We start from the raw sequence: 57,671 nt of genomic DNA, 5'->3' as shown, positions 1-57,671 counted from the left end.
GATATCAGGACCTTGTCCAGATGCAAAACGTGCTTTACGTAATGTTGAGTAATCGTCTACAACTTGTGCATTGATTTTAACGTTTGGATTTTCTTTTGTGTAATCCTCAGCCATTTGTTTTACTTGATCAACGATTTCAGTTTTGAATTGTAGGAGGTTAAGGGTTACTTGTCCTTCTTTTTCTCCTCCTGTACTTTCTTGCTCTGTTTTATCTTTGCCAGTTCCGCAAGCTGCGGCTACAAGCATAACAAGTATCATCATAAGTGCTAACGCTTTCTTTTTCATTGCAATTGTTCCTCCTTTGATTAGGTTACAAGTCCATCTTACCCCTATTTTGCACGCGCTTACATGTCATATTTTCATGTGAACGGGTAATATTTTATACAATAAAAAGTGAGTCACATTGTACTCACTTTCATTTGTTTTCTCTGAAATTTTTCGGGGATAGGCCTTCATATTTTTTAAACACCTTACTAAAATAATTCTCATTACTGAATCCGAGTTCGTAGGCTATTTCGATGACTGGCATATCCGTCTCAAGTAAAAGGTATTTTGCATTTTTAATTTTTAAGGACGTTACGTAATCAATCACCGTCATGCCAAACTTCTCTTTAAACCGACCTGAAATATATTGAGGTGTCACATAGAAGGATTTCGCTAGCAAATCAAGCGTAATCTTCTCCTTAAAATGATGATCGATGTAGGTTTTGATTTCCTGTATGACATCAGTTTTCTTCATCTCAGACTTTTCTCGATCTACGAGTTCAAGCCATTCCTTTGATAGTGATAACTCCTTCCAGTTTTTCACTGCTGATTCTATGGCATCTTCAAGCTCCTGTTTGCGAATTGGTTTTAAGATATAGTCCACTGCCTTCGCTTGAATGACTGCTCTCATATACTCAAAATCATCATGACCACTAATTACAATGATTTGCATATCGCGGTGAGCCAGTTTCACACTTTCGACAAGGTCAACACCACTTTTTTCAGGCATTTTCATATCACATAAAAGAATTTCGGGTTTATGTGCCTTAATAATTTCTTCTGCCTCATCCACACTGCCTGCGAAAAAGCGGTCCTTAATCTTAAATTTTTCCCAATCCACCAAGTACTCAATCGCTTCCTGAACATGCTCCTCGTCATCAACAATTAACACCTTCATCATAATCTCCCCCCTCTTCGCAGTAAGCCGGGACAATGAGCCTGTCCTGAGTATCCCTATTTTGGTATAACGAACTGTATGGTGGTTTCTTTTAAAGGAATACTGTTTATGTCCCATTTGAAGGATTCTCCATACTCAAAGTGGAGACGGAATAGAACATTTAATAAACCGATTCCGCTAGACGAATTGGCTTGCATTTGCCCATTCGAATACTGTTCGCGAATTTCTTCAATTTTTTCCTGAGAAAAACCTTGTCCATTATCCATGATTTTTAAAATTAAGCTTTCCTCTGAAATATACCCCTCAATTTTTATAAGTACTGAATGATTTCCTTTTTCAACACCATGGATAATGCTGTTTTCGACTATTGGTTGAAGAATCATTTTAGGAACATCAACCTTAAGGCTTTCTTCCGTACAATTCACTTTATATTGTAGTCTCTCCTTAAATCTCCCTGTCTGTAGATACAGATATTCTTTTGTATGCTGGATTTCATTCTTAAGTGGAACCGTTCGTGTTTTTAAATCCATGCTATACCTAAAAATGGAGCTTAATGAAAGTAATCTCTCATATACGTCAGGCGCATTTTGCTTTAATGCAATTGTGCCAATAGATTGAAGTGTATTGTATAGAAAATGTGGATTGATCTGAGCCTGCAGCATTTTTAATTGAGCTGTCTTCATTTCAATTTGGAGACGTAGCTCCTTTGTAATCAACTGATTTAGACGGTTTGTCATTTCTACAAATCTTTTTTCAAGCTGTCCTAATTCATCCTCGCGCTGAGGTTCAACCACTTGTGCAATATGGAAGTCTCCCTTTTCAATGGACGCAATATTTTTAATTAATCTCTTAATTGGTTGAATGATGGATAACGAAACAAAATAAAGCATGATTGCCAGCAATATTAACATAAACACCTGTATGAATGTAATATTTCGAATTGACTCGGTTGCTTTCCCCGTAATCATTGAACTTGGGATAAACTTCACAAGTGTCAACGATACATCTCCTCCAATATTACCTGTATCACTGAATAGAGCTCCCTTTTCATCGCCTAAGGTAAATGATTGGAATTGCTGTAATTCCCTTTTTTTATAAATGGATTGAAGTTGGTTGGTATCCTCCAAAGTATTCGAATAGGATGAAATCGATTTACTTTCTAAAAATAACAAAATTGCTTCCTCATCTGTGCTAAGTCTCTTTAAAAGTAAGTCCAGTTCTCTTGTTGACGTAAAAATGGTTAAATAACCTAATGGTTCGGGATTAGGAGGTTCCACGATTTTTCTGTGAATGATAAGGGTTGGTACTCCCTCATATTCTTTGACTTCTATCACGCGATAGGTGTCTTTTAAGCGGTCCTCAATCGGAGTCGTAGGATTCGATTCCGATGAAAAACGTAATCTTTCAGTAAAAAAGGTCTCACCGGCTGTATTAGAATGGTATTCAATTCTCATGACATCCGAATTCATATATAGCAGGTTTTTCATTTCGTACTCCACCTGATTCCTTTGCGGAATACTGAAATTAGTCGTGTTGAGACTTTCTAAAAGGGTTTCGTCATATAGCCATGTAAGTGAAAGCTGATCAAGCTTTTCCAAATAGGCGGAAATATTAAGAATTCCCGATTCAATTAATGAACGGTTATTTTCTATAAGTTGGTCCTCAATCGCTTCGGTAGAAGAATGATAGGTCATAATATTAGACACAACATATGGAACAATAACTGCAACAAGCATAATTACCAATAATTTTTTATGAAGACTCTTTTTTATCATAAAACCCCTACTCTTGGTTTAATGGCTTTATTTTTTCCACACGACGGAATGCAAGATGCGACAACCACGTTACCCAAAACGCTGGTAATGTAAGTCCAAAAATAAACAAGAAACCCGAAAATCTCATCAAAGCATAAAACAAAATAACTGTACTAATCACCATCAATATACTGATGAGAAGCTGTGACAACCCTATAAAAAAGGCATTTTTAAAGTAAGTAAACAGCTTTAACTGAAAATGTGCGTAGAGTGGGAAAATGTATAATGCAATCATTATAAAAATAAAGATGGCTCCTAATGTTACAATCTTGATAGCGAAAAATATCGGCCCTTCATGCGCGGTGAAAAAATGATAATCAAAATAAAGAAGTGCACCAATCGCGGTAAGAATGTATCCTATGAACTGACTATCTTTAAAACTACTTTTGTAAGCATTCCAAAATGTAGGGAAAACCTTAATTTCTTCATTTTCCCTGAGGACCCACCTTCTTATTACAGAAAACAACGCTGCCGTCGCCGGGAAAATTCCTAGAACCCCTAACCCCAGTAGACTAAAAACAATCCATAATAAATTAATATAAACGAGCCGGGTTACCCACACACAAAACTGGTACAACCCACCCATCAACCCTGATGTATTCATGCTGCCACCCCTCACTGTGGGACGGAGGGACAGGTCCCTTGTCCCAGTAAAAAACTGGTAGGAAAGTGTACCTGTCTCTTGTCCCTTTCGTCTATACTATTATAAAATTAAATTAAAATAAATAAACATAGGGTGGGACTGACATGGCAAAACTAGTTATTACGCAAAACATTGAAGAATTTCATTTGGATCAGATTAAAGAAATTGTTCCAGATTGGGAGATTGTCGCAGGACGAGATTCGTCTGTTTGGTTAGATCATTTAAATGATGCTGAGGTTATTGTTGGCTGGAAAAAGGAAATTGCGGAGCATTCTATTTTTGCTGACTCAAAGCTTCGTTGGTTACAAAGCTGGAGTGCTGGAGTTAATAGTATGCCACTTGAGGAAATGGAGCAGAAAAAGATTGTTCTAACAAGCGCAAATGGAGTTCACGCCTTTCCGATTTCAGAAACTATTTTTGCCCTAATGCTCGGGTTAACGAGAAAAATACATACATATGTCCGTAATCAACAGGAGAAAAAATGGCATCATGCCGATATGAACCTGGAAATTCATGAAAAGACGATTGGGATTATTGGTGTTGGTCATATCGGGAAGGAAACGGCCAAAATTGCTAAGGCCTTTGGTATGAAGGTACTTGGAGTTCGCCACTCTGACCGAGATGAGGAATTTGTGGATGAGATGTATACAACCGCCCAGTTATCTGATGTTCTACCTCGTTGTGATTATGTCGTTATAACCTTGCCATTGACGAATGAAACGCATCATTTATTTGGGGCTGACGAGTTTAAAAAAATGAAGTCTTCTTCATTTTTCATTAATATCGGACGCGGCGAGATTGTCGTGGAAGATGATTTGATTGAAGCGCTGCGTTCAGGTGAAATCGCTGGAGCTGGTTTGGATGTATTTACGAAAGAACCACTTGAAGAAAATAGCCCGCTGTGGGAATTTGAAAATGTGATTGTGACACCGCATACGTCTGGTTCAACAGAGCATTACACCAAACGTGTCATTGAAGATATCTTTATCCCGAATCTTAAAAGCTACGCTCAAAGCGGAGTTCTACCGAAGAATGTCGTGGACTATAAGAAGGGGTATTAAGGTCAGGTACACTGCCCCTGTAAAAAATGGTGGGACCTCTGTCCCACCTTAATCTTCATCCTTCACATCAATATCTTCCGGGATGGGTTCGTTTAGCCATTCTACGTAGAGTTTTTTGTATTTTTCAAGCTGTTCGAGGGTAGCGTTGAATTGTTCTTTATTTAATAAGTATTGCTCCCCATCGAAAAGTGCACGTACCTTTTTTTCTTGGATAAGTTTTTTTACAAGTTCTTCTGGTATTGATAAATATTCTGCTGTTTCTTTAACTGTTAAATACAACGTACTTCAACCTTCTTTATCTTCGAATTTTATAAGCCCGCCGTTCCGCGTATTCCGAGCATGGAATGCACACCTTTATTGTATTCCCTTTATCATCGACATACTTTCGCAAAGGCTTAATTTTTCTTTTACAAATCGCACATTTCGCACCACCAAAAAAAGAGAACATTTTTACCCTCCTTTTGAAGAAAAAAATGAGAGATATGCTCTCTCATTTTATTTTACCGCGACAAACTGATCAACAAAATGCTGTGGATTTAGTCTTTCACCAGTGGCTCTTTCAATTTTTTCATTCCAATTGTATAACGCACCAGGCTTAAAGAAATCGTTCAACAAAAATTCGCCCACTTTTTCAGAGAAAAGATCAGTTGATATATTCTTCTCAATATAGCGTTGCAGCTGGGAAGTCGTTAACTCACCAAGTAAATAGTTTTGATAATACACCGGCACCAACGTAAAATGAATTTTCGCAGCCCAATGTGGATAATCCTGATTTTCTGGCGGCGTTAACAACTGAACCTCACTAACAATCTTCCACCATAAACGATTCAAATCTTGGTCCGGATTTTCATAAAGCTCACGTTCAAAAAACACAAATGTCATTATCCAACGGCCCGCAATCAGCATTTGGCGACGCAATGATTTTTCAATGTGTGGCTTCAACTCTTCCACTTGCGCTTGGTCTAATCCTAAAAACTGCTGGAGCCATTCCGGATTTTTCCCGAAACGACCATATAGCATCGCAATTGCTTCAGTTGTTAGCGTATGTGCTGGACTGCGCAATAGGAATGGTAGATCACGGTCAATATATTTAAAATAAACCGCATGCCCATATTCATGTAGCATCGTGGTTGACCAGTAATCAGATGGCACATTGTTACTTAAGACACGAACATCACCCTCGCGATCAATATCGGTACAGAATGCGTGCTGATTCTTCTTCTCCCTTGGATACAGATCACTTTTTTGCAGCATATCCGTAATATCCATACCCATTTTCGCGAAAGTCTGTGTTGATAATTCTTCAAGATTCTTCCCATCATAAAACGGATCTAAATCTAATTCCTTAGATGGTGGCGCCTCTTGGAAAAATGGGTCTGCATAATGCCATGGACGCAGGTCCTCTACCTTGATACCAAAGCGTTCGGCAAGTTCTTCATCCATTTCCTGCTTTAGTTCGCGGAATGGTTCATCCGAAAGCTGCTTTAGCTCTGTAAAAATAGAAAAAATCTCTTCACGGTCAAGTTCCTGTGATTCAAAACTCATTTGATGGAAGTTTTCAAACCCTAGTGAACGGGCCGCCTCATTACGTTTTTTCACAAGTACCAGTAATTTTTCTTCTACTTCTTTTGCAATTTGCTTACTTGCATGCCACGCTTCTTCTCTTAGTTCAAGGTCATTGCTTTTTATTAAAATTTGGCGCACATCGTTTTCCGATACTTGCTTTCCGTTTAAAGTTGCACGGAATGTATTAAATACACCTACTAATTCTGTTGATAATTGAACCATTTCCTTTAATGTTTCTTCAGGGAGCTGGTTTTCAAGCATTTGTGAGTATAGTAGTTCTAGCTGGCGTTGTTGAACAGGTTCCTCTGTTTGTTCGAGGTATTTTTTCACCTGGTCAAAGCGCTCTTTTTCTGAAAAATAAACACTGTATGCAGTATCCGCTTCTGCTGATTTTGCATTCCACTCCTCTTCACCAGTAGTGGCCGCCATCCATGATGCTTCTGCACCATTAATATGTAATTCGCGAATTGCTTTATTTTGTTCTTCTAAAAATTGCTCAATTGACATTATATAACCCCTCCTCATGTCTATAATTCTAGAAAAATCGACAAAGTCCTTTTAAGCCTTCAATCTTTCAAACCCTAAGTATCGCGTTCCTTGAAATGTTAGTTTTCCCATATCCCCTTCAGCAAGCTGACCGTATTCACCACCAGAAACCGTAAACTCAGATCGATCTCCACTCTCAAACTCGAAGGTAACATAGTAACTAGTAGATGATGTTACATGATTATGGTGGTGTGGCTCTGTTTGATGGTGGGTGTGTCTGCTAACATGTGTGCGCTTTGATTTGACAATTGCAGGAACACTTAGTCTAGGAGAATCCTCGTTCTTCTTCCACTGATTAATCCCTTTACCTAGATTAAAAATAACCAGTACGATCACAGCAACGAACACAATCATCATAAAAATTGGGACAGCATTGAACATCATATCTCCAGGATACATAATCTTCCCCCTCAAAAAACTTCTGTAGTATCCATACGCAAAAAAGGATTTAAAGTTTCAATGTTCGAAAAATTTTTCTCGTAAAAAAGTGTGGGACAAGGGACCTGTCCCCTCGACCCAAAAATTTTCCGCATAAAAAAAGACCCTTGGTTTGGGACAGGGGAACTGTCCCAAAAGGTCTGATTTGTTGATTATTCGCCTAGGTCGACGTTGTGGTAGACTTGGCGTACGTCTTCGAGGTCATCTAGTGCATCGATCATTTTTTCGAATTTTGCTTGTGCATCTTCAGGAAGGGTTACATCGTTTTGAGCAAGCATGGTTAGCTCTGCTACTGTAAACTCTGTAATGCCAGCATTTTTAAATGCTTCTTGGACAGCATGGAATTGTTCTGGCTCAGCGTAGACGATGACAGATTCTTCTTCTTCCAAAATGTCACGTACATCTACATCTGCTTCCATTAACAATTCTAGTATTTCATCGGCTGTTTTTCCTTCGATACCAAATACAGCTGTTGCATCAAACATATAGGCTACTGAACCGCTGACACCCATGTTTCCACCGTTTTTACCAAATGCTGCACGCACTTCAGATGCAGTACGGTTCACGTTATTCGTTAATGCATCAACAATAACCATTGATCCGTTTGGTCCAAAGCCCTCATAGCGAAGCTCATCGTAATTTTCTTCTGCGCCGCCTTTTGCTTTTTCAATCGCACGGTCAATGATTGCTCTTGGTACATTATATGTTTTTGCACGTTCAAGAACGACCTTTAAGTTTTGGTTTGACTCAGGATCAGGCTCGCCCTGTCTTGCTGCTACATAAATTTCACGTCCGAATTTTGCATAGATTCTACTTGTGTTTGCATCCTTAGACGCTTTCTTTTCCTTAATATTGTTCCATTTACGTCCCATCTAGAACACTCGCTTTCAACTATTGAATCACTTATATTATACATCAAACTTCTCATTAACAAAATATGTGATTGACAGGCTATATTGGGATTTTTTTCTTCATGCTAGAATATGTAAAAACCCCGTCACTTTTTTGTGTACGGGGCTACTATCATCGGATTAGACAAGTTTAGATTCAAGAAGTCTAAAAGATTAATAAAGAGTCATATATTGGTCTCTTTCCCATGTGTCAACTTGAGTACGGAATTGATCCCATTCGATTCGTTTTGCTTCAATAAAATGGGTACTAATATGTTCTCCTAGTGCACTTATGAGTAGCTCATTCTTTGAAAATGCTGTAACAGCTTCCTTCAGGTTTTCTGGAAGACTTTGAATTCCTAACGCCGCCATTTCATCATCTGACATATGATAGATGTTTAGATTCACAGGGTCCCCTAATTGAAGATTATTTATAATGCCATCTAACCCTGCAGCAAGCATAGCGGCTAAGGCAAGGTATGGATTAGCAGATGGGTCTGGATTTCTCAACTCAATACGTGTGCTTAAGCCTCGACTTGCTGGAACACGTACAAGTGGACTACGATTTTTCGCTGACCATGCAATATAGCTTGGCGCTTCATATCCAGGTACTAAACGCTTGTAGGAGTTAACCGTTGGATTTGTGATTGCAGCAAAACTATGAGCATGCTTTAGAATTCCAGCTAAATATTGTTTCGCTGTTTCACTTAGACCTAATTCATCACTTTCATCGTAGAAAGCATTTTCGTTCCCTCGGAAAAGGGATTGGTGACAGTGCATCCCTGAACCATTTACTCCAAAGAGCGGCTTAGGCATAAATGTAGCATGTAGACCATGCTTTCTCGCAATATTTTTTACAACAAGCTTAAATGTTTGGATTTGGTCAGCGGCATCAACTGCATCAGAGTATTTGAAATCAATTTCATGCTGTCCAGGAGCCACTTCGTGATGGGATGCCTCTATTTCAAATCCCATATCCTCTAATGTGAGAACAATATCACGTCGGCAGTTTTCACCAAGGTCAATCGGAGCTAAATCGAAATAGCCTCCATTATCATTTAATTCCATAGTTGGGTTGCCTTTTTCATCGGTTTTAAATAAGAAGAATTCTGGTTCTGGACCAACATTCATCGCTGTAAACCCTAAGGAATTTGCTTCACTCAATACTCTTTTCAACACTCCGCGAGGATCGCCAGGGAATGGGTTGCCATCAGGTAAATATACATCACAGATTAGACGTGCAATTTTGCTTTCTTCTGCACTCCATGGAAAGATAAGCCACGTATTTAAATCTGGGTATAAATACATATCAGATTCTTCTATTCTCACAAAACCTTCAATTGAAGATCCGTCAAACATCATTTGATTATCCAATGCCTTTTTCAATTGGCTGACCGGAATTTCTACATTTTTAATAATGCCGAATAAGTCTGTGAACTGTAAGCGAATATAGCGTACATTCTCTTCCTTTGCGTTTTGTAGAATTTCTTCCCTCGTATAAATTCTTCCCATATATTTTTCCTCCTTATAGTGCGTGTTCAAAAAGGAGGGTAAAAAGGACCAAGAATTTCAAGGCGGCGCAGCTTCGAGTACCGGAACGTATGCAGTTAATACGTGAGGAACGGAGAAGCAAGCCAACGCAGAAATTCGATGTGTCATTTTTGGCCGACTTTTTGAACAACCTCTTATATTTGTAATTAGTATCGCTACCGTTCACATAGTTGCTATTTACTCATCAAGGCATCAGATATCTTTTGTCTAGATACGGGCGACAACTAATTAATCCTAATTAATTTTTGTAATGTGCCTTGCCAAGGATGCCTGTACATCGATCTCACCGTGACAAATGTACTCAGCCGCCCCTTTTTTCCAAATATGGTTGTTCTCATCCCACCTGATTTCCAAATCACCTCCGGGAAGGTGAACTGTTACAGGTATGTGTTTTTCTATTTTCCCAGTTAACGTGGCTGCAACTACAGCTGCACATGCGCCTGTTCCGCAAGCCATTGTTATCCCGGATCCTCTCTCCCACACTCTATAATCAATTTCATTACTATTTCTGATCTGGACGATTCCCACATTTACTCTTTCCGGAAAGTGATTTGAGTGCTCTATGGAAGGACCTAGTTTCTCTAGTGGTACTTCATTAACATCATCAACAAAAAGGATTGCATGTGGGTTTCCCATTGAAAGGCAAGTCAGTTGATATTGATTATCACCAATACTCACAGGTTCATTGATGGTTGTTGAATATGGGTCACCCGCCATAGGGACCATTCCTTTTAGTAATTTAGGCTCACCCATATCAACTGTGATTGACTCGACTACATTTTTGTGACCGGTTGTAACCGTCACATACACGATTCCACCAAGGGTTTCGATTGAAAATGTGTTAGATTCAGCATACAAGTGATCGACCAGATATTTTGCAACACATCGGAGTCCATTTCCACAGTTTTTTCCTTCTGATCCGTCCTCATTAAATATTCTCATTCTAAAATCCGCTACACTTGATGGACAGATGAGAATCATCCCATCCGAACCAATTCCAAAATTCACATCCGATACCGATTTTGCAAGACTCGTAAGGTCCTGTTCCCTCAAGGAGGATTCTAAGAGATTGAAAATGATATAATTGTTACCCAAACCATGCATTTTTGTAAAAAGCACTTACACTCACCTTCCTTCTCTAAAATATAAATTGGACTCTACTTAACCGTGATTTGATCTCATCGATGACTCGTGTTTCTTCGTCTCTATCCGCTTGGAAAGTCACTGAGAATCTGATATAGTTACCCACATCATCCCAAGGCACACTTGAAATAAGGTGCTCTCGAATTAGGTACTGTCCAAACTCTTCTGCATTCACGAAAGTCGGACCTCCGACAACTCCAGCAGGTATTTCCACGTAAAGGAAGAAGGATCCCTTCGGTTTTTCCGCCTTAAATCCGCAATCACGAAGCGCGTTAACAAGTAATTCATGTCGGCGTGAATATTTTTCAGCTGTTTTTACTGTGATTTCTGGATGTGCCAAGGCATATGCTGCCGCTTTTTGGATCGGTATAAATTGACCTGAGTCACTATTGTCCTTAATCGTTGCAAATGCTTTAACTAGATTGGGATGTCCGGCGATAAAACCAATTCTCCATCCGGTCATATTAAACGATTTTGATAAAGAATGAAGCTCTACACCCACTTCTTTTGCTCCTGGGATTGATAGAAAACTAAGTGGCTTTTCACCGTCAAATACCAGCGCGGCATAGGCTGCGTCATGGACAACGATTAAGTTATTCTGATTTGCAAATGCAACTACTTCCTCAAAAAATTCTCTAGTCGCCGCAGCACCAGTTGGGTTATTCGGGTAATTTAAATAAAGCAATTTAGCTTTTTTCAATGTATCGCGATCAATTTGACTAAGATCCGGTAAAAAGCCATTCTTTTCTAAGAGGGGCAGCTGTACGATTTCACCCCCATAATATTTCGTATAGGTAGCTAGTACTGGGTAGCTTGGTGTCGGCATTAGTGTGATGTCACCTGGGTTGATAAAAGCTGCTGGTAACATCGCAAGTGCTGATTTTGAACCAATTACATGGTTGATTTCTGTTTCTGGATCAAGGTCGCTTACCCCAAATACCTCTTCCATGTAGCGAGCAGCCGCTTCCTTAAATTCAGAAATTCCGTTATCAGAGTAGAATCGATTTTCTGGTTTTGCGGCCTCTAATGACAGCTTTTCTACAACAGCTTCATCAGCCATTGCATCTGGTTCACCAACCCCTAAATCAATCAATTCAATATGGGGATTCTCTTTTAAGGCAGCTTTTTTAGCCCTTTTTATTTTTTCAAATTTAAAAATCTCATCTTTGAGCCCGAACGACGATCCACCGATTCGATCAGCAAAGAGTTGTTGGGTATAGTCTGTTAAAGTCATTGGTACTCCTCCATATCTATCAAATGCGCCTTGGCGTATTTGCGCCCAGATTTTTTCGAGCAAGCTCGAAAAATTTCCTTTGAAAATCTGTGGCATCCGCCGGAGGCATTAACTTTATTCAGTCTGTGTTTGAACACCAAACTGAATTGTATATACACTTTCTTCATCCCAGTATTTACAGAATGGGGACTTTCCTGAATAAAGTTAAATGCTTAACAAGTAGTTGTGACAAGCTTCGGCAGCTTCTTTTCCTTCTTGAATAGCCCATACTATTAAACTTGAACCGCGGCGGGCATCACCTGCTATGAAGGTTCCTTCCTTGTTTGTCTGGTAAGGATCTTCTGACTTTTCGGCTCTCGTTGTGGTTTCTTCTTGGTTGAATTTCTCTAAGAGATCTTGATCCATCCCTTCAAATCCGACCGCTAATAAAACAAGCTGTGCTGGCCATACTCTTTCTGAACCTGGGATTTGCTCTCTAATTTTCTCCCCATTTTCATTCACTATCGTCCTTACTTCGATACTCTTAACACCCATTAAGTGCCCATTCTCATCTCCAATAAATTCAATAGCTGATGTCGCATATGCACGGGGGTCACTTCCGAACCTTGCAAATGCCTCCTCATGTCCGTGATCAAGCTTGTGAATGATTGGATATTGCGGCCAAGGATTCTCTTCCGTACGACTAGTTGATCGCTCAGGATAAATGTCAAACTGAACTAGACTTTTACAATGATGTCGGAGGGCCGTAGATACACAGTCTGTTGCTGTGTCTCCCCCACCAATCACAATTACGTCTTTCCCTTCTGCAGAGATAAAATTCCCATCCGCGAAGTTAGAATCCAGCATACTTTTCGTATTGCTATGCAAGTAATCCATTGCAAAATGGATACCTTTTAGATTTCTTCCTTCCGCCACCACATTCCGTGGTTTTGTTGCTCCGGTACAGATAATCACACTATCAAACTCTGAATCTAGTTTTTCCAAAGGATAATCTTTACCAATCTCTATATTTGTGACAAATGTGACTCCTGATTCTCTTAAAAGATTAATCCGACGATCCACGACATGTTGTTCAATTTTCATTTTGGGAATTCCATACGTTAGCAATCCTCCAACTCGGTCGGACCTTTCAAACACTGTTACGGAATGTCCTTGTTGATTCAGTTCCGATGCACTTGCTAATCCTGCAGGTCCTGAACCGATAATAGCAATTTTCTTTCCTGTTCTATTCTTTGGAATCTGTGGAGTTACCCAACCTTCCTCAAAGGCTTTATCGATAATAGCCCATTCGATATTTTTTATTGTGACCGAACTTTCATAGAGTGAGGCTACACACCCTGCCTCACAAGGAGCCGGGCATGCCCTTCCGGTAAACTCCGGAAATGGATTTGTCTTACTTAATCTCTCATAAGCCTCTTTCCAATTTCCCCGATAAACCAGTTCATTCCATTCTGGAATTAGGTTATATAAAGGACATCCGGTAGTCATCCCTCCTAGAACACTTCCGTTCTGACAGAAGGGGACTCCACAATCCATACATCGTGCCGCTTGGTTAACTAGATCTCTTGAAGGAGGCAGAACAGAGATTTCCTTCCAATCCTTCAATCGTTGCAGTGGTTCACGATAATTTGCGGGCTGCCGCTTATATTCTAAAAATCCTGTATGTTTTCCCAAATCGACACCTCTTTTCTATGGAAATTAGTGTTAAGTAGTAGTTAAACCACTAGATTTTGCGTTTCAAGAATTAATTTATAATTCCGAGGGATTACTTTAATAAACTGTGCCGCTTCTTTTTTCCAATGTTGAATTAAGCGATAAGCCAAAGGACTATTTGTGTATTCATAATGTTCTTTTAAGAGGCTGTAAACCATATTCTTTTCCTCAAGATTTTCTATCGATTCTAGTAGAACTAATTCTGAATTATATTCTTGTTGGAACTGTTGATTAGCCGGTTCATATATATAAGCGATGCCTCCGGACATACCTGCTGCGAAATTTTTTCCAACTTCCCCTAGGATTAATGCCCTGCCTCCTGTCATGTATTCACAGCCATGTTCGCCGACTCCTTCTACAACAACAGTTGCACCACTATTACGAACACAGAATCTTTCCCCTGCTTTTCCACGAATGAATGCCTTCCCGCTTGTAGCTCCATAAAACGCCGCATTCCCTATAATCACATTCTCTTCGGCAACGAGTGGAGATAAACTAGATGGGCGGACAATAATCTTACCCCCGGATAGACCTTTCCCAACATAGTCATTACTATCACCTTCTACTTCTAAGGTGAGTCCACTTGGGATGAATGCACCGAAGCTTTGACCAGCTGATCCTTTAAACAGATAGTGAAGCGTATCCTCAGGTAATCCAACTGCTCCAAATTGCTTTGATATTTCACTTCCGGTCAGTGTTCCCACAGATCGATCGGTGTTTGAAATTCGGAAAACATCCCTTGCAGTCTGCTGGTTAACCCACGCTTGGCTGCTGATTGGAAGTAGTTCTCGATAATCGAGTGTTTGTTCGAGTTGATGGTCTTGTTTTTTAGATGAAACTCTTTCACCTTCATATCTCACTAAAAGTGGAGACAAATCAAGATTTTGTAGTTTCCACGCTTGAGGATTATCGATCTGGATGACGTCTGTGCATCCAATCATTTCATCCATCGTTCTGAAACCAAATTGAGCCATATAGTCTCGAACTTCTTGCGCAATAAAAGTCATGAGATGAACAATATGTTCCGCTGTTCCCATCATTTTCTTTCGAAGTTCAGGGTTTTGAGTCGCAATTCCAACTGGACATGTGTCCATGTGGCAAACTCTCATCATGATACAACCAAGTGAAACAAGTGGAAGAGTTGCGAAACCATATTCTTCTGCACCTAATAATGCTGCAATGACAACATCTCGGCCATTCATCAACTTTCCATCAGCTTCTAGCCTTACACTATTTCTAAGGCCGTTCAGCATGAGGGTTTGATGCGCTTCTGCTAATCCTAGTTCCCATGGCAGACCAGCATGCTTAATACTCGTCTTTGCTGCCGCGCCTGTTCCACCATCATAGCCACTCACCAAAATAACATCGGCCTTTGCTTTGGCAACGCCCGCAGCAATTGTTCCTACACCTGTCCCTGAAACAAGCTTTACATTAATATCTGCACTTGGATTCGCATTTTTCAGATCATATATAAGCTGTTCTAAGTCCTCAATCGAATAGATATCATGGTGTGGAGGAGGCGAGATTAACTCGATACCAGGTGTTGATCCCCTCGTTTTTGCTACTGAAATGGTGACCTTATGGCCAGCAAGTTGACCTCCTTCACCCGGCTTTGCTCCTTGAGCCATTTTTATTTGGATTTCATCACTATTCACAAGGTAATGACTTGTCACTCCAAATCGTCCCGATGCCACTTGCTTCATTCTGCTTAATTTTGAATCCCCATTAACGAGCGGTATAAAACGTTGTGGATCCTCTCCACCTTCACCAGAATTGCTTTTTCCTCCAATTCGATTCATGGCTACAGCTATTGCTTCATGAGCCTCTTTACTAATAGATCCGTATGACATTGCTCCTGTTTTGAAGCGTTTAAAAATAGACTCAATTGGTTCAACTTCGTCAATTGAAATAGGCTTCCTGTTACTCTTTAACCGGAACATACCTCTGAGCGTAATGCTCTTTTCAGTATCTTCACCCATCATGTGACTGTATTTTTTATAAACCTCATAGTTACCGGTACGACAGGCATGTTGTAAGGTGTGGATGGTCTCTGGTCGGTACAAATGTGACTCTCCGTTTACACGCCATTGCAGGTCATCACCTTCATCTAAAGTTGAATCTTCATTAAGCCACGCTTGTTTGTGACGACTAATGGTTTCTTTTGCAATATCTTCGAGTTGAAGACCGCCTATTCGAGAAGATGTGCGCGGAAAATACGTGTCGATCACTTCTTCACTAATCCCAACAGCCTCAAAAATTTGAGCACCAATATAACTCTGAACTGTCGAAATCCCCATTTTTGACATGATCTTCAGGATACCTTTTGTAACTGCCTTTTTATAATTTGCAAATAAGTTTTCACCTGTTAGTTGCGAAAGCGATTTGTATACTAGATATGGAAAGATGGCATTTGCCCCATATCCGAGAAGCACTGCAAAATGGTGAACTTCCCTAGGCTCTCCCGATGCTACAATGATGCTGACCTTGCTTCTAAGCCCTTGTCGTATCAAATGGTGGTGGAGAGCAGATACAGCTAGTAGAGAAGGAACTGCACCTTGATTTTGATCGATTCCCTGATCGCTTAACACGACTAGATTGCTTCCATCCCTTACTGCTTTTTCAGCAGTTAAGAGTATTTCTTGGAGACGGTCCTGAATCGCCATTCCCTGTACAGGTAAGAGAACCGAAATCGTCGATATTTTCCAATCTTCGCTATCCAAACTTTGTATTGTTCTCATTTCTACTTCAGACAGGATTGGAGAGCTCAACCTTATTTTTTTGTAATCTTCAGTCTTCGGTTGTAATAAATTCCCCTCTGCTCCTAGTAAAACTTCCATTGATGTAACATATGCTTCGCGGATGGCATCAATTGGAGGGTTGGTTACTTGGGCAAATCGCTGTTTGAAATAATTAAATAGTAATTGAGGTTTTGATGATAGAATGGCTAGCGGAGCATCGTATCCCATAGAACCAATCGGTTCATTTCCTTCTTGCGCCATCGGCTTAATGATTTTATCCAATTCTTCATAGGTGTAGCCGAACGCTTTTTGAATACGTAATAGTTCCTCTTTGCTTTCTGTTGCCTCTTTCTTCTTTGTTGTAAGCAGATTTTCAATTGGAGTAATGGTCTCATTTACCCAATCTTCATAAGGATTTTCGTTTATAAATTGCTGTTTTACCTCTTCATCCAGTAGAAGCTTCTTCTTCTCTAAATCTACTAAAAGCATTTGTCCTGGCTTTAGGCGATCTTTTAGAATAATTTTTTCTTCTGGAATATCTACTACCCCCACTTCCGAAGATAAACAAAGGAAATCATCATCTGTAAGGATGATACGTGCTGGCCTTAACCCATTCCGATCTAGGCAAGCTCCAATCTGTTTTCCATTTGTAAAACCCATTGCTGCTGGGCCATCCCATGCCTCCATAAGGCAACTATGAAACTGATAGAATGCCCGTTTCTTGTCAGATAGAAGTTTGTTATTCTGCCAAGGTTCTGGGATCATCAACATCATTGCTTTAGCGAGTGGCCAACCGGACATCACTAGATATTCTAGCGCGTTATCAAACATTGCGGTGTCACTGCCATCAAGGTCAATCACTGGGTGAAGAGCTTCATTATCTTCTAGGAGGTCGGAACGAAGAACTGGTTCCCGTGCAAGCATCCAGTTTACATTCCCTGTTATCGTATTAATCTCCCCATTATGCATTAATGTTCGATTTGGCTGCGCTCTTCTCCAGCTAGGAAAGGTATTGGTACTAAATCGGTTATGCACCATGGCCATCGCAGATTGGAAATCATCTCGACTTAAATCTTCATAATAGCTTCTTAACTGGCTTGGTAAGAGAAGTCCTTTATATACGATGGTTCTTGATGAAAAACTAACAATATAGCAATCTTCCTGATTTACTTCAGCATCATTGAATGCTTTCTCTACTTTTCGACGTGCCATATATAACAATCGCTCAAATTGATCACTGTCTAGTTCCTGATTGGTAGAAGTAACGAATAATTGGTGGACAGAAGGTTGTGACTGTTTAGCCGTGCTTCCCAACTCTTCATCATTCGTTGGTACATTTCTCCATCCAAAAATCTCTAGACCTTCATTCTGCACAATTTCTTCTATTCTCAATTTAAACTCTGTCACTTTATCTAACTCTTGAGGTAAAAATAGCATCCCTACTCCGTAAGCACCCATGAATGGAAGTTGTTCCCCTTTCAACTTCCATTCATTTACAAATAAATCGTGTGGGAGCTCAGTTAGAATTCCAGAGCCATCTCCTAATTTCTCACTACCCGTCTGACCCCCACGATGATTTAACCGTTCGAGAGCTGTTAGAGCCTGACTTACTATGGTGTGTGCTTTACCACCTTTAATATTCGCAAGCAAGGCGATACCACAAGCGTCATGTTCAAACTGAGGATCATATAAGCCATGTCTTTTAAATCGATGCATTTGTATCACCCCTGTTCCTTATCTGTTTCGTTGTTAGGTTAATAGTAGCACCGTTATTTTGAAAGATATTTAAACTATTCGCTATAAAATTTACACTGAATGACACAACTTGTTTTACCTTCACGAAGTATCTTCTCTACCAAAATGCCTTTTAGAGCTCAGGTTTAATCAACAATGTTCACATTATAAGAATCAAGCCACACATTGATTTGCACTAAATGTGCGATGAGCTGAGGTCCTGTCATCAGTTGCCCAAACCAAGGAACCTTAAATGATGCACCGTCTGAGTCAATGATATCTTTTACCTTTTGTTTCGAAACTAATTCTAGAATAGGAGAGTTCTTCTTCTCGATTACGCTAGTCAGCATATTTTTTACGAGATTCAAATAATCTGGATTATGAGTTTTCGGATAAGGATTTTTCTTTCTATACAGAACGGAATTAGGTAATGTTCCCTCTAATGCTTTCCTTAAGATTCCTTTTTCCCTACCTTCTAACATCTTCATCTCCCATGGAATATTCCACACATATTCAATGAGTCGGTGATCCGCAAATGGAACGCGTACTTCTAGACTAGCCGCCATACTCATGCGATCCTTTCGTTCTAGCAGTGTAGACATGAACCAAATCATATTCAAATAAAATATTTCCCTGCGTCTTGACTCTTCCGGACTTTCTCCATCTAATCGTGGAACTTCCCGTAATGTTTCATGGTATCGTTCTTGTACATAGTCTTTTAGATTAAGTTTGTTTTGCCAATGAGGTAATAGAAGCTTATGTCTTTCTTCTTCAGACTTCATCCATGGAAAATGATTATCTTGCAGTAACTCTTTCTTATAAAACCAAGGGTAACCACCGAAAATTTCATCCGCACATTCTCCAGATAAGGCAACCGTAAAGTCTTGTTTAATCTCCTTCGAAAACCAAAGGAGAGAAGAGTCAATATCCGCCATTCCCGGCAAGTCTCTTCCTTTTACCGCATCTTCTAACGAGTGAGCCAGTTGTTCCTGAGTAATAATTTTCGAATGATGATCGACACCTAAATATTGCGTCATCTTATCAATCCATGGTTTGTCTTCATCCACTTGAAATAAGCTTGATTTGAAAAACTCGCTATTCCGCTCATAGTCAATCGAATACGTATGAAGCTTCCCTCTTCCTTGTTGGTTAAAGTAGTTCGAGGCAATCGCACTTATTGCACTAGAATCTAACCCACCTGATAAAAATGTACAGACCGGAACATCTGCAACTAGTTGTCTTTCAACGGCATCTTTGACTAGAAATCGCACTTCTTCCACCGTATCGTCCAATGAATCAGAATGTTTGCGGCTTTCGACGTTCCAATAACGTTTCACTTTCAGTCCATTCCGGTCAAACATAAGAAGATGTGCCGGCCTTAACTCTTGTATTCCTCGATAAATACCATGCCCTGGTGTACGGGATGGTCCTAACCCAAAAATTTCTTGAAGACCTTCGCGATCCACTTCCGCCTTTACATTTGGATGTGCCAAAATAGCTTTAAGCTCTGACCCAAACAAAAGGGTGCTATCTGTATGTTTGAAAAATAACGGTTTGACCCCAAGTCGATCCCTTGCCATAAAAAATTTTTCTTGCTGATGGTCCCAGATTGCAAAAGCAAAAATACCATTTAACCGCTCTACACATTCTTCTCGCCACTCGATATAAGAAGTGAGAAGAACTTCCGTATCGGAGTGGGATTGAAATGTATACCCACGGCTTAGTAATTCCTTACGTAAATCCTCTGTATTATAAAGTTCTCCATTATAAACCATTGAAAAAGCATGCCCGCTTTTTGATCTCCTTGTCATCGGCTGTGTTCCTCCGGAAGGATCCACAACAATTAATCTTGTATGACCCAGTGCAGCATGATGATCACTTAAAACATTAGAAGCATCTGGACCACGCTTTGCTAATGTTTGCGCCATCTTACCGACGATTTGTTCTTGGTGTTTCAAATCCTGTTGCCAATCAATCCATCCTGTAATTCCACACATTGAGATCACTCTTTCTTAAGAAATTTTCTGGCTTCCTTCTATTCGTTAAAGCCAAACATGTATATTGATCTGTCATTTTAATCGTATCATCCTCTTTCTTGTAAATATTTAGACTATTCTGTGTAAAGTTTGCACTTATTTACATAATTTTTCCTTTTTGAATAATGGCTCTGTTAAAGGGACAAATATTACGATTAGGTGGTGCCTGCAGTCAGAATGGGTGTGGGATTCTGACTAACAGCATTAAATCAGGTGGCTTAGAGTCAAAATATGCACGGGATTGCGACTAGCTTTATGATCAAATGGGGATTGCTGTCTGAATAGGTCCGGGATTCTGACTAACAGCTTAAAATCAGGTGGCTCAGAGTCAGAATAAGGCCGGGATTGCGACTAGCATAATGATCAAACCGTGATTGCTGTCTGAATAGGCCCGGGATTCTGACTAACAGCATAAATTCATGGGGCCCAGAGTCAAAATAAACACGGGATTGCGACTAGCATTATGATCAAAACGTGATTGTTGTCTGAATAGGTCCGGGATTCTGACTAACAGCATAAATTCATGGGTCCCAGAGTCAAAATAAGCACAGGATTGCGACTAGCTTTATGATCAAATGGGGATTGCTGTCTGAATAGGTCCGGGATTCTGACTAACAGCATAAAATCATGGGGCCCAGAGTCAGATCAGTGCAGAATTCAAACAGAGTGTTTTACACAGCTCAAATAAAAAAAACACCTAAACCAAAATGGTTAGGTGCTTGTTATTGCTGTATTTAACGAACTTCAGAAGGGCTTTTCCCTGTGTATTTTTTAAACTGTCGGCTAAAAAAATGCAGATTATCATAGCCTAACGCTTGAGCCACTTCAGTTACCGACATTCCTGTATAATGTAGGAGATGCTCCGCCCTTTTAATACGAGCTTCTACAATATAGGAGCGCACTGACTTGCCAATAATCTCCTTAAACTTCAGCGAAAAATACCTTGGAGAAAAGTTCGCACGAGAAGCCAAGCTTTCAAGCGTATGTCCCTCGCCAGGATGTTGCTGTACGTAATTTGCCACTTCCCTAATCGCTGACAAGAGAGAAGTTTGAGCCTGGTCGTTTCGTTCATCATCCTGATGCTCCTCTCGTAAAAGCTGTATCATCAATTGTTTAAGGATTAACTTGGCCTCCGTTTCTGCCCCAAATGTTTTGATTAAAAATAATCGAACGTATTGTGTTAAGAGAGACTCAAAAGGGATTGCGTCTTGAATGGTGCGATAAGAATTTGGGATTAGGCTTGGTTCATTTTCTAAGTCAAAATGAATGTAGGTGATTGTAAGTGGATTCTGAGGATTCTGGGTGGCAGTCGTCCAATCGCCCGGAAGGAATAAAAAGCAACTTCCGCGTTTTATGGAATAATCTTGACCGTTTAATATCAAATTTCCTTCTCCACTCCAAACATAAAACAAATCATAGTTCGGAATAGGCTCTTTTCGCTTCCATTGCCAGTTTGGTTCACAGGTTATTGTCGCAAGAGATGGTTTCAAGATAAATTGCTCAGGATTAATACTCAGCATGCCGCTCACCTTCCTCACTTGTAAGGTTTATTATAACTATTTCTAGGGGCAGATCCATTCATTTATAAAATGTAGACCTATATATGAAACATATCCCCTAGAAAATATTGTATAACTTCCTAATCAATCTAACAAATATTATTTTTGAATAGAATCAATCTCATTTTTAGATTAATAAAGAATAAGTTGGTCTGTTATTTTCCTTATTGGTCCTCCACCTTAAAATACTCAAGCTCTTCTTCTGGTATATCCACCACGTGCTGAATATCAACGGCACCGCCCCACGAAGCTCCGCCAACATGGGTTGCCCGAGCATGTTGCCTTACATGTTCGTTATTATAGGGAATCCATCCGAAGTACACATCCTGCATCACAGGAAACATATTTGTAAAAATAGGGTCTGGTTGCTGTGCTTCTTCCCATTTTATCGATGCTCCCATCACTTTTTGCCATTCTTTCGGAAAGTCTGTTACCCCAAAAGGTGTTCCTTCAAAATCTAAAATCGTTTTCATTTGCAAACGAGGATAATAATTATGTATTCCTTCTGTAATATGATAATTACGTTTTCTCATCAAATAAAATTCTCCATAACTTACTTGGTCTTCAGGGTGAATATTCCAAAAAATCTTATAGGAACTTGGATCATTATTTGTTAATTTCAACACCCTGGGACTACCCGTTGAGCTTTCAAATTCCATCTGCCACTTATGGTTACTCCATACCCACAAGCTCATACCATATTTATTTTCTTCTGTAACTACTGGGACAAAAACGTATTTCTCATCAATTTCTATTACATCTAGAATCTCAGAAACTTCAGAATACCTTTTAAAAGTATCAGTTTTAACAAAGTCTGAAGGTTTAGCTAGATATAAGTAATAAATAACGAAAAGAAGAGCAACCAAACCGAGCAAACTTAGGATCATTCTTCGCTTCATTTACTTTCCACCCCTTTTAAAAAGACTTCTGCGGAGCGAAAATAATATTGCTTCTTAGGTGTTGCGATTAATAAACCTTTCCCATCTTCTTCAATAAAGATGGTTGTGACAACCCCGCTTCCCCATTTCTCCTTTACGCCCACCACTTGATATGGAAACCGTTCTTTTCGAGTGTTCGTATCTCCGCTCAGATACGTTTCCTCATACCATTTATCACTAAAAAACTTAGTTTCTTTCATTGTTGGAAGTAGTTTTTGTAATTCATCTTTTAGTAAGGTTACATCCTCTGCGGATGGATGAGTGTTGATAATTGTTGCATTTTCCACATTAGAAATATAGGTTGATAGATTGCTAGGCGCGTAAATAACATGCTGCAGACCAATCGAGGCTAAGGATAGAACTAAAAATAGAAAGTTCGCCAAAAAGCCGAGCCATGCATACTTCCGAAACCTATCCCAACGGCCTTCCTTTGATTTTAGAAAAAAGTAAAGAATCCATACACCTAACGGTAAAATGGGAAGCTTAATCAATGTATCAAACAAATTCATATTAAAGGAAAAAGAAAAAAGCCCAATAAGCAAAACAAGAATAATCTTCCATAATGTTGGTTTCACTTCTTGTTTTCTATAAGTTCTATAGGCTAAAAAACCAATCATTCCCCAACCGATTAATAACGTAATAACCGAAACGAGGCTAATTTTAAAATCTAACTCTAACAACGTAATTGATACCACCCCTTATTCTTACTACCCTCTTATATATTCGCAATTTTACGTTGAATTCCCTTTAGGAAAAAAGAAAATGTGCAAAGCCATGAAGGCCTGCACATTTTATTATTTATCTGTTGGGATTTCACAGCTTTCATCAGTACAAACTGCACCTTTTTCACCTGAAAGATCTTGGAGTTTTGGTGCTGGATGTTCTTCTTCCCAAACCTGTTGGAGTGCACCAAGGAATGTGGAAGTTGGCTGTGCACCAGAAATGGAATACTTTTGATTGATTACGAAAAATGGAACGCCGGTAACACCGATTTGTTGTGCAAACGCCTCATCAATTCGGACATCATTCGCATATTTCTTCTCATCTCTTAACACATTTAACGCATCCTGGCGCTCGACTCCCACAGATTCCGCTAGACCCGCTAGTACATCATGGTCACTGATGAGTTTTCCTTCCACGAAATACGATTGAAGAAGAAGCTCAGTAAGTTCTTTTTCTTTGCCTACGGTCGCTGCATACTTTGTAAGACGGTGGGCGTCAAAGGTATTTGTGTTTTTCATTTCATCAAAATTATAATTTAAACCGAGTTCCGCGGCTTGCTGACCAAGATTTTCGTTCATTTCCTTAGCTTGCGCCACTGGCATACCATATTTTGAAGCAAGTAATTCATGGATACTTTGACCTGAATATGGCTTTGCATTCGGATCTAGCTCAAAGCTTTTGAATTCCACTTCGACTTGATCACGGTTTGGAAATTGCTCAAGCGCCTGTTCCAAGCGCCGCTTTCCTATATAACAGAAGGGACATACATAATCTGACCAAACCTCAATTTTCATTTTTCCACACCTCATTTAGATTATTTTTCACCATGGTAACATATGCTTTCGTTAAATGCTCTTATCACGACCTATACATTAAAATAGTCTCGATGAAGTACTCAACTTTTAATAATGATTCACTTCCTATGTTTTAATATTCACTATTTCTCCGTCCTCCCCGCCTAAAATACAACTTTTGAACATTTAGTGAATTATATTTGACAATTTTGTGAACAAGATTAATAATATATAGTAGGAGGATGAGGAAAAATGAAATCTACTATGCTTGAGGCTGTTAAGTATTTTGGGGGAACAGTGCTTATTGCCGGTATCATTATTTTTTGTCTTGGATTCTTCGGAAGCGGTTCCAGTGTGTTAACAGCAATCGGAATCGGAACGGTCATGGGAGCAATTTTTGTCTTTTTGATGGGGTTATTTTTAATCGCGTCTGAAGAAATGTTACTTAAGGCACAAGGCGCAAACAAGATAAAATAAAACAATTAACTATTTATAGGCTTAGCCATTCATTTGGCTAAGCTTTTTATTTTGTTTCCGAATTATGTCTAAATACAACAAAAAAGAGTGCCTATAAAAGACACTCTTAGTTTTGTTACATATCCCAGACAAGCAGGAATAATGTACCGAATATTGTAATTAACGCTATAAAAATCATGAAGTATACATTTCCGTAGATTGCCCATTTATCCTTCGATTCACCAGCATGCATGAATACAATTAGTTGCAGCAATGCTTGCACAAATGCTGTTACAATCAGAATTGTTAGTCCTGCCGTAAAGGTTAAATCTAGGAAGTACACCGAAAGAGCAATAACCGTAAGAACTAATGAAAATATGAAGCCCATGACTTGTTTTGCTGGAAATAGTTCTCTCATATTACATCATTCCTTTCAAATAGATGAAGCTGAAGATGAAGATCCAGACTACATCTAGGAAGTGCCAATACAATGAAAAGATAAACGATTTACCAGCAGTTTGAGCAGTTAAGCCTCGTTTTCTTATTTGGAGAACAATCATAGTTCCCCAAAACAAACCAAATGTAACGTGAAGTCCATGTGTTCCCAATGTTGTTAACAACATCGCTGTAAACGCGCTTGTTTGTAGTCCAGCTCCGACATGGACATAGTGAACAAATTCATAGATTTCAACACCTAGGAAGGTTAAACCTAGAAGCAATGTGACTACGAAGAAACCTAACATCGCTTTTTGTCTGCCAAGGCGCATCGCATGAACCGCAAGACCGATTGTAAAACTACTTGTTAAAAGTAGAAGTGTTTCGATTAACACAGGTGTAATTTCAAAAATCTCTGCACCTGATGGACCACTGCCAACGCGGTTCTCTAATGTAAAATATGATGTAAACAAGGTTGCGAAAAGCATGATTTCGGCACCAAGGAAAATCCAGAAACCAAAAATATTTAACTCATTTTCGTGCGTACTATATTCAAGAGGTTGCGAGTGATCTAGTTTCATAACTTAGCACCTCCTAATTTTTCTTCTGTTTCTTTTACTTCTTCAACAGAAATATATCGTCCATGATCTTGTTCAAATGAACGGTATGCCATACAAACAAAGATACCAATTGTTGAAATTATCAACAGTGGCCACATAGCAAATACGAATGAGAAGCCCCATACAAAGAAGATACTACTCATGATAAATGGAACACCACTATTGTTCGGCATGTGAATCTTTTCAATTTTGCCTGGGAAGAGCTTGTGCTTTTTCTTCTTATCATCCCAGAATGGCTCACTTGAGTTCACACTTGGTGTTAATGCAAAGTTGTACTCAGGAACAGGTGTGTGTGTTGCCCACTCTAAAGTACGTGCATCCCAAGGGTCGCTTCCAATATCTCTAGGTGAATAACGGATGCTGTAATAAATGTTATACACAATTAAAATGAAGGCAATCGCCATGATTCCAGCACCAATGAATGAAAGCATGTTCAATGCACCAAAACCAGTAGATTCAGAGTATGTGTACATACGACGAGCCTGACCGTCTAACCCAGTAATATACATCGGGAAGAACGCTAGGACAAATCCGATTGATAGTGACCAGAATGCCCACTTTCCGATACGTTCATTTAACATAAAGCCAAACATTTTTGGCCAATAATATGTGAGTGCAGCAAGCATTGCGAATACTACACCAGGAATAATTGTGTTATGGAAATGTGCCACTAAGAACATTGTATTGTGATACTGATAGTCGGCTGCTGACATCGCAAGCATTACCCCGGTTACCCCACCGATTGTGAATAGTGGAATAAATCCAATTGAGTAAAGCATCGGTACTGTCATACGGATTTTACCTTTCCATAAGGTAAACAACCAGTTAAAGATTTTCACACCTGTTGGTACTGCAATCATCATTGTTGTAATGGAGAAGAAGCTGTTTGATGCTGCCCCTTGCCCCATTGTAAAGAAATGGTGCGCCCAAACTAGACATGAAAGAACTGAGATAATGACCATTGAACCAACCATTGATTTGTAACCATATAGGTTTCTTCCTGAGAAGGTTGAGATGATCTCACTATAAATACCAAACGCAGGTAGGATTAATATATACACTTCAGGGTGTCCCCATACCCAGAATAGGTTTGCCCAAAGCATATCCATTCCACCGTTTGTACTTGCAAAGAAATGTGTTCCAAAGAGACGATCCATTGTACCCATTGCTAATGCAACTGTTAATACAGGGAAAACTGTTACGATAATTAAGTTAGCAATTAAAGTAGACCATGTGAACATTGGCATTTTCATTAACGTCATACCAGGTGCTCTCATTTTAAGAATCGTGGTAATCATATTGATACCAGTCATCAATGTACCAAGACCCGAAATCTGTAACGAGAGCATATAATAGTTCGTTCCAACTGATTTACTGAACTCATTACCAGCAAGTGGGAAGTATGATGTCCAACCCGCATCAGGTGATCCCCCAATTACAAAGGAGATATTAAATAGCATTGCCCCCATAAAGAAGAGCCAGAAGCTAATCGCATTTAAGCGTGGAAATGCTACGTCGCGCGCACCAATTTGCAGTGGTACAACATAGTTCATGAATCCTATGATAAACGGCATCGCCATGAACATGATCATGACAACACCATGTGTTGTAAAAATTTCATTATAGTGCTGCGCATCTAATAGCTTTGCTTCAGGTGAAGCTAGCTGTGCACGCATCATAATCGCATCTACCCCACCGCGGAACAGCATGATCAATGCGGAGATTAAATACATAATACCAATTCGTTTGTGGTCAACAGTTGTTAACCATTCACGCCAGAGATAACCCCATTTTTTAAAATAGGTTAAGCCGGCGATAATTCCAATTACCGTAAGTCCAATTGCAACCATCGCTGCATAGATGGCGGGACTTGGATGTGGTATGGCAAAGCGTTCGAAGAATTCCATCCGTTGTTACTCCTTTCAAAAGAAGATGATGTTTAAAAAGTCCGGTGAATATGACACTTCGAATTTCTGTGTTGGCTTGCTTTTCCGTTCCTCACGTATTTACTGCATACGCTCCGGTACTCAAAGCTGCGCCGCCTTGAAATTCTTGGTCCTCTTCATCCTCCTTTTTAAACTCCTATCTGAAGTATAAATTCGGCGTTCAAGTTATATTTGTTGATTAATGATTGTTATGTTCTGTTTGACCTTCATGCTCTGTATGTTCATCTTCATGAACCTCATGACCTTCTTCAGCATCATCTGATCCATGGTCATGCTCTGGAGGTGGAGCGAATTCTAAGTGCGTTCCGGTGAACGTCATTTGTCCAAGATGCCCTGGTTCTAAAATCTCATCAAACTTTTCTTCAGTGAGAGGTTTCGCAGTTTCTTTAACCTCATCTACCCATTCTTCAAAATCTTTTGGAGATACGGCATTTACACTAAACGAATTTTCTGCAAATCCTTTACCACTAAAGTTTGCGTTTCGTCCCATTAGCTCACCCGTTTCATCGGCTGCAAGATGCAAGGTTGTAATCATGTCAGCCATGGCATACTTTTGTCCACCAAGCTGTGGAATCCAAAAGCTTGTGATTGGACCGTATGAATAAAGTCTGAATTCAAGTGGACGATCGGTTGGGATGTATAGATAATTGACTGTTTCAATATCCTCTTCAGGGTAGCTAAAATGCCATTTCCAATCGGAGGATGAAGCATAGATAACCAATGGTTCTTGCTCTTCATAGCCTTCGGGAGCTGACTCGACAATGTAGTTACTTTGAACCGAAACAACTGATAAATAACCAACAATTAAGATTGGAATACCAATACAAATCGCTTCAACCCAAGGATTTCCTTCAATATGTGGTGGCTCGTAATCCTCTGGCATTTTAGAAGCACGATATTTTACAAGCATATAAATTAACAATACGAAAACAACAATAACTACAAATGCCATGATTCCAATTGAAAGTAAGATATCATGGGCTTGCCTCTCGGCTTGTGGACCTTTTGGATCGAGAACCATTACTGGTTCACAGCCTGCAAGCACTGTGGCAATAGTAATAACCATCGATAAGAAAAACCATTTGATTTTCATAAGTGTACTCCTTTCCGAATGGATGCTCTTTATTCACAACTATGTGGCTGTGACGAATTTGTGTACAACTTCACAAAGTTGTCAAAAATTTTTTAGCTACTTGTTTTTTTCGTAATATCTAGAAAAAATTGAAGCTAAAATTTTATTTCGCGAAATTATTTTTTAAAGCTTATCACTGTGTAAATGATAATAACATGCGAGATAGCAAAAAGTTGTTACAGAAAAGGGAAGGAAGTTTTTGTAAAAAGTTATTATCTTAACATAAATGCCCCAAACCTTGATGTGACGCAAATCACAGCATTTTCTTGAATTTGAACAATTTGTTACAGATTTTAAAACGAAAAAAATCCTCGTATTTTTAATGGAATTTGAAGTAACCATCCATACTATAAAAAAGAGTTTCGAAAAGGTGGTGGGGACACTGAAATTATTGTTGGCAATGATGCTTTTCCTTTCTGTACAGCAGTTCCATCCTCAGGATAATCTATACATAACCTATAAAGGTGAACCAATCGCGACTGTTAATCGTTCTGAATACTCTATGCCCCTGCTTGGCATACCCACCTTGAATATAAAAAAATATACGGATTTTCTTACCTATTTAGAAGAACAAGTATACGAGGAGCCAAAGGACGCAAGAATTGGCAAGTCAAATGAAATCCTCAAAGAACATGTGGGCGTGAAGTTAGATAAAGATAAATTTTCAAGGCTATTCTATTCAAAGTTTTTCGGAAAAGGAGAATACCTTGAAGTACCGATTCAGCGAATTTATCCACGTGTTGATAGCGAGCTATTATCAACGATTCGGGTAAAACAGATTGGGCAGTATGTCACGCATTTTAACTCTTCTAATAAAGAGCGTTCCACGAATATTGCTCTTTCGGCTGCAGCAATCGATAGCTATGTGCTGTTTCAAAATGAAACCTTCTCTTTTAATAAAGTTGTTGGAAAACGAACTGCTGCTAGAGGATATCAGCCTGCACCTGAAATCATTCGTGGAGAACTAATTGAAGGAATCGGGGGTGGCATATGTCAGACTTCCTCCACGCTCTTCAATGCCGTTGATCGCGCAGGTGTTGAAATTGTAAAACGCTATTCTCACAGTAAACGTGTCGGCTATGTACCACCTGGACGTGATGCAACAGTGAGTTGGTATGGGCCTGACTTTCTATTTAAAAATACATACAATCAGCCGATTTTAATTCGTGCAAAGGTATATGGAGGAACACTTATCGTAACCGTCTACTCATCAGAGGATATCAATTATTCCCCTCGTAAGATTGTACCTAAAACCAAAAAAGGATAAATGTTGGTCATTCTATCAAAATCATTTCGACACCTTTATAAGTCTGGGTGAATATATTGGAAATGGGCTTAAAATAAGATACGAGATAATTTTATAGATGCATCGCGAACCTACAATATCCGATTTTAGGTAAGGGGGGAGCTCATGGAAAGGGATAAAAGAGCAACCGTTATTGCTGCTGCTGCATCTCAAGACAGTGGGAATATTTCAAACTCGACTCAAGGCCATTTTCAATATAAACCTCCTAATAATAGCGGAACCATCCTAGGCATAATGGGGGGCGTACTAACGATTGCCGGTGACGCTTTAGCAACTATCGGGGCAATCATTCAGCTAAATACAGATACTGCTGCGGACTTTCAATCTCAAGTAGAAAGTTTTCAATCCGATCAAGAGAAGAATAAGATGCAGGAGGATATTGATAGTCTTCAGGAAAAAGTGAAACAGCTTGAAGAAATAATTAAAAAAAATCAAAGTCAAAACACGAACCAAAATCCAAGCCTAAATATGAACTATAGTCGAAGTCAAACCATTAACCAAAATCAAAGTCAAAACATAAACCTTAGTCAAAGCAATAACATGAACTATAGTCAAAGCCAAAATATGAACTATAGTCAACGTCAAAACATGAACCAAAATCAAAGTCAAAACATGAACTATAGTCAAAGTCAAAACATGAAACATAGTCAAAAACAAAGGAAAAAGAAAAAAAGAGACCAAACATGATTATTTTGGTCTCTCAATTTCAAAAACGTCTCCAATTTTCGCATAATAATTTCCCGCCAAGCGACTTACCGCCCCTAATTTTTCTTGATTGATCCTTCCATTACTATATAAATCCTCATCAATATGAAACTGAACGACTTTTCCGATTAATAAATCACTACCAGGCATATCCTCTTGACCACCTAATTCGATTGAGTGCTCTAATATACATTCAAAACGAATTTTAGATTCCCTAATCCCCGGTACTTTTATATTCTTACTTTCAACCGGAGTCAGCTTGGCACTTTCAATTTCACTTTCATTCGGTGGAAGACTTGCTGCCGTCATATTGATTTTTTCTACATTACTTTCGTCCACAATATGAACGACAAATTCTTTTCCTTCTATAATATTTCTAGCTGTGTCCTTCATTTCCCCATCTTTTCTTTGGACCGATATTGAAATAAGGGGCGGATTTGAAGACACTATATTAAAATAACTAAAAGGTGCACCATTTAGCGTACCTTCCTTTGAGATTGACGTCACAAATGCGATTGGCCTCGGGATGATACTTCCAATTAAAAACTTATAATTATCCCTTTCAGAAGCTTTACTCGGATCAATTGAAATCAATTTTTTTCTCTCCTTTTAATCAAGACTTCTTACTTCAAACGGTAGTAATACATTTTCTATTTTCTGACGGTGGGGTTCATATTGTGGAGGTAACTTGAGTTCTGAACCCATCTCCTTATACTCTTCATCAATGCCAAAGCCTGGAGGATCTGTTGCAATTTCAAAAAGAAGTTCTCCGTGCTCTCTAAAATAAATCGCATTAAAATAATTTCGATCACGTACGTCTGTAATGCGGTAACCATGATCGGCAATGAATTTTTGCCACTCTAGTTGTTCCTCATCATCCTTTGCTCGCCAAGCAATATGGTGGACGGTTCCAACACCCATTTTACCTTTTTCCCCAGGTGTTCGTTTTACATCGATGACATTTCCAATATTCCCTTCAGATTTAAATCGTATAAAATCTCCTTCGGCTCCAATCCGCTCTAGACCCATAAGTGTTAGGAGCTTTTCTGTTTCTTCAGGCTGAGAGGAAAATAAAATCGCACCACCAAATCCTTTAATTGCTACATCAGAGGTTATTTCGCCAAATTCCCACTTGTTGTTTACGCCTTCTTCTCGTTCTACAATTTCTAGCTGCAATCCGTGGATATCTTTGAATTGAAGAAACTGTTCGCCGAAACGTTCCGTATTCTGATAGGAAATTTCAAATTTTGATAACCTTTCTTCCCAAAAAGACAGTGCCCCCTTTGGAACCACATACGTTGTTACCCCAACTTGGCCATCTCCAACTTTTCCTTGATATGCATCTGCCCACGGGAAAAATGTAATGATACTCCCCGGATTTCCAACATCATCTCCAAAATAAAAATGATAAGTACCCGGGTCATCAAAATTGACCGTTTGTTTTATAAGGCGAAGCCCTAATACACCAGCATAAAAGTCAACATTCTCTTGGGGATGTCCAACAATCGCTGTAATATGATGAATGCCTGCTGTTTTCATAGTAATTATTCTCCTTTACTATTTATCTAATTATTTTCCAACAAAATATGAAAGAATATTCGATCTGGTTATCTTAAATTTATTTATCTTGAATTCAAGATAATTTTATAAAAAAAGAGGGACGTTGTCAATGTCTAATTCTTACGGATATCGGACAAAAAGTTGGAGATATCGGACAATGGCGACGGGATATCGGACTTAGCTTTGAAGTTTATCAGACATAAATGTAATTATTTCGGACATAACCAACAATTTATCGGACATAACTCCGTCTTGAGCCATATATAAAAGCCTTCAGGTTCATTAACCGGAAGGCCAAGTTAGAAAAAAGATTTTAGGAAGCAAGAAGCTTTAGTGCAAATTGTCTACCAAATTCTTTGCAGATTAATAAGTCTTTTTCGTTTGGAGTGAGCTCGATTTTTAACGGTGAACAGATGATATCCGCTCCACGTTCTTTTAATTTTCCAGTAAGCAAATCAACCGCTCCACCATAATTTGAGTAGAGTGTACTTCCTGAACCGAACACTGCGCTCTTTTTACAATGAAAATCAAGATGATCCAGCTCATCATAAAAGTCTAAAAATTCATCAGGGAGCTCTCCATCTCCCCAAGTATAGCTTCCGAAGATAATCCCATCGTATTGGACGAGTTCCTCTGGGTCTATTTCAAAGCATTCCTTCACGTCCAACTGGATTCCTTTTTCCTTCATACCTTCTGCAATATACGTTGCCATTAACTCTGTATTTCCAGACATACTTGCGTATACAAGAACGGCATTATTCAAGGTCATCACCTTTTCATTAATGGTTTGCTTTTTTTCTAAGCTTTTCTAGCTGTTTAATGATGATTTTCCTTTGACCTTTAAGTTCAATTAAGCCTTGGTTTTGAAAGGCTGATAGCCTTCGACTAAGTGTTTCCTGTGAGGTTCCAAGATAGGATGCAACGTCGGCTTTGCGAATCGGCAATTGAATCGTCATTGATTCTCCATCCTGACCGTCTATCAACTCAACTAAGTAGCTTGCAACACGTTTTTCTACGTCCTGTGAGTTCAATTTTTCAATATGTGATTCTGATTCATGAAGTCTACTTGTGATTTCCTCCAGAATCTTCAATGATATTGTAGGATAGCTTAAGAGTAATTGATGAATGTCCTTTTGGTGGATGGTGCAAACCTCAGTATCTTCCATTGCCTCCGCAAAGCTTGTGGTCGGCGACTTTGAAAATAGCGAAAGCTCACCAATGAAGTCACCTTCTTCTACAAATCGGATAATTTGCTCTTTCCCATTTTCAGTGATTCGGTACATTTTTACCAAGCCTTTGTGAACTATGAAAAGATGCTCAGAGAGCTCATCTGAATGGAATAAGAGCTCCCCTTTTTTTAGGCGTTTTCTTACCGCGACTTGTGAAATTTCAGCCATTTCATTTTCGTTTAAATGGTTAAAAATCGGAACCCTCGAAATACATGATGTTATCATGTGGTTACAAGACTGACAGGACATTCATCTTCTCTCCTTTGTCTATAGTTCAGCCACCACCTTCTGTTGAAAACTGTGGCTACTGTTTTTTGGTTGTTTTTCTTTGTAATGGACAAGTCTGAGTGCATTCAGAATGACTAGCAAGACACTTGCCTCATGAATAAACATACCAGATGCTAGGAAGACTGTCTTTGTTAAAACACCGATTAATAATATTGTCACAATTGCTACTGCGAAATACATATTTTGCTTCATGTTTTTAACGGTTGCTTTAGCGAGACCTGTTGCTAATGGGAGGCGATCAAGTCTGTCAGACATTAAGACGACATCAGCCGTTTCCATCGCCGCATCTGTTCCCGCTCCACCCATCGCAATTCCCACATGTGCGGCAGCGATTGCTGGGGCATCATTTATTCCATCCCCGACCATCGCAACACGATGTCCATTTTCCTTAAGCTCTTTCAAAATTGACACCTTTTGTTCAGGAAGTAACTCCGCGTAAAAGCCGTCTATCTGCAATTCCTCAGCAACTTTTTCTGCTGTGGCTTTATTATCTCCGGTTAACATAACAACCTTCTTGATTCCGGAGCGCTTCAAGTTTTGAATGGCATTGACAGCATCTGGGCGAACTCTATCTGCGATTGAGATAACACCTATTACTTCTTGTTGTTGCGCAATTAACACGGCTGTGCGGCCTTTTTTCTCTTCTGCTTCAGCGTATGCAAGGATCTCTTTTGATAGAGTAATTTGATGATCTAGCATTAGTTTTCGGTTTCCGATCAGAACGAGTTTGCCATTCACTTTGGCCTGTAGCCCTTTTCCTTTAAAAATTTCAAAATCCTGTGGAATTGAAGTTATCGCTAGTTTTCTTTTTTTGGCTTCTTTTAGAATAGCTTTTCCTAAATGATGTTCTGAATATTGCTCTGCAGTTGCGGTAAGTTCCAGTAAGTTGAGATCTTCTTTTCCGAAGCCTTTTATTGCGGTTACTTCAGGTGTTCCCACTGTTAACGTACCCGTCTTATCGAACGCGACGATATCAACCTTCGCAAGCTGCTCCATGATTTCTCCACCTTTTATAAGGATGCCGTTTTTCGCTCCGTTCCCAACCCCAGCCACAATTGAAACCGGTGCGGAGATGACAAGTGCGCCAGGGCAAGAAATAACAAGGAAGGTTAAAGTAAGTTCGATATCCTTTGTAAAAAGATAAACGAGGATGGCGAGCACAATAATGAGTGGTGTATAGTACCCCGCAAACTTCTCTAGGTATTTTTGCGTTTTGGCTTTTGTTTCCTGGGCTTCCTCCACGAGTTGGATAATTTTCGCGAAAGTGGTGTCATCACCGGTTCGTGTTGCTACAAGTTCTAGATAACCGGAATCAAGAATCGTACCACTGTATACGGTATCGTCCCTTTTCTTTGAAACAGGGACCGCCTCACCCGTAATGGTTGCTTCGTTCACACTTGCATTCCCACTTAGGACTTTGCCGTCAACCGGAATTTTTTCACCTGGATGCACAAAGACGATATTCTCTTTTTCTACGTCCTCTGCAGCAACCATGACCTTTTCACCTTTTTTTAGGATTCTAGCTTGCAGTGGCGCAAGGTCCAACAACGTTTTTAGAGAAGATCTTGTTTTTTCAAGTGTGCGAGATTCAAGGTAAGCACCTAGTAAAAACAGAAATGTCACCGCAGCTGATTCAATATATTCACCGATAATGACTGCTCCTATTACGGCAATTGTGACAAGGAGCTCGATGCTAATAATTTTTAGACGAAGGGATTGAATCGCCTTCGTCATGATTGGAATGCCAGCTACTAATGTAGCGAGTAATAGGAAGATATCTCTTGCTACTCCTACATCCATCCACCCTAAAATTAAGCCGGCTACCAACAGAAATCCTGTGAGAATAACGACTTGTTTTTTGCGCAACCTTTTCATGTTAATCCCCCACCTTCGTTACTGAATTTTGGTAGATAAAACAGGATAGCCGAGTCTAGTAAGTAGTTCTTTATATGCTTTTGGGTTTGCCGTATCCTCTTGGTAAGAGACCTTTACTTTTCCTGAGTTAAATAAAACCTTAACGTCTTCAACTCCTTCTTGTTTTGATAAAGCTTTTTCGATCTTCTTAATGCAGCTTGGGCAACTAAGTTCTTCCATTTGATAAGTAGCTGTTTTCATCCTTTTTTCCTCCTTCTGTTTACATCTTTATTGTAAGCGGAGGAAAGAAGAGAAACTTTGACGTGGGTCAAAAATGGGGATGTTTTGGGGATTGATTTTCGAAGGCAGGGTGATTTTGTACTTGATGTGCTGATAAATTAGTGCGTGTGTCACAATTGTTGACTCATTCCGATTCGGCTTACCGGATTAATAGACTCTCTGTCAGAATCAAGGCTTCTTTCTGACTCAAGGAACTTAGAAATTGTGGAGGGAGTCGCAATCTGCAGCTCTTTGCGACACCACTCAATCAAATATTAGATTCTCTGTCAGATTCAAGGCTTCTTTCTGACTCAAGGTACTTAGAAATTGCGGAGTGGGTCACAATCACCAACTCTTTGCGACACCGCTCAATCAAATAATAGATTCTCTGTCAGAATCAAGGCTACTATCTGACTTAAGGTGCTCTTAATTTTTGGGGTGTGTCACAATCAGCGGCTCTTTGCGACACCGCTCAATTAATTAATAGATTCTCTGTCAGAATCAAGGCTACTTTCTGACTCAAGGTGCTCAGTAATTACGGAGTGGGTCACAATCAGCAGCTCTTTGCGACTCCGCTCACCCAAATTAATAGATTCTCTGTCAGAATCAAGGCTTCTTTCTGACTCAAAGTACTTAGAAATTGTGGAGAGTGTCACAATCACCAGCTCTTTGCGACACCGCTCAATCAATTAATAGATTCTCTGTCAGAATCAAGGCTACTTTCTGACTCAAGGTGCTCATAAATTTTTAAGTGTGTCACAATCACCAGCTCTTTGCGACTCGTTTTACTAATAAAACTCCTAATTTGTCTCAATGAATAGATTCCAAAACAAAAAAAAAGAGGAGGCCACCCCTCCCCTTAGTTCTGTCGTGTATTTTTTGAAAATCCATTACGTGCACGGTATTGCTGTGGCGACCTTGTTGGATAGCGCAACGGAAAACTAAACATATGCACAAGCTTTGTAAATGGAATCGATGCAAATAAAAGAAAAGACAAAATGACATGCACTTTAAATAATGTCGGAACACCGAGCATTAATTCAGGCTGTGGATTTAATGTGAATAAACTGCGAAACCATGGCCCGATTGAAATTCGGTATTCATAAGCTGCTACTGTTGTATTGTAGACGATTGTCATATATGTACCTAAACCGGCAATAAGTAGCAATAGAATGATTGTGAAATAACTGCCCGCTGATGTATGAACATGGACTCGTTCAATGACAAACTTTCGAATCAAAAATAAGATCAATCCGAGGACAACCATCAGTCCAGCAAACCCACCGCCTACTATTGCAAATAAGTGGTACGTGTGGTCATCCACTCCAATTGCGTTGTAAAACTCAAGCGGAATCAACATCCCCATCACATGACCGAAAAAGGCAAAGATGATTCCGTAGTGAAAGATAATGGAAGCATAACGTAGCCACTTTTTCTCAAAAATTTCCGTTGATGGTGCTGTCCAGCTCTTTCCGCGAAACACGAAGCGATAAAATGTCCCCACTACAAGGATCGCAATGCATATATAAGGATAGGCCGTCCACCAGAAGTGTAATTCCATCTAATGACCCCCTTTCAACAAATTGTGTTATATACTTATCCACATAAGAACATTTGTTTTCCACAACCTGTGGATCCTTTTGTGGATAGTGATGAGCGTTTCTCATTTTTATTTTTCCACAATATCCACGTTATCCACAGAAAAGCATCATACTTATCCACATCATCCACAAGTTATGAACATTACTTGTAAAGCATTGGATATGGAAGCTCTTCTAAATCCGCTTCCTCACGCTGATTTTCAAGCAATGTAATTTCTTCTGCTTCTGGTGCTTCAAAGACAAACATCATTAACAAATCCACAATTCGGTGGTATGGATTTGAATCGAATAGGTTCTTGTGAATCCGATCAACCGCAAACGCTAAACGGCGGTATAATCGTTCAAAATTCTCTCCCTCTGGGGCATGAGCTAATAACTCAAATAACATCGGGATATAATCCACAATTTCCTGTCCGTGATATTCAAATCCACCTTCGACGATTAACTTTTGGAGCTTAATTAATGCAGCCCCACGTTTTCTACTGTCACCTAATTCGTGGGCTGTTAAATAAAGACCTGTTTTATCTTTATAATCGAAGGTTTCTACATAGAGCTCCTGTAATTCTAATAATGGCATCTTAAAAAGTGGTGCAATTCTTTCTAAGATTTCGTTTCTCATTTTTACCGAGCCAACTTCTGTGTTCACATATTCCTCAATTTCCGGAAACCCTTCGTGGAGGGTCTTGTCCGGATAATCGAGAATTCGTGACATGATCATTAATATAGCTTTTGCTTCATTGGTCATTGATTTCCACTTCTTTCAAATGGATAAGTCACCATTCCTTCAGGTGGTGCTAAATCCTCAATACTACATGCGCCTTGCTTGTAATGGAGGTCTTCATCCATTTCTCGACGACCTGTAGGAATAACGAAGCGTTCATTGTATTTTGCTACACCCAATAAACGTTGCATTTCTTCAAGCTCTTCAACGGTCGTATTTGCTTCTTTTAAGAGCTTAGATTTCTCCACTTCGTCAATCCCTCCAACTGTTTTGGCGCGCATATGAACACGCATCGCTGCCATTTTGAGTAACACTCGGCGAATAACATCCGTATCGTCTGCAGATAAAATCGACGCCAAGTACTCCATCGGAATTCTCATATCATCAACGGCTGGAATATATCCATCCGCACTTAAGCCATTTTCATTCGTGATGTGGTTCATGATAGGACTAAGTGGCGGAACATACCACACCATAGGCATTGTGCGATATTCAGGATGCAACGGTAACGCAATTTTCCACTTCATTGCCATTTTATATACCGGTGACTCCTGGGCACTTTTAATCCAGCTAGCATTAATACCTTGCTCTTGTGCTTTTTCAATGACTTCTGGATCAAATGGATCTAAAAAGACAGAGAGCTGTGATTCATATAAGTCTTTTGGATCTTCAACGGATGCTGCTTCCTTTACACGGTCAGCATCATATAAAACGACTCCAATATAGCGGATACGGCCAACGCAGGTTTCTGAACAAATCGTTGGTAGCCCAGCTTCTGTTCGCGGGTAACAGAAATTACACTTCTCCGCTTTATGTGTGTTCCAGTTATAGTACACCTTATGATAAGGACAACCATTCATACAAAAACGCCAGCCACGGCAAGCATCTTGGTCAACAAGAACAATTCCATCTTCATCCCTTTTATACAGCGCACCTGATGGACAGGACGCAACACAGGATGGATTTAGACAGTGCTCGCAAATTCGCGGCAAATACATCATGAATGTTTTTTCATATTCCATGGCAATATGCTCTTGAAGCTTTTGCACGTTAGGGTCCATCGGGACGACCTCGCTACCGCCAGCAAGGTCATCATCCCAGTTCGGCCCCCATTCCGGCTTATCAATGTATTTTCCAGTAATCATTGATTTTGGTCGTGCTACAGGGATGTTTTCTCCCTTTTTCGCATGATGCAGATGTTCAAAATCGTATGTCCATGGTTCATAAAAATCATCAAGCTCTGCCATGTTTGGATTGTAAAAAATGTTTGCAAGTTTAGAAATTGGACCACCGGCTCGTAGGTGTAGTTTTCCATTTCGTAATGTCCAACCACCTTTATAGCGATCCGTGTTTTCCCATTCTTTCGGATACCCTGGTCCTGGACGCGTTTCAACGTTGTTGTACCAGACGTACTCCATACCCGGTCGATTCGTCCATACATTTTTACATGTGACAGAACAAGTATGACAGCCGATACACTTATCTAAGTGCATGACCATAGCCACTTGTGCTTTAATTCTCAAGCCAGTCGACCTCCTTTAATGGGCGAACAATTGTCAACGTATCTCTTTGGCTACCTGTTGGTCCATAATAATTGAATCCATAGCTAAGCTGTGAATAACCACCAATCATATGTGTTGCCTTTGGATAAATTCTTGTCACGCTGTTATGTGTTCCACCACGGTTTTTATTAATTGTATTTCCTGGTACGCCCATTGTACGATCTTGGGCATGGTGCATATAGACAGCACCGCGAGGCATTCTGTATGTTAAAACTGCTCTTGCTACTACTGCACCGTTACGGTTGTATAACTCAATCCAGTCATTATCTTTAATGCCGATTTCAGCAGCATCCTCTTCATTCAACCAGACAACCTGCCAGCCTCTAAATAGCTGAACCATGTTGCGGGTATCTGTGAACATCGTGTGGATACCCCATTTTTGGTGAGGAGTCATATAGCGAAGCGTTATCGACTTGCCACTATTCTCAACCTCTTTTTCTCCCTTTATAAAAGGACCTTTGTTAATCGGTGGAATATATAGTGGAAGACCTTCACCATAATCGAGCATCACCTCATGGTCTAAATAAAAGCTTTGTCGTCCAGTAAGTGTATGCCACGGAATGTGGTACTCTTTGTTTACTGTAAAAGGTGAATAACGACGACCATCACTTTCAAGGCCACTCCAAACCGGTGTTGAAAGGGTTTGACGAGGCTGAATTGTTAGTGCATCTAACGTAAAGTCCTCTTCCTCACGCTCTTTAGCAATATGTTCAAGCTTCTTCCCAGTCTTTTGCTCCATCGATTTCCAGCCTTCAACAGCACGCTTACCATTCGTTGCACCTGACATGAGAAGAATTGCATTAATCGCTTGCACATCTGTGTACAAGGACGGGTAGCCTTTTCCGACTCCTTCATGTTTAGACTTTCCTAGGCGACTTAATAAGGATTGGTACACTTTATCCCCAGGTATTTTAACACCTTTCGTTCCATACCCATTTTTAATATTCGGTCCGACTGTTATCCACATGTCATACACATTTGGATAATCACGTTGCACATAATTAAAGTTCGGCATTGTTTTTCCTGGAATTCCTTCTACTTCACCCTTGCGCCAATCCTTCACTTTTCCAAATGGCTGGGCAATTTCATTAATCGTGTCATGAGCAAGTGGTGAAATAACAAGGTCCTCTTGGGCCGGCAAATGCTCTTTTGCAAGCTCAGAAAAAGCCTTTGCAATTTCGCGGAAGGCATCCCAGTCACTTCTTGTATCCCAAGGTGGACTAATTGCCGCGTTAAATGGATGTACAAATGGATGTAAATCCGTAGTACTGATATCCTGCTTTTCATACCATGTCGCCGCAGGCAGGATGATGTCAGAGAACAATCCTGAGCTCGTCATCCGAAAATCCATACTCACGAAAAGGTCTGTTTTTCCTTCAGGCGGTTTTTCGGAAATCTTAACATCCTTAGGCTGCCACGATTGTTCAGGGTCCGATAACACTGTATCCTTTGAACCAATCAAGTGCTTTACGAAATACTCATGGCCTTTTCCGCTGTCCCCTAATAAGTTGGAGCGCCAATTAAAGAAGACTCTTGGGAAATTCCGTGGATCGTTCGGATTTTCAAGCGCAAATTCTAAATTCCCATCGACTAACTGCTTCGCAATATACTCCGTAACAGCTTTATCATCACTATGTTTTGCACGAGCATCCTTCATTACATCCAGTGTGTTTTGTGACAAGGATGGGAAGCTTGGTAACCACCCCAAGCGTGCAGACAGTGCATTAAAATCAGCCGGATGCATATTTGAATACTGGCTGCCCCAGTCTGTTTCTCTTTCATCAAAGTCATATTCATAACGGAACTGTTCGGTTGCAAAATAGAAAAACGATGTTCCGTTCATTAATTTCGGTGATTTTACCCAGTCATTCGCAAACGCAATTTGTTGGAAACCCTCTAACGGACGGACCTTTTCCTGTCCAACATAGTGAGCCCAGCCTCCACCATTCACACCTTGTGAACCTGTAAGTAAAACTAGATTTAATATGGAGCGATAGATTTGATCACTGTGGAACCAGTGGTTTGTTCCTCCACCCATTGCAATCATCGACTTACCTTGAGTTAATGCCGCATTTTCAGCAAATTCACGAGCAACTTGGATGACATGTTCCTTTTTCACACCTGTAATACTTTCTTGCCATGCAGGTGTGTAGGGTCTTGCTGCATCATTGTAGTCGGTCGGATACTCTCCTTTTAGTCCGCGGTTAATGCCAGTATGTGCGAGCATCAAGTCATAAACAGTTGTCACAATCAACTCATTACCAGATTGGTCCTTCATGCGTTTGATCGGAACACCACGCTCCACTTTTCCGCCTTCTTTTTCAGCAAAATAAGGGAACTCTACCATCGCTACCCCATCTGAATCATTTATGAAGCTAAGCTTTGGATTAATGCTTGTGCCATCTTCAGTCGTCATATCAAGATTCCATTTCGTGCTGCTATCCCATCTGAAACCTTGACTTCCATTTGGCACGGCAATTTGATTCGAGTCTTCGTCCCAAACCACTGTCTTCCAATCACCAAGCTCGTGTTCCGTTGAAAAATCAGAGGCACGCAGGAACCGGTCTGAACGGTAATTCTCTCCCTTTTTAGAAAGAGTGATTAGGAACGGTAAATCAGTGTATTGCTTTGCATAATCACGGAAATAAGGTGTTTCTTTATCCACATAAAATTCTTTTAAAATCACATGAGTCATAGCCATTGCAAGTGCCCCATCTGTCCCTGCTTTTGCAGGCAACCAGATATCAGCGAACTTATCATACTCCGCATAGTCCGGACTTACTCCAACTACTTTCGTTCCGTTATAGCGCGCTTCCACCATAAAATGCGCGTCAGGGGTTCTTGTTTGAGGAATATTCGTACCCCAGATAATGAAATATTTTGTATTGTACCAGTCACCGCTTTCTGGCACGTCAGTCTGATCGCCCCAAACCTGTGGAGACGCTGGCGGCAAATCTGCATACCAATCATAGAAACTAAGAATGGTTCCGCCGATAAGAGATAAGAATCTTGTTCCACCTGAATAACTCACCATTGACATCGCCGGAATCGGACTGAATCCTACTACCCGGTCTGGACCATATTTTTTAATCGTATAGATGGTCGATGCTGCAATCATTTGGCAAATATCTTTCCAGTTTCCTCTTACGAAACCACCTCTACCGCGTGCGGATACGTATGATTGACGTTTTTCCGGATTGGTGACAATATTTTCCCAAGCTTGTACAGGGTTTTCCGCTTTCGCAAGCTCATCCTTCCAAAGAGCAAGAAGGTCACCTCGTACATATGGATATTTCACCCGAGTAGGGCTGTATGTATACCATGAAAAGCTCGCACCACGTGGGCATCCGCGGGGCTCGTAATCTGGGAAATCATCACCAGTAGACGGATAGTCTGTTTGTTGAGTTTCATAGGCAATGATTCCGTCCTTCACATGAATCTTCCAGCTACATGAACCTGTACAGTTCACCCCATGTGTGGAACGGACGATCTTATCATGGGCCCAGCGATTGCGATAGACTGATTCCCAGTCACGCGGGCGTGGATTTTCTTCTGTCCAACCATCGTTTATACGCTCTCCACGCACTAAATGCTTTAGCGAGTGGAAGAGACTATTCTGCTTTGCCAATGTCTCCATCCCTTCCCTTTAGAATATTTGCCAATGGGTTAAAATCTTCACCCACTAACCTGAAGCTTTGCGTTCCTGCTTGGAACTCTTCGAGGAAGACTTTCCAGCTTGATGCATTTGCTGCGGCAAGAATAAGTCGCTGTAGCGTGCTCATATCCTGAATTTCATAGATTTCTTCAATCATTTTTCCAGGTATGTCACCAAATCTCATTCTTAGAACAGCAATCAAATCTTCCCGATCATCAATCAACATTGCGTCATTCTCCATTGAAAACAACAAATCAACCCCTTAATTAGAAAAGTGCAAAGCGCCTGCTTATCGGCGACAAGCATAAGACGAGCGCTGACAGAAGGCGCTTTTTGCCTTCCGAAGCGATTGCCTTATGACCTCGAGCCGATGGCGCTTGGAACTAGACACCAAAAACTAAGTACGATATTTTTATAGTTTAATCATCTTGTAATAGTCGGAAATCAACTGATTCTTACATTTTTCTGCGGTTTCTTTAAAAAAGTTTGTAACCTCTTCATCCGGATTTTCTGCTTGTTCAAAGCTTACAAAGCCCGTAACAGCTTGTGAAAATGACTCTGAGAATCGCAAAGTGAGCTCAAACCCATTTTCCTGCTTCACGACAGTGGCATAGATGTCATAGGAATGAATGTTATATGCTAAAAATGTTTCAACCATCTTCTGATATAAGTTTGGAGCCGCAAAACGCAGCATTTTTTCCTCAATTGCCTCTTTTTTACCCATTTACATCCCCTTTCCTCTATTTCCTAATTTTTCATTTTATTATTCGTTAGTTGCTAGCAGTTTATTCATTTCATCATCATTATGGATTTCATCTATTATTATTAAGCTATCAAGTAGTGGAATCATCCGGTGATCCGCTTCTTGTGTCTCAAGGCTTTTCTTCATCGTTGCAACGATGCGACGCATTAAATCATGGTCACGTGTTAATTGATTCACTAATTTTTCAAGTTTCGGGTTTTGTTCAATTATTTCTTTGTACAAACCTTCCTCTTCTGAATCCGCATGCTTGAGTGTTCTCGATTCCCAATGATCAATCGCAATCTCCGCCACCTGTAATGCTTTTTCCTTATCTCCTTGGTCAATACATTTTCTAAATAAATTTCGGAGCTCCTTCGCCTCATGTAATGCAGCCTCATGAATCGCTGAATGAGAATCCGTTTTTCGTAAACTTGGTCCTGTTGCCATCACTATCATCCTTTCATCATTTACAAAAGATTAATTTCTTCTTCCTTCATAATCCTTTCCATCTTAGGTTGCGTTAAACTTACTAGATTACATTTTGCGAAAAATGTCATAATTATGGATAGGCGAAATTCTTGTTCGAATTCTTGTGCTACATACACAAAAAGAGCCGAGGTTTGCACCTCAGCTCTTCGTTACTACTTCGTTATATTCTTATATTATTTGATTACTCATTCCAAGGCTGTGTATGATTCGCAATAACCTTTTTGTAAGAATCTGCAACTGATTGCGGAATCAAATCCTGTACTAAAAGATCATCGACAGAAGCATTCATTTTTGAAACCCAGTTTTCTCTTGTACCATAAAGTTTCTTAAGCTTGTCTTCACTAAACATTGTCATAAAATCACTTTCAATCATATATGTTGCAATTGGATTATCCGATAATGGATGGCGGATTCCTCCTGTCACATTTCCATGAGCATCTCTTGTGAGTTTCCCTGTTTTAGTGTCAACCTCTAACCATTTATCGTCTGCTACTGGGAAGTATTTTTCCGGTTCTGCATTTGGATCAGCTTTTTTAGCAGACGCATATTCATAAAGGTTATCAAGCGCACCACTTACAAACATATCGATATGCAAATCACTCTTTATCGTATTTGGAAGCGTGCTGATCGGATACTTTCTTGGATTCACTCCAGCTTTGATAAGTACATCATTATTCTGGATAATCGGTGAAATTGCATCTGAATGTGGAGCATTCGCTACTTCATAAAGTCTAAATATATCATACTCGCTGTTTTGATCTTGCTTATTTTTATAGGATGGGAAAAGCCCTTTTCCTTCCTTAAAACCAGCTTCAGCCTGAGACATAATGACCATCGTCGGAACTCCCATCGCCTTATAGATGGACTTTGGCGTATTCTTGTCATATAAAGATGGCATCACATCTTTAGACGGCTGAATTGAAGTTGGGATTGCACCTACCCAATTATAATAGCCATCAAATAAATACTCGTCTTTTTCAGCATTGTATAAGTATGGCTGGAACACATTTGTATACGTATTTAAATACATACCTGATTGGCTTTGACCACCAAGGAACACAAAATCAGGCTTTGTACCAAGAATTTCTTTACTTTGGTTCTCATCATTTAATGCCACACCAAGCTGTGAAAGCATATCCCAGAACAAACCATTTTCATATTGATCTTCATTATCCGCAACCCAGTCAATATCGGTATAACGGACAGGATCAAATGTTTTCAATGCTGTAACATTTACATTTTTGGAAGTGATCCCGATATAGCCATGTCCATTATCCATGAAATACTCCCAGCTTCTTCTCCATGTATCTTCCATATCGGAATTATTGGAAGCATTTAAAATATCAATATAAACTGCACCGGAGAAATCTTTCATATCCTTTGGCATACGCACAATGATTCTGTTCGTGTAATCATATGGACCACTTTTTACGGTTGGCACATCATTCCCTTCAACATTACCAAGCTCGTAAATATTGGCATTGCCGGAAAGAAAAAATTCCTTTTCCGTGTAAACATAATCATTCCAAATATCAACCTTACCAACAGAATCAAGCATCGAATTATATGGATGGCTAAGCTCCGGATTAGCAGCTGTATCCTGTTCGTTATGATCAAAACCAATTTTTTCAGGGTCAAATGGTTTTTCCTCAATCTTAGTTGGTTTAGCTTTTGAAATGGCGTAAATCTCATCCGCGTCTGGTCCGCCGAAGCCTTTCTTTTCATTTACATAGTCAACTAACTTATCATAGCCTTCTTGTAAAATATATCCTTCATCTAATAGTTTTTTTGCCTGTTCTAAAAATGGCTTCTTGTAATCTTTCTCATAATTAGAGTATAAGTTTGCTATTTTATCAGCGGTGAAGAAAACCATACTTCCATTCGTTTCAAAAGGAAGACCATTTCTACTAGGATAATAGGTCGCAATTGGATACTCAATCTGAGGTGCACGAATACCCCCCAATGCATTGCCATGTTCATCTGTTTTAGTGGTATAAATGGTTTTACCGTCTACAATTGATTCATTAAAATCAATCCATTTGTCATCTGCAGAAGGGGCTGGAATTCCTTCGGTTACCCACTTATGCATGTTTTCCTGTGCAGCATTTACATAAATCTGCAAATTTAAATCACTTTCATAATGACCAGGATCGTATTCTTTTGGCGGTCTTCCCTTTCCATTTCCAAGCTTAATTTCATCGCTGAACGGAATTACATCCAGTGTTGGATCTGTATGCGGTGTTCCCGCTACTTCATAAAATCTAAACTTATTTTTAGTTGTAGATGAATCACGTTTTCTCTCATACTCATAGATTGGTAGATTTGCAAACATATGCTCAAATTCAGACATAATAACGATATATGGAACACTCGTTTCTGAATAAGTAACGCTTGGTTGAGGCCCACCTGAATGAACATTTGTTGTGCCAGGTCCAACCAAATTCATATAGCCATCAAATAATGGCTTTCCTTTATTCGAATTTTTTAATAAATGATCAAATAAAGTAATATAAGTATTTAAATAAAAGCCTGATTGACTCTGCCCGGATAAATAGACAAATTTAGGTTTTAGACCACCCAAAATGTCGCCTGCACTTTTGCTGCGAAGCTTAGAGCCCAATTGGGAAAGCATATCCCAAATCAGACCATTTTCATCCTCACCTTTAACTTGCCAATTAAGGTCAGCATACCTCTCACTGTCGAACTTTTTTAAAGCATTAATGGTATCTGTTTTTGAAGTAATCCCAATATAGGCATGTCCTTCGTTCATATACCAATCATAGCTTCTACCCCAAGTATCTTCTAAGTCTACTCCACTTGAGGCATTCAAAATGTCTACGTAAACACGGCCTGAAAACTTTGCAGGATCCTTTGGAAATCTGACTAGCAGCCTTGTTGTATAATCATTGTCAGATGACTTGATAAAAGGAACATCCTTATCATCTATACTATAAACATTCGCTTTCCCTGACATGAAAAATTCCTTTTCATCATAGCCGTAGTCATTCCAAATATCTACTTGTCCACTTGAACTATACATGGAACTGAATGGATGACTTTTGTCAGTGGGTTCACTGTGAAATGTCATCCCTTCGTCGTAAGGAATTTCTTTCACAGTTGGAATCTGTTTTATTGCCTTTTTAATTTTCCCTTGATCTTTATGTGCGTTTGCATTTTGTATTGCCGGGTCCGCTTTGTGGGAACCTTCTTTCGCTGCCATTGTTGAAATTCCCCCACTCATTAATAACATAACTGAAAGAATAACAATGGAAATTTGTTTACCTAGTTTCAAACCTTTCACCTCGTTTTAAATAGTTAACCGCTTACATAAACTTTTAAAATCACCTCCTTAATTTCTGTTAACTTAAATATTAATATATCAGTAGTATAACGTTATCTATATACTACTTCTATAATCTTTTGAATATTTGCAATGAAATAGTTGTTTAGTCCCGAAATAAAAGAAGTGTGACTCCTCCAAAAGTCTCTTTACATAAAAAAAGCCGAGGTTTACCCTCAGCTTTTCTTTGTTATGTATCCTGTTGTTCTGTAAGGTCATTGAAGAGTCCAACGTAATATTTAACCTCGCCAGCTTCATTTTTCACTTCACTAATGGTCAGCCATTCACGATAGAGCTCTTTGTTTTTCCGGCGATTCCAAATTTCTCCCTGCCAGAATCCCTTCGATCGAATTGAATCCCACATTTGTTCATAAAACGCTGCATCATGTTTTCCAGAACGGAGAATACTTGGCGATTTTCCGATTGCTTCATTCGGTTCGAATCCAGTAACCGTTGTGAATGCATGGTTAACCTTTTGAATAATACCCTTCTGATTCGTAACCATCATTCCTTGAGCAACATTCTCGATAAGCTTTGCTTCCAGTTGAATTTTTTCAGTATAGAACATCCACACAACGAATACAGAGCTTAATAGTGCAAACATCGCGAGCGACATAAACCCGATCGCATAGTGTCCTGTCATTCCATACACGATTGAAAGAACGATTGGTGGGAAGAAACCACCTAATCCCCCCATTGCTGATACGATTCCGTTCACAATCCCAGCTTGCTTTGAAAAATAATACGGGACGAGCTTAAAAATCGTTCCATTCCCAATTCCCGCAAAAATGGAGATAAGTAAACAGCCAATGGTGTATAAGACAATATCAGGTGTAAACGCCAAGAGCACACCTGCAAACGTGATTACATTAAAAACGATAAACAAAATGAGATACGGGTTAAACTTATCACCAAGCCAACCCCCAATTGGGCGCATTAGGGTTGCCAGTGTAATAAACCCAGCTGTTCGCAATCCCGCGTCAACCGAAGTTAACCCAAAATGAGTGACTAAAAAGTTCGGTAAATACACAGTAAACGCAACAAAAGATCCAAAGGTTACAAAATAAAATAAGCTAATGAACCAGAGCTTTTCATTTTTATAAACGCTTTTTATCTGTTCACTCAATGGTTTATTTACTTTAGGTTCATGACGGTCGCCAAGCAAAAAGTTTAAAAGTGCAAATAAAATGACTGGTATTAAAAACAATCGGACCGTACTTTGCCACCCAATGCTTATTGCAAGCGCTGGTGCTGCAAATGAAGTGATTGCAGTACCAATATTTCCTGCACCATAAATCCCATTTACAAATCCATGACGTTCCTTCGGATAATACTTCGGTAAGGAAGTAACCCCAATCGAAAACAAGGCTCCCCCAATACCTAGAAGAAGTCCTCCTAGAATCAAATCAAACATGGTATCAGCGATACTGATATAGAAAATAGGAAGGATCAGGATGACAAATCCAAGGAAAAACAACCTTCTAGCCCCAAATTTATTTGTCCAAAATCCTAATAATATTCGCAACAGTGAGCCCAAGATGACAGGAACGGCTGTAACCATTGCGGTTTGATTATCGGTTAAAGGAATATCATGCTTAATGCTCGACATGAGGGAAGAAAGAATCACCCACACCATAAAACCTACAACCAAACTTGAGGTTTGAAGTGGCAACTGCAACTTTTGCGTCTTCATACTTTCGTACTCCTCCTCCAAACAATCTTTATGTATTCTTCCTAGTTTACGGAATTTCAAGAAAATCAAACATACTTTTTTCTCGTGGGCCAGAGGTGGGTCAAGGGGACAGGTCCATTGTCTCAGGAAAAAAATGGTGGGACGCGGGACCTGTCCCTGTGTCCCAGATGACAAATGTCATTGAGGTTGATGACATTATCCACTAATATTGGTGGTCCGTCGGTTTTACAATGATGGTGGAGGTGTTTTTATGGAAGCTATTATTGAATTAAACCAAGTTAGTAAGTTGTTTAAAAACAAGATGGCTGTTAATCGGGTTTCTTTTTCGATTCAAAAGGGCGAGGTTGTTGCTATTCTCGGTCCTAATGGGGCTGGCAAAACGACAACCATGATGATGATGCTTGGACTATTGGAGCCAACTGATGGAAGTGTTCAACTATTTGGGAGTCATCCAAAAGCAAAAGCCGTCCGTGAAAAAATCGGAGCTTTGCTACAAGAGGTAAGTGTGATTGATGCACTAAAGGTACGAGAGGTTATCCAGCTTTTTAGAAGTTATTATCCACAGCCTTTATCATATGAGGATCTGGTTGCTTTTACTGGATTTACAAAGGATGAGTTACAAAAACGTGCCAATAAACTTTCTGGTGGTCAAAAACGGCGCCTTGGTTTTGCGCTTGCAATGGCAGGTAATCCTGATGTGTTATTTTTTGATGAACCCACTGTTGGTATGGATGTAACCTCAAGAAAACTATTTTGGAATACAGTTCGTGATTTGAGAGATCGTGGGAAAACGATTCTATTTACTACCCATTATTTACAGGAGGCCGATGATATTGCTGAAAGAGTCATTCTCTTTCACGAAGGAAACATCATTGGGGACGGAACCCCCAAAAGTATAAAGGCTAGTTTATTAAAGCAGTCTGTTTCTTTTACTCCAATTTCTGCAATTAGCTTTGAAAAATTAAAAAATCTTCCGCATGTAGCAGATGTGTATGAAAAGAATGGTCGGATATTTTTATTAACAGATCATACAGATGGAGTCCTAGCCTCTATTTTTGCTCAGAAACTTTCCGTTCAAAATATCGAAATTGAACGCGGGCGTCTCGAGGATGCGTTTGAACAGTTAGTTGAAAAAAGGGAGGTTATATAGTATGAACGGTTTTTTAATGCAATGTAAGTACGAGGTTCTGAGAATTTTCCGTAATCCCTACTATGTATTTTGGTCTTTGTTCATGCCGATCGTCTTTTACGTCGTTTTTACGAGAATTTTTAATTCAGGAATGGACGATCAACAGTTATGGCAAGCTCATTATTTAATGTCAATGGCTGCATTTAGTGTAATGGGATCTGCTATTATGACACTTGGAATACGTCTTGTGGAGGAAAGAAAACAAGGCTGGTCAATGTTTATGAGAATTACCCCATTATCTGACCAAGCATATTTCGCAGCAAAAATGATTGGGCAAACAGTCATTCATGTTTTTTCGATTGTGATGATATTTACTTCAGGTGCACTTATTAATGGGATCTCCCTCACCCTTCTTGAGTGGCTAATGTGCGGAATGTGGTTACTGTTCGGCTCATTGCCTTTTCTTGCTATAGGGACACTAGTAGGAACGATGAAAAGGGTGGATACAGCCTCTGGCGTCTCGAATATGATTTATATGGTTCTAGCGCTGTGTGGTGGTATGTGGATGCCAATGGAGATACTGCCAAATTTCGTTCAATCCATTGGAAAATGGCTCCCTTCCTATCACTTTGGCAGTGGTGCATGGGAAATTGTCCGTGGCGGCCAACCAGACTGGATTAATTTTACACTTTTGGTTGGGTATCTCCTTCTGTTCATGGTAATATCAGGTTATACAAGGAGAAAACAAGAAGTGGCGGTGTAAGAATGCTACAAAAAATAAAAGAGTTTCGGATCTTTCCTGCTAGGTACGGATTCTTCCCATATATCTTTTTAATTTATCTGGTCATGCCTGCCTACTATGTTTTATTGGAGCATAGTTGGAAACAAGTTGCAGGGATTGGACTGCTACTATTGTTTCTCGTAACCTATCGACAACTCTATAACTCTTCCGATAAAAAGACCTATGCATATTGGTTAGTTGTCCAAATTATTTTGGTTATGATCCTTGCAATCTCTTATAATCTTTATAATTTATTCTTAGGGTTCTTTCCAGCTCATTTTATTGGCTGGTATAGTAAAAAGGTTTATTTTTATCGCGCATTAGGGTTCTTTACCCTTTCAATTATCATTCCACTTCTGATTCATTGGGATTCTTTGATTCTAGAGTCGATGTACTTTTATGGTATTTTTATTATCATTATGATTGTTTCTCCATTCGGTATCCGCTCAATGAATAGCCGTATGGAGCTAGAAAAAAAACTTGAGGAAGCAAATGAACAAATTGAGGAGCTAGTGAAACGTGAAGAACGGTTAAGGATTGCAAGAGACCTTCATGATACGTTAGGACACACGCTTTCAATGATTACCTTAAAAAGTCAGCTCGTTCACAAATTGATAAGTAAGGACATTGAAAAAGCTAAGCTTGAGACAAAAGAGATTGAAAGAACCTCTCGCACTGCTTTGACACAAGTAAGAGAATTAGTTTCTGATATGAGGGCCGTCACCATTGCAGAAGAACTAATTGAAACGGAGAACATTTTAAAAACTGCAGGCATTTCTTTTGAGTTTGATGGAGATTCAAAACTAGAAGATGTCCCATTGCTCACTCAAAATATCCTGAGTTTATGCCTAAAAGAAGGGATTACAAACGTTGTTAAACATAGTGCTGCGAATAACTGTACTGTACATTTATTGAAAAAACCGGGCGAAATCGAACTTTCCATCTCTGATAATGGGAAAGGTCTAGATGAACAGAATGCTGACGGTAATGGGTTAAAAGGAATAAAGGAGCGATTACATTTAATCGACGGTTTCGGAGAAGCAATTTCGCAAAATGGAACTAAATTAATTATCACTGTTCCCATAATTGCAAAGGAGAAAAAGGCTGGTGTTGGTTCTTGATTAGAGTAATGATTGCCGAGGATCAAGGTATGCTTAGAGGAGCTTTAGGCTCTTTACTCGATTTTGAGGATGACATTGAAATCGTTGGGGAAGCATCCAATGGAAAAGAGGCATTGAAGCTGATACTATCCCTTCAGCCCGATATTTGTTTAATGGATATTGAAATGCCCTATATGAGCGGACTTAAAGTAGCCGAGGAGGCTAAAAATCATTTTTCTACATGTAAAATCATTATTTTGACCACTTTTGCCCGTCCAGGTTATTTTGAGCAAGCAGTAAAAATTGGCGTACACGGGTATATGCTAAAAGACGGGTCAGTTGATGAGCTTGCGGAATCCATTCGAAGTGTGATGAAAGGAAAACGTGAATTTGCTCCTGAACTGATTTTCGGCAGCATGAAAGATGACAATCCCTTAACAGAACGTGAACAGGCCGTACTTCGATTGGCCTCAGAGGGAAAAACCTCAAAAGAAATTTCATCACAATTATTTTTATCAGCTGGAACTGTCCGAAATTATATGTCCGAAATCATTAACAAACTAGGCGTAAAAAATCGTACCGAAGCTGTTACCGTCGCAAAAGAAAAAAGATGGATCTAAATTTGGGTCAGAGGGACAGGTCCCTTGTACCAGGAAAAAAATGGTGGAACGCGGGACCTGTCCCTGTGTCCCAGCCACAAAAAAAGGGACTCTTCCCTACTTTTTAAAGGTTTTTTTAAAAAGTGAGAGGAGTCCTTTTTTTTCGGATTTATTCTCTTGTGTTAGTATTGGTTTTCCTTTTTCCGTTATATAAATATCCTCTTTATCGATGGCATGATCGAATGCAAGTACTAGCCCGAGGTCCGAATTGTAGTCCTTGTTCGTGACGAGTGTGTACTCCTTGTTGTTTGTACTAGCCAGCTTCACATATTTTGATAAAAAGCGATAATTCATATGACCATTTAAGTACATATGTACCCCGGTGTTTTTTTTACATGCATCCTGGACTTCCTGGAAAACCTTATTTTCTCTCACCTGGGATTGAGTTAACGCCAATAATACACGTTCCCTAATGGTTCCAAGAAATTGTTTGCGTTCTTCTGGTTTTATTTCCTTCGTCCCATGTATGCCCTGCTGAAGATAGTCATCTACATTCTGCTTCGTCATACCGTCCTCCCCTTTTCGCTCGCCTTTATTATTTCCAATTATAACAATATCTTGCTTCATTTATGAGTATTCTGTTCGGCACGTCTATGTTCATAGGAATATACAATATAAAATGGAGCACCCACCGATGCCCCATTTTTTAAAACCATATTAGATAATAAATTACCCCAAAAAGGACCGCCATTGTCATGATGATGGCGCCTCTTTTTTTATTTTTCCCTAATAATAGGATGCCTGATAATAGCCAACCGCTTGCTAATAAGTAGGCACCGATATGTTTTACTAAGGCAATACCTGCAATGAGCCCCGAAATAAATAGCAGTATACCTATGAGCCGCATGCTTTCTTCCCAGAATTCGAAATTTTTATAGTCAAAAATTTGATTGCGTTTCTCTTTTTTCGCTTTATTGTATACCTTGATAATATTGAACCCAAATATTCCCCATATTAAGACTAGTATCGCAATCTCAACAAAATCCATAGGAACTCCCTTCTGCCTCTTACATTTTCAATTGACTTAACTCTTCTATTAAATGTTGCTCTATTCGTTTTGTATCACTTGGATGAAAAGCATGCGCAGATTTCTCCGCCCAAATCATCCGTTTTCCTTTTGGTGCATCCATCTGATTAAAATAAGATTCTACTAGGCTACCATTCACGTGAAAATCATGTCGTCCGTGAATAAACGTAACTGGTATAGGAAGTTCGGGTACTGACTCCATAAAGTTATTAGTAGCCAGTTCTTCTATAAATCTCTGTGAATAGATAAGCTTGAAGCCTTTATAAAAGGTATGATACACATCCTTCAATGAATACTCCTCAGACCTTACCATATCCATTGTGAGTGCAAATAGCCCAGGTGCATCTTCAGTTTGATAGACTAATGTATTGAAGATACGCTGCCATTTTCGAATGACACTCCACTGTTCAAAACTCTCAATATAAGGTGGTTCTCCTACATTTTCAAGTTCTGTGATTGCTTTCTTATTTCCACGTCTTTTCGCTTCTTCCTTTAGCCATTTAAGAGCCAATCCATCATTCTCTGTCCAGCTAATAATCTGTGAAATTCCTACATATGAATTAAACTTTTCAGGATACCTTGAAGCTAGGTTTAATCCAATAGTAGTTCCCCATGAATGTGCAGCAAGGAAAATCTTTTCCTGCTTAAAGCGGTCCCGCAAATAGTCCACTAATTCATTCGCATCCGAAATAAATTGTTCAATTGTCATAGACTCTTGTGGAATTTCCTGATGATATGATTTACCCGTTCCACGCTGATCCCAAAAGACAACTACAAATTTTTTCACTAGTTCCTTCGTATTCGTGATAATCGTATAATCCCTTCCCTTTGAAGAAATACCTGGTAACGGCATAGAAGGACCACCATGAATACAAAGTAGAACCGGCTTTGTTACATCATCCGCTTGAATTAAAATCGATTGCTTTATCCCACCAAGAGTAACCACCTCAACCGACTGGATCCCACTTGAAGGAATCTCAAAATCAGGCTTACGCGAAAATATCCCCAAATCAACCAACCTCTCAGAAAACAAAAATAATATATAATACTCTATTCTCTCAACCACCTCAAAATTCCTTTTCAATGATTCATCGATGTGGGCACTGTTGGGTTACAGGGACAGGTCCCTTGTCCCAGAAAAAAATGGTGGGACAAGGGACCTGTTTGGAGCCTAGGACATGAAGTCAGGTTTTGCTATTTTGCAATATGTACTTTTAGTTGTTTTCCTTTAATAGTTGTTTGTTTCATTGCTGTTAAAACACGTTGGCCTTTCCCGTTTAGGATGTCCACATAGGTTGCGTTTTCTTGGATGGTGATGATTCCAATATCATCTGCAGATACTCCAGGAATTTTAGCAATCGTTCCCACAAAATCGACCACCCGCAGCTTCTTTTTCTTTCCGCCATTAAAATAAAGCTTTAAAATATCTTTGTTAACTTGCTTTGCTTTATCTTGTTTAAGTTGTGGCTTGGCGTTCATTTTTTCTACAAAGGCTGATTTTGCACGAGCAACTTCTTCCTTAGTTGGAGAGTCGATGTTGCGAATTTCCTCACCGATGTATTCTTCAATTTCTTTTACTAGATTTTCTTCTTGGGATGTTGCGAGAGTAATTGCTTTTCCAGTTTTACCTGCACGACCCGTTCTTCCAATTCGATGAACATACCGCTCTTTATCCTGAGGCACATCGTAACTGATCACAAGCGAAATATCCTCAACATCTATCCCTCTTGCCGCAACATCTGTCGCTACTAAATACCGAAACTTACCCTTTTTAAAATCATCCATCACTGAGAAACGCTCTTCTTGAACCATACCACCGTGAATTTTCCCGCAGGAATAATTGGCTTTTGCCAACTTTCTATGCAAATCGTCTACACCCTGCTGTGTTCCGCAAAAAATAATACAGCTATCTGGATTTTCAACAATCGTAATGTCCTTTAAAATTGAAAGTTTGTCTTCCTCTTCAACAGTCATTAAAGAATGCTCAATCTTTCCTTTTGCAACAATTGGATTTTTAACTTCAATATATTCTGGCTTTTTCATATACTTGGCCGAAAGAGCTTCAACATCTTCAGGTAATGTTGCTGAAAACAGCATCGTAACCCGCTCAGTCGGAAGGGCTTGAATAATTGACTCCACCTGTTCTATGAATCCCATATTCAGCATCTCGTCAGCTTCATCAATTACTAGAAATTTAATATGGTCCACAAAAAGCGTTCCCTTTTGAATATGGTCTAGTACCCTTCCTGGTGTCCCCACAACTACATGTGTCTTTTGCTTTAACTCTAACTTTTGTCGTTCATAGGATTGCTTTCCAAAAATAGCAGTTGCTTTGATTCGCTTAAATCGACCAATATGAATAACATCTTCTTTCACCTGTGCAGCAAGCTCTCTTGTCGGGGTTAAAATCAAGGCTTGTGGCTTATTTTCACCCCAATCAACCAATTCACAAATTGGAATCGCAAAAGCTGCAGTCTTACCACTACCGGTTTGCGATTTTCCAACTATGTCATTCTTCTGCATAGCAACCGGTATCACCTTCGCTTGAATTTCAGTTGGAACTTGATAACGCAAACCCGAAAGTGCCTTCACAATTTCATCACTTAAATTAAATCTTTCAAAACCATTCATATAATTACCTCATCTATATTTATTGTGGGACAGAGGGACAGGTCCCTTGTCCCAGGAAAAATATGGTGGGACGCGGGACCTGTTCCTGTGACCCAATTTTTTCTCGTTGACAACTGGATAGGGATGTATTAACTTAGTATAGCTAATGAGAAATAGAATTAAAGTTTTTATATAAATATTCATGAAAAAAGAGGTGTATTAATGTCAGCAGACCAACGTAAAAAAATGATCATTTTGATGATCAATATGTTTATCGCAATAGGGAGTTTTGGGATTATTATTCCCATTTTGCCTGCTTATCTAGAATCAATTAATGAAGGCGGAAAAGCAGCTGGCCTCATGATTGCTATTTTTGCTGGTGCGCAATTTATTTTCTCACCGATCGCAGGTAAATGGACGGACCAATATGGCCGTAGAAAGATGATTATATATGGACTATCCGGGTTAA

General features: G+C 39.6%; 50 protein-coding genes (2 of these 50 running past the window's edge). 9 read left to right on the top strand and 41 right to left on the bottom strand.

Annotated elements, in window-relative coordinates; translation table 11 throughout:
• From ACFSFW_RS20255 to ACFSFW_RS20240, 4 genes are all read right to left on the bottom strand, one after another.
• Nucleotides 1-285: the 5' end (the start) of an ABC transporter substrate-binding protein gene (locus ACFSFW_RS20255; RefSeq protein WP_304215226.1), read on the bottom strand. 987 nt of this gene lie to the left of the window's left edge; the window shows 285 of its 1,272 coding nt (coding positions 1-285); its start codon is at nt 283-285; the stop codon falls past the left edge of the window.
• A gap of 130 nt (nt 286-415) precedes the next feature.
• On the bottom strand, nt 416-1,165 hold the full coding sequence (locus tag ACFSFW_RS20250; protein ID WP_304215228.1) for a response regulator transcription factor: 750 nt from the start codon (nt 1,163-1,165) through the stop codon (nt 416-418).
• Between the two features lie 53 nt (nt 1,166-1,218).
• Nucleotides 1,219-2,937, bottom strand: a complete 1,719-nt coding sequence (locus ACFSFW_RS20245; protein WP_388040844.1) for a sensor histidine kinase — start codon at nt 2,935-2,937, stop codon at nt 1,219-1,221.
• A gap of 7 nt (nt 2,938-2,944) precedes the next feature.
• Nucleotides 2,945-3,580 (bottom strand): YesL family protein, encoded by a 636-nt coding sequence (locus ACFSFW_RS20240; RefSeq protein ID WP_304215233.1) that lies wholly within the window; start codon nt 3,578-3,580, stop codon nt 2,945-2,947.
• Nucleotides 3,581-3,723: 143 nt separating this feature from the next.
• Here ACFSFW_RS20240 and ACFSFW_RS20235 point away from each other — a divergent pair, with 143 nt between their 5' ends.
• On the top strand, nt 3,724-4,680 hold the full coding sequence (locus ACFSFW_RS20235) for a D-2-hydroxyacid dehydrogenase (RefSeq protein WP_388040842.1): 957 nt from the start codon (nt 3,724-3,726) through the stop codon (nt 4,678-4,680).
• Nucleotides 4,681-4,728: 48 nt separating this feature from the next.
• Here the strand turns inward: ACFSFW_RS20235 and ACFSFW_RS20230 are convergent, their stop codons facing one another.
• The 14 genes from ACFSFW_RS20230 to ACFSFW_RS20165 all read right to left on the bottom strand — a co-directional run bounded on the left by ACFSFW_RS20230 (nt 4,729) and on the right by ACFSFW_RS20165 (nt 24,283).
• The gene (locus ACFSFW_RS20230) at nt 4,729-4,959 is read right to left on the bottom strand and encodes an excisionase family DNA-binding protein (RefSeq protein WP_099361097.1); all 231 of its coding nucleotides are present in this window, start codon (nt 4,957-4,959) and stop codon (nt 4,729-4,731) included.
• 216 nt (nt 4,960-5,175) lie between these two features.
• A complete protein-coding gene (locus ACFSFW_RS20225; RefSeq protein WP_388040839.1) occupies nt 5,176-6,753 on the bottom strand; it encodes a M2 family metallopeptidase in 1,578 nt (525 codons plus the stop codon).
• Between the two features lie 51 nt (nt 6,754-6,804).
• A complete protein-coding gene (locus ACFSFW_RS20220; protein ID WP_388040836.1) occupies nt 6,805-7,191 on the bottom strand; it encodes a DUF2500 domain-containing protein in 387 nt (128 codons plus the stop codon).
• Between the two features lie 191 nt (nt 7,192-7,382).
• A complete protein-coding gene (locus tag ACFSFW_RS20215) occupies nt 7,383-8,102 on the bottom strand; it encodes a YebC/PmpR family DNA-binding transcriptional regulator (RefSeq protein ID WP_304215243.1) in 720 nt (239 codons plus the stop codon).
• 192 nt (nt 8,103-8,294) lie between these two features.
• A complete protein-coding gene (glnA, locus tag ACFSFW_RS20210; RefSeq protein ID WP_388040835.1) occupies nt 8,295-9,632 on the bottom strand; it encodes a type I glutamate--ammonia ligase in 1,338 nt (445 codons plus the stop codon).
• Between the two features lie 273 nt (nt 9,633-9,905).
• Entirely contained in the window at nt 9,906-10,790 is an 885-nt protein-coding gene (dapF, locus tag ACFSFW_RS20205; RefSeq protein WP_304215247.1) for a diaminopimelate epimerase, read from the bottom strand.
• 19 nt (nt 10,791-10,809) lie between these two features.
• Nucleotides 10,810-12,048: an LL-diaminopimelate aminotransferase gene (locus ACFSFW_RS20200; protein WP_388040831.1), complete on the bottom strand. Its 1,239-nt coding sequence runs from the start codon at nt 12,046-12,048 to the stop codon at nt 10,810-10,812.
• A 204-nt stretch (nt 12,049-12,252) separates the two neighbouring features.
• Complete coding sequence (locus ACFSFW_RS20195; RefSeq protein ID WP_388040828.1) at nt 12,253-13,722, bottom strand: glutamate synthase subunit beta; 1,470 nt, start codon at nt 13,720-13,722, stop codon at nt 12,253-12,255.
• 41 nt (nt 13,723-13,763) lie between these two features.
• Entirely contained in the window at nt 13,764-18,215 is a 4,452-nt protein-coding gene (gltB, locus tag ACFSFW_RS20190; RefSeq protein WP_388040825.1) for a glutamate synthase large subunit, read from the bottom strand.
• A gap of 164 nt (nt 18,216-18,379) precedes the next feature.
• A complete protein-coding gene (asnB, locus tag ACFSFW_RS20185; RefSeq protein WP_388040822.1) occupies nt 18,380-20,230 on the bottom strand; it encodes an asparagine synthase (glutamine-hydrolyzing) in 1,851 nt (616 codons plus the stop codon).
• Nucleotides 20,231-21,003: 773 nt separating this feature from the next.
• A complete protein-coding gene (locus ACFSFW_RS20180; RefSeq protein ID WP_388040820.1) occupies nt 21,004-21,789 on the bottom strand; it encodes a helix-turn-helix domain-containing protein in 786 nt (261 codons plus the stop codon).
• Between the two features lie 203 nt (nt 21,790-21,992).
• Nucleotides 21,993-22,727, bottom strand: coding sequence for a hypothetical protein (locus ACFSFW_RS20175; RefSeq protein ID WP_388040818.1), 735 nt, complete (start codon nt 22,725-22,727; stop codon nt 21,993-21,995).
• Nucleotides 22,724-23,446: a hypothetical protein gene (locus ACFSFW_RS20170; protein WP_388040815.1), complete on the bottom strand. Its 723-nt coding sequence runs from the start codon at nt 23,444-23,446 to the stop codon at nt 22,724-22,726. Before ACFSFW_RS20170 ends, ACFSFW_RS20175 begins: the two co-directional genes overlap by 4 nt.
• A gap of 114 nt (nt 23,447-23,560) precedes the next feature.
• The gene (locus ACFSFW_RS20165) at nt 23,561-24,283 is read right to left on the bottom strand and encodes a DsbA family oxidoreductase (protein ID WP_388040812.1); all 723 of its coding nucleotides are present in this window, start codon (nt 24,281-24,283) and stop codon (nt 23,561-23,563) included.
• Nucleotides 24,284-24,535: 252 nt separating this feature from the next.
• On the opposite strand from ACFSFW_RS20165, the gene ACFSFW_RS20160 reads away from it, so the two are divergent.
• Entirely contained in the window at nt 24,536-24,760 is a 225-nt protein-coding gene (locus ACFSFW_RS20160; RefSeq protein WP_304215266.1) for a hypothetical protein, read from the top strand.
• 115 nt (nt 24,761-24,875) lie between these two features.
• Here the strand turns inward: ACFSFW_RS20160 and qoxD are convergent, their stop codons facing one another.
• The 4 genes from qoxD to qoxA all read right to left on the bottom strand — a co-directional run bounded on the left by qoxD (nt 24,876) and on the right by qoxA (nt 28,833).
• On the bottom strand, nt 24,876-25,157 hold the full coding sequence (gene qoxD, locus ACFSFW_RS20155; RefSeq protein ID WP_304215267.1) for a cytochrome aa3 quinol oxidase subunit IV: 282 nt from the start codon (nt 25,155-25,157) through the stop codon (nt 24,876-24,878).
• Between the two features lies 1 nt (nt 25,158).
• Nucleotides 25,159-25,755 carry a cytochrome aa3 quinol oxidase subunit III gene (gene qoxC / locus ACFSFW_RS20150; RefSeq protein WP_099353954.1) on the bottom strand — a complete coding sequence of 199 codons (597 nt, stop codon included), beginning with the start codon at nt 25,753-25,755 and terminating at the stop codon, nt 25,159-25,161.
• Nucleotides 25,752-27,701, bottom strand: a complete 1,950-nt coding sequence (gene qoxB / locus ACFSFW_RS20145; protein WP_388040807.1) for a cytochrome aa3 quinol oxidase subunit I — start codon at nt 27,699-27,701, stop codon at nt 25,752-25,754. Before qoxB ends, qoxC begins: the two co-directional genes overlap by 4 nt.
• A 217-nt stretch (nt 27,702-27,918) precedes the next feature.
• Nucleotides 27,919-28,833 (bottom strand): cytochrome aa3 quinol oxidase subunit II, encoded by a 915-nt coding sequence (gene qoxA / locus ACFSFW_RS20140; RefSeq protein ID WP_388040804.1) that lies wholly within the window; start codon nt 28,831-28,833, stop codon nt 27,919-27,921.
• Nucleotides 28,834-29,272: 439 nt separating this feature from the next.
• On the opposite strand from qoxA, the gene ACFSFW_RS20135 reads away from it, so the two are divergent.
• Together ACFSFW_RS20135 and ACFSFW_RS20130 are read left to right on the top strand one after the other, a co-directional pair.
• Entirely contained in the window at nt 29,273-30,139 is an 867-nt protein-coding gene (locus ACFSFW_RS20135) for a VanW family protein (protein WP_388040881.1), read from the top strand.
• 144 nt (nt 30,140-30,283) lie between these two features.
• Nucleotides 30,284-30,865: a hypothetical protein gene (locus ACFSFW_RS20130; protein WP_388040802.1), complete on the top strand. Its 582-nt coding sequence runs from the start codon at nt 30,284-30,286 to the stop codon at nt 30,863-30,865.
• Here ACFSFW_RS20130 and ACFSFW_RS20125 read toward each other — a convergent pair whose 3' ends face one another.
• From ACFSFW_RS20125 to ACFSFW_RS20055, 15 genes are all read right to left on the bottom strand, one after another.
• Nucleotides 30,866-31,477 carry a flavin reductase family protein gene (locus ACFSFW_RS20125; RefSeq protein ID WP_388040800.1) on the bottom strand — a complete coding sequence of 204 codons (612 nt, stop codon included), beginning with the start codon at nt 31,475-31,477 and terminating at the stop codon, nt 30,866-30,868.
• Between the two features lie 15 nt (nt 31,478-31,492).
• On the bottom strand, nt 31,493-32,428 hold the full coding sequence (locus ACFSFW_RS20120; RefSeq protein ID WP_388040879.1) for a ring-cleaving dioxygenase: 936 nt from the start codon (nt 32,426-32,428) through the stop codon (nt 31,493-31,495).
• Nucleotides 32,429-32,756: 328 nt separating this feature from the next.
• On the bottom strand, nt 32,757-33,206 hold the full coding sequence (locus ACFSFW_RS20115; RefSeq protein ID WP_388040799.1) for a flavodoxin: 450 nt from the start codon (nt 33,204-33,206) through the stop codon (nt 32,757-32,759).
• A gap of 16 nt (nt 33,207-33,222) precedes the next feature.
• Nucleotides 33,223-33,921 carry a Crp/Fnr family transcriptional regulator gene (locus ACFSFW_RS20110; RefSeq protein WP_388040797.1) on the bottom strand — a complete coding sequence of 233 codons (699 nt, stop codon included), beginning with the start codon at nt 33,919-33,921 and terminating at the stop codon, nt 33,223-33,225.
• An 18-nt stretch (nt 33,922-33,939) separates the two neighbouring features.
• Nucleotides 33,940-35,835 (bottom strand): heavy metal translocating P-type ATPase, encoded by a 1,896-nt coding sequence (locus ACFSFW_RS20105; protein WP_388040795.1) that lies wholly within the window; start codon nt 35,833-35,835, stop codon nt 33,940-33,942.
• 18 nt (nt 35,836-35,853) lie between these two features.
• Complete coding sequence (locus tag ACFSFW_RS20100; RefSeq protein WP_388040793.1) at nt 35,854-36,075, bottom strand: heavy-metal-associated domain-containing protein; 222 nt, start codon at nt 36,073-36,075, stop codon at nt 35,854-35,856.
• A gap of 877 nt (nt 36,076-36,952) precedes the next feature.
• Nucleotides 36,953-37,654, bottom strand: coding sequence for a respiratory nitrate reductase subunit gamma (gene narI, locus ACFSFW_RS20095; RefSeq protein ID WP_388040791.1), 702 nt, complete (start codon nt 37,652-37,654; stop codon nt 36,953-36,955).
• 182 nt (nt 37,655-37,836) lie between these two features.
• Nucleotides 37,837-38,439 (bottom strand): nitrate reductase molybdenum cofactor assembly chaperone, encoded by a 603-nt coding sequence (narJ, locus tag ACFSFW_RS20090; protein ID WP_304215292.1) that lies wholly within the window; start codon nt 38,437-38,439, stop codon nt 37,837-37,839.
• Complete coding sequence (gene narH, locus ACFSFW_RS20085; protein ID WP_304215294.1) at nt 38,436-39,938, bottom strand: nitrate reductase subunit beta; 1,503 nt, start codon at nt 39,936-39,938, stop codon at nt 38,436-38,438. Before narH ends, narJ begins: the two co-directional genes overlap by 4 nt.
• Nucleotides 39,928-43,605 carry a nitrate reductase subunit alpha gene (locus ACFSFW_RS20080; protein ID WP_304215296.1) on the bottom strand — a complete coding sequence of 1,226 codons (3,678 nt, stop codon included), beginning with the start codon at nt 43,603-43,605 and terminating at the stop codon, nt 39,928-39,930. The genes narH and ACFSFW_RS20080 overlap by 11 nt, the downstream gene beginning before the upstream one ends.
• Nucleotides 43,589-43,873: a hypothetical protein gene (locus tag ACFSFW_RS20075; RefSeq protein ID WP_388040876.1), complete on the bottom strand. Its 285-nt coding sequence runs from the start codon at nt 43,871-43,873 to the stop codon at nt 43,589-43,591. Before ACFSFW_RS20075 ends, ACFSFW_RS20080 begins: the two co-directional genes overlap by 17 nt.
• A 171-nt stretch (nt 43,874-44,044) precedes the next feature.
• Nucleotides 44,045-44,356 (bottom strand): hypothetical protein, encoded by a 312-nt coding sequence (locus ACFSFW_RS20070; protein WP_304215300.1) that lies wholly within the window; start codon nt 44,354-44,356, stop codon nt 44,045-44,047.
• 39 nt (nt 44,357-44,395) lie between these two features.
• The gene (locus ACFSFW_RS20065) at nt 44,396-44,821 is read right to left on the bottom strand and encodes a hemerythrin domain-containing protein (RefSeq protein WP_304215302.1); all 426 of its coding nucleotides are present in this window, start codon (nt 44,819-44,821) and stop codon (nt 44,396-44,398) included.
• Nucleotides 44,822-45,044: 223 nt separating this feature from the next.
• Nucleotides 45,045-48,155, bottom strand: a complete 3,111-nt coding sequence (locus ACFSFW_RS20060) for an alpha/beta hydrolase domain-containing protein (RefSeq protein ID WP_304215304.1) — start codon at nt 48,153-48,155, stop codon at nt 45,045-45,047.
• A 238-nt stretch (nt 48,156-48,393) separates the two neighbouring features.
• Complete coding sequence (locus ACFSFW_RS20055) at nt 48,394-49,896, bottom strand: nitrate/nitrite transporter (protein WP_304215305.1); 1,503 nt, start codon at nt 49,894-49,896, stop codon at nt 48,394-48,396.
• 250 nt (nt 49,897-50,146) lie between these two features.
• On the opposite strand from ACFSFW_RS20055, the gene ACFSFW_RS20050 reads away from it, so the two are divergent.
• Genes ACFSFW_RS20050 through ACFSFW_RS20035 form a run of 4 tightly spaced genes read left to right on the top strand, consistent with a single transcriptional unit; the run spans nt 50,147 to nt 53,526 of the window.
• Nucleotides 50,147-51,046: an ABC transporter ATP-binding protein gene (locus ACFSFW_RS20050; RefSeq protein ID WP_304215307.1), complete on the top strand. Its 900-nt coding sequence runs from the start codon at nt 50,147-50,149 to the stop codon at nt 51,044-51,046.
• A 1-nt stretch (nt 51,047) separates the two neighbouring features.
• Nucleotides 51,048-51,788, top strand: a complete 741-nt coding sequence (locus ACFSFW_RS20045; protein ID WP_304215309.1) for an ABC transporter permease — start codon at nt 51,048-51,050, stop codon at nt 51,786-51,788.
• A gap of 2 nt (nt 51,789-51,790) precedes the next feature.
• Nucleotides 51,791-52,927 (top strand): sensor histidine kinase, encoded by a 1,137-nt coding sequence (locus ACFSFW_RS20040; protein ID WP_304215310.1) that lies wholly within the window; start codon nt 51,791-51,793, stop codon nt 52,925-52,927.
• Nucleotides 52,924-53,526 (top strand): response regulator transcription factor, encoded by a 603-nt coding sequence (locus tag ACFSFW_RS20035; RefSeq protein ID WP_304215312.1) that lies wholly within the window; start codon nt 52,924-52,926, stop codon nt 53,524-53,526. The genes ACFSFW_RS20040 and ACFSFW_RS20035 overlap by 4 nt, the downstream gene beginning before the upstream one ends.
• Nucleotides 53,527-53,622: 96 nt before the next feature.
• On the opposite strand, the gene ACFSFW_RS20030 is transcribed toward ACFSFW_RS20035, so the two are convergent.
• From ACFSFW_RS20030 to ACFSFW_RS20015, 4 genes are all read right to left on the bottom strand, one after another.
• A complete protein-coding gene (locus tag ACFSFW_RS20030; RefSeq protein WP_388040788.1) occupies nt 53,623-54,072 on the bottom strand; it encodes a YueI family protein in 450 nt (149 codons plus the stop codon).
• 139 nt (nt 54,073-54,211) lie between these two features.
• Nucleotides 54,212-54,553 (bottom strand): hypothetical protein, encoded by a 342-nt coding sequence (locus ACFSFW_RS20025; RefSeq protein ID WP_388040786.1) that lies wholly within the window; start codon nt 54,551-54,553, stop codon nt 54,212-54,214.
• A gap of 19 nt (nt 54,554-54,572) precedes the next feature.
• Nucleotides 54,573-55,601, bottom strand: coding sequence for an alpha/beta fold hydrolase (locus ACFSFW_RS20020; RefSeq protein WP_388040785.1), 1,029 nt, complete (start codon nt 55,599-55,601; stop codon nt 54,573-54,575).
• Between the two features lie 185 nt (nt 55,602-55,786).
• Nucleotides 55,787-57,223, bottom strand: coding sequence for a DEAD/DEAH box helicase (locus tag ACFSFW_RS20015; protein WP_388040783.1), 1,437 nt, complete (start codon nt 57,221-57,223; stop codon nt 55,787-55,789).
• Nucleotides 57,224-57,400: 177 nt separating this feature from the next.
• Between ACFSFW_RS20015 and ACFSFW_RS20010 the strand changes: the two genes are divergently transcribed.
• A protein-coding gene (locus ACFSFW_RS20010) for an MFS transporter (RefSeq protein WP_465253936.1) crosses the window boundary here: on the top strand, nt 57,401-57,671 show its 5' portion. Its footprint extends 947 nt past the window's final position; the window shows 271 of its 1,218 coding nt (coding positions 1-271); it begins with the start codon at nt 57,401-57,403; its stop codon lies off the right edge, out of view.

It is taken from the genome of Ferdinandcohnia salidurans (assembly GCF_042680725.1).
In the GTDB taxonomy this organism is placed as follows: Bacteria; Bacillota; Bacilli; order Bacillales; family Bacillaceae_L; genus Ferdinandcohnia; species Ferdinandcohnia salidurans.
The sequence above is the reverse complement of the archived record's forward strand: the minus strand, read 5'-3'. Positions and strand labels throughout refer to the sequence as shown.

Bases quoted from the DNA above. Each gene is read 5' to 3' on its own strand.
- ACFSFW_RS20250 (WP_304215228.1), bottom strand. From the start codon at position 1,165: ATGATGAAGGTGTTAATTGTTGATGACGAGGAGCATGTTCAGGAAGCG.
- ACFSFW_RS20245 (WP_388040844.1), bottom strand. From the start codon at position 2,937: ATGATAAAAAAGAGTCTTCATAAAAAATTATTGGTAATTATGCTTGTT.
- ACFSFW_RS20240 (WP_304215233.1), bottom strand. From the start codon at position 3,580: ATGAATACATCAGGGTTGATGGGTGGGTTGTACCAGTTTTGTGTGTGG.
- ACFSFW_RS20235 (WP_388040842.1), top strand. From the start codon at position 3,724: ATGGCAAAACTAGTTATTACGCAAAACATTGAAGAATTTCATTTGGAT.
- ACFSFW_RS20225 (WP_388040839.1), bottom strand. From the start codon at position 6,753: ATGTCAATTGAGCAATTTTTAGAAGAACAAAATAAAGCAATTCGCGAA.
- ACFSFW_RS20220 (WP_388040836.1), bottom strand. From the start codon at position 7,191: ATGTATCCTGGAGATATGATGTTCAATGCTGTCCCAATTTTTATGATG.
- ACFSFW_RS20215 (WP_304215243.1), bottom strand. From the start codon at position 8,102: ATGGGACGTAAATGGAACAATATTAAGGAAAAGAAAGCGTCTAAGGAT.
- glnA (WP_388040835.1), bottom strand. From the start codon at position 9,632: ATGGGAAGAATTTATACGAGGGAAGAAATTCTACAAAACGCAAAGGAA.
- ACFSFW_RS20200 (WP_388040831.1), bottom strand. From the start codon at position 12,048: ATGACTTTAACAGACTATACCCAACAACTCTTTGCTGATCGAATCGGT.
- gltB (WP_388040825.1), bottom strand. From the start codon at position 18,215: ATGCATCGATTTAAAAGACATGGCTTATATGATCCTCAGTTTGAACAT.
- asnB (WP_388040822.1), bottom strand. From the start codon at position 20,230: ATGTGTGGAATTACAGGATGGATTGATTGGCAACAGGATTTGAAACAC.
- ACFSFW_RS20180 (WP_388040820.1), bottom strand. From the start codon at position 21,789: ATGCTGAGTATTAATCCTGAGCAATTTATCTTGAAACCATCTCTTGCG.
- ACFSFW_RS20175 (WP_388040818.1), bottom strand. From the start codon at position 22,727: ATGAAGCGAAGAATGATCCTAAGTTTGCTCGGTTTGGTTGCTCTTCTT.
- ACFSFW_RS20165 (WP_388040812.1), bottom strand. From the start codon at position 24,283: ATGAAAATTGAGGTTTGGTCAGATTATGTATGTCCCTTCTGTTATATA.
- ACFSFW_RS20160 (WP_304215266.1), top strand. From the start codon at position 24,536: ATGAAATCTACTATGCTTGAGGCTGTTAAGTATTTTGGGGGAACAGTG.
- qoxD (WP_304215267.1), bottom strand. From the start codon at position 25,157: ATGAGAGAACTATTTCCAGCAAAACAAGTCATGGGCTTCATATTTTCA.
- qoxC (WP_099353954.1), bottom strand. From the start codon at position 25,755: ATGAAACTAGATCACTCGCAACCTCTTGAATATAGTACGCACGAAAAT.
- qoxB (WP_388040807.1), bottom strand. From the start codon at position 27,701: ATGGAATTCTTCGAACGCTTTGCCATACCACATCCAAGTCCCGCCATC.
- qoxA (WP_388040804.1), bottom strand. From the start codon at position 28,833: ATGAAAATCAAATGGTTTTTCTTATCGATGGTTATTACTATTGCCACA.
- ACFSFW_RS20135 (WP_388040881.1), top strand. From the start codon at position 29,273: ATGATGCTTTTCCTTTCTGTACAGCAGTTCCATCCTCAGGATAATCTA.
- ACFSFW_RS20130 (WP_388040802.1), top strand. From the start codon at position 30,284: ATGGAAAGGGATAAAAGAGCAACCGTTATTGCTGCTGCTGCATCTCAA.
- ACFSFW_RS20110 (WP_388040797.1), bottom strand. From the start codon at position 33,921: ATGTCCTGTCAGTCTTGTAACCACATGATAACATCATGTATTTCGAGG.
- ACFSFW_RS20105 (WP_388040795.1), bottom strand. From the start codon at position 35,835: ATGAAAAGGTTGCGCAAAAAACAAGTCGTTATTCTCACAGGATTTCTG.
- ACFSFW_RS20100 (WP_388040793.1), bottom strand. From the start codon at position 36,075: ATGAAAACAGCTACTTATCAAATGGAAGAACTTAGTTGCCCAAGCTGC.
- narI (WP_388040791.1), bottom strand. From the start codon at position 37,654: ATGGAATTACACTTCTGGTGGACGGCCTATCCTTATATATGCATTGCG.
- narJ (WP_304215292.1), bottom strand. From the start codon at position 38,439: ATGACCAATGAAGCAAAAGCTATATTAATGATCATGTCACGAATTCTC.
- ACFSFW_RS20075 (WP_388040876.1), bottom strand. From the start codon at position 43,873: ATGGAGAATGACGCAATGTTGATTGATGATCGGGAAGATTTGATTGCT.
- ACFSFW_RS20070 (WP_304215300.1), bottom strand. From the start codon at position 44,356: ATGGGTAAAAAAGAGGCAATTGAGGAAAAAATGCTGCGTTTTGCGGCT.
- ACFSFW_RS20065 (WP_304215302.1), bottom strand. From the start codon at position 44,821: ATGGCAACAGGACCAAGTTTACGAAAAACGGATTCTCATTCAGCGATT.
- ACFSFW_RS20055 (WP_304215305.1), bottom strand. From the start codon at position 49,896: ATGAAGACGCAAAAGTTGCAGTTGCCACTTCAAACCTCAAGTTTGGTT.
- ACFSFW_RS20050 (WP_304215307.1), top strand. From the start codon at position 50,147: ATGGAAGCTATTATTGAATTAAACCAAGTTAGTAAGTTGTTTAAAAAC.
- ACFSFW_RS20045 (WP_304215309.1), top strand. From the start codon at position 51,048: ATGAACGGTTTTTTAATGCAATGTAAGTACGAGGTTCTGAGAATTTTC.
- ACFSFW_RS20040 (WP_304215310.1), top strand. From the start codon at position 51,791: ATGCTACAAAAAATAAAAGAGTTTCGGATCTTTCCTGCTAGGTACGGA.
- ACFSFW_RS20030 (WP_388040788.1), bottom strand. From the start codon at position 54,072: ATGACGAAGCAGAATGTAGATGACTATCTTCAGCAGGGCATACATGGG.
- ACFSFW_RS20025 (WP_388040786.1), bottom strand. From the start codon at position 54,553: ATGGATTTTGTTGAGATTGCGATACTAGTCTTAATATGGGGAATATTT.
- ACFSFW_RS20015 (WP_388040783.1), bottom strand. From the start codon at position 57,223: ATGAATGGTTTTGAAAGATTTAATTTAAGTGATGAAATTGTGAAGGCA.